Origin of the sequence: Synechococcus sp. O70.2 (assembly GCF_047462135.1) — a bacterium.
In the GTDB taxonomy this organism is placed as follows: domain Bacteria; phylum Cyanobacteriota; class Cyanobacteriia; order Thermostichales; family Thermostichaceae; genus Thermostichus.
Window position 1 is genome coordinate 1 of sequence record NZ_JANSIS010000010.1, and the last position, 54,312, is coordinate 54,312.

At 59.1% G+C, this 54,312-nt stretch carries 59 protein-coding genes, 1 tRNA gene and 1 other annotated feature (1 of these 61 only partly in view); of the genes, 31 read left to right on the plus strand and 29 right to left on the minus strand.

Annotated elements, in window-relative coordinates; translation table 11 throughout:
• The first annotated feature begins 276 nt into the window (after positions 1-276).
• Entirely contained in the window at positions 277-1,059 is a 783-nt protein-coding gene (locus NW812_RS10035) for a hypothetical protein (RefSeq protein WP_414396439.1), read from the plus strand.
• A gap of 195 nt (positions 1,060-1,254) precedes the next feature.
• Here the strand turns inward: NW812_RS10035 and NW812_RS10040 are convergent, their stop codons facing one another.
• The 5 genes from NW812_RS10040 to hisD form a co-directional block, all read right to left on the minus strand.
• Positions 1,255-2,061 (minus strand): RNA polymerase sigma factor SigF, encoded by an 807-nt coding sequence (locus tag NW812_RS10040; RefSeq protein WP_414396441.1) that lies wholly within the window; start codon positions 2,059-2,061, stop codon positions 1,255-1,257.
• Between the two features lie 478 nt (positions 2,062-2,539).
• Positions 2,540-3,673 (minus strand): tetratricopeptide repeat protein, encoded by a 1,134-nt coding sequence (locus tag NW812_RS10045; protein ID WP_414396444.1) that lies wholly within the window; start codon positions 3,671-3,673, stop codon positions 2,540-2,542.
• 4 nt (positions 3,674-3,677) lie between these two features.
• Positions 3,678-3,983 carry a hypothetical protein gene (locus NW812_RS10050; RefSeq protein ID WP_414396446.1) on the minus strand — a complete coding sequence of 102 codons (306 nt, stop codon included), beginning with the start codon at positions 3,981-3,983 and terminating at the stop codon, positions 3,678-3,680.
• A 17-nt stretch (positions 3,984-4,000) separates the two neighbouring features.
• Complete coding sequence (locus NW812_RS10055; protein WP_414396449.1) at positions 4,001-4,786, minus strand: hypothetical protein; 786 nt, start codon at positions 4,784-4,786, stop codon at positions 4,001-4,003.
• A gap of 28 nt (positions 4,787-4,814) precedes the next feature.
• The gene (gene hisD / locus NW812_RS10060) at positions 4,815-6,128 is read right to left on the minus strand and encodes a histidinol dehydrogenase (protein ID WP_414396451.1); all 1,314 of its coding nucleotides are present in this window, start codon (positions 6,126-6,128) and stop codon (positions 4,815-4,817) included.
• Between the two features lie 347 nt (positions 6,129-6,475).
• Here hisD and NW812_RS10065 point away from each other — a divergent pair, with 347 nt between their 5' ends.
• Entirely contained in the window at positions 6,476-6,976 is a 501-nt protein-coding gene (locus NW812_RS10065; RefSeq protein ID WP_414396453.1) for a MarR family winged helix-turn-helix transcriptional regulator, read from the plus strand.
• Between the two features lie 13 nt (positions 6,977-6,989).
• On the opposite strand, the gene NW812_RS10070 is transcribed toward NW812_RS10065, so the two are convergent.
• Positions 6,990-7,274: a hypothetical protein gene (locus NW812_RS10070; protein WP_414396454.1), complete on the minus strand. Its 285-nt coding sequence runs from the start codon at positions 7,272-7,274 to the stop codon at positions 6,990-6,992.
• A gap of 214 nt (positions 7,275-7,488) precedes the next feature.
• Between NW812_RS10070 and NW812_RS10075 the strand changes: the two genes are divergently transcribed.
• The gene (locus tag NW812_RS10075; RefSeq protein ID WP_414396456.1) at positions 7,489-8,016 is read left to right on the plus strand and encodes a TM2 domain-containing protein; all 528 of its coding nucleotides are present in this window, start codon (positions 7,489-7,491) and stop codon (positions 8,014-8,016) included.
• 7 nt (positions 8,017-8,023) lie between these two features.
• Here NW812_RS10075 and NW812_RS10080 read toward each other — a convergent pair whose 3' ends face one another.
• The 3 genes from NW812_RS10080 to mfd are packed head-to-tail and all read right to left on the minus strand — an operon-like array spanning position 8,024 to position 13,225.
• The gene (locus NW812_RS10080; RefSeq protein WP_414396457.1) at positions 8,024-8,806 is read right to left on the minus strand and encodes an ABC transporter permease; all 783 of its coding nucleotides are present in this window, start codon (positions 8,804-8,806) and stop codon (positions 8,024-8,026) included.
• Positions 8,803-9,738 carry an ABC transporter ATP-binding protein gene (locus tag NW812_RS10085; RefSeq protein WP_414396460.1) on the minus strand — a complete coding sequence of 312 codons (936 nt, stop codon included), beginning with the start codon at positions 9,736-9,738 and terminating at the stop codon, positions 8,803-8,805. The genes NW812_RS10080 and NW812_RS10085 overlap by 4 nt, the downstream gene beginning before the upstream one ends.
• Before the next feature lie 10 nt (positions 9,739-9,748).
• A complete protein-coding gene (gene mfd / locus NW812_RS10090) occupies positions 9,749-13,225 on the minus strand; it encodes a transcription-repair coupling factor (protein ID WP_414396462.1) in 3,477 nt (1,158 codons plus the stop codon).
• 324 nt (positions 13,226-13,549) lie between these two features.
• On the opposite strand from mfd, the gene NW812_RS10095 reads away from it, so the two are divergent.
• Together NW812_RS10095 and cydB are read left to right on the plus strand one after the other, a co-directional pair.
• The gene (locus tag NW812_RS10095; protein ID WP_414396465.1) at positions 13,550-14,983 is read left to right on the plus strand and encodes a cytochrome ubiquinol oxidase subunit I; all 1,434 of its coding nucleotides are present in this window, start codon (positions 13,550-13,552) and stop codon (positions 14,981-14,983) included.
• Between the two features lie 80 nt (positions 14,984-15,063).
• Positions 15,064-16,113, plus strand: a complete 1,050-nt coding sequence (cydB, locus tag NW812_RS10100; protein WP_414396468.1) for a cytochrome d ubiquinol oxidase subunit II — start codon at positions 15,064-15,066, stop codon at positions 16,111-16,113.
• Between the two features lie 79 nt (positions 16,114-16,192).
• Here the strand turns inward: cydB and NW812_RS10105 are convergent, their stop codons facing one another.
• From NW812_RS10105 to NW812_RS10115, 3 genes are all read right to left on the minus strand, one after another.
• Positions 16,193-17,779 (minus strand): mechanosensitive ion channel, encoded by a 1,587-nt coding sequence (locus NW812_RS10105; protein ID WP_414396471.1) that lies wholly within the window; start codon positions 17,777-17,779, stop codon positions 16,193-16,195.
• A gap of 232 nt (positions 17,780-18,011) precedes the next feature.
• A complete protein-coding gene (gene rimI, locus NW812_RS10110) occupies positions 18,012-18,509 on the minus strand; it encodes a ribosomal protein S18-alanine N-acetyltransferase (protein WP_414396614.1) in 498 nt (165 codons plus the stop codon).
• Between the two features lie 149 nt (positions 18,510-18,658).
• Entirely contained in the window at positions 18,659-19,816 is a 1,158-nt protein-coding gene (locus tag NW812_RS10115; protein ID WP_414396473.1) for a 5-(carboxyamino)imidazole ribonucleotide synthase, read from the minus strand.
• A 73-nt stretch (positions 19,817-19,889) separates the two neighbouring features.
• Here NW812_RS10115 and NW812_RS10120 point away from each other — a divergent pair, with 73 nt between their 5' ends.
• From NW812_RS10120 to NW812_RS10180, 13 genes are all read left to right on the plus strand, one after another.
• Positions 19,890-20,075: a hypothetical protein gene (locus tag NW812_RS10120; RefSeq protein WP_414396475.1), complete on the plus strand. Its 186-nt coding sequence runs from the start codon at positions 19,890-19,892 to the stop codon at positions 20,073-20,075.
• 119 nt (positions 20,076-20,194) lie between these two features.
• Complete coding sequence (locus NW812_RS10125; RefSeq protein ID WP_414396478.1) at positions 20,195-20,599, plus strand: hypothetical protein; 405 nt, start codon at positions 20,195-20,197, stop codon at positions 20,597-20,599.
• 11 nt (positions 20,600-20,610) lie between these two features.
• Positions 20,611-21,399: a tRNA (guanosine(37)-N1)-methyltransferase TrmD gene (gene trmD / locus NW812_RS10130; protein ID WP_414396481.1), complete on the plus strand. Its 789-nt coding sequence runs from the start codon at positions 20,611-20,613 to the stop codon at positions 21,397-21,399.
• Positions 21,359-21,709, plus strand: coding sequence for a hypothetical protein (locus NW812_RS10135; RefSeq protein ID WP_414396484.1), 351 nt, complete (start codon positions 21,359-21,361; stop codon positions 21,707-21,709). Before trmD ends, NW812_RS10135 begins: the two co-directional genes overlap by 41 nt.
• A 104-nt stretch (positions 21,710-21,813) precedes the next feature.
• Positions 21,814-22,086, plus strand: coding sequence for a preprotein translocase subunit SecE (gene secE, locus NW812_RS10140; RefSeq protein WP_414396486.1), 273 nt, complete (start codon positions 21,814-21,816; stop codon positions 22,084-22,086).
• A gap of 32 nt (positions 22,087-22,118) precedes the next feature.
• Entirely contained in the window at positions 22,119-22,790 is a 672-nt protein-coding gene (nusG, locus tag NW812_RS10145) for a transcription termination/antitermination protein NusG (protein WP_414396488.1), read from the plus strand.
• Between the two features lie 9 nt (positions 22,791-22,799).
• Positions 22,800-23,225: a 50S ribosomal protein L11 gene (gene rplK, locus NW812_RS10150; protein WP_414396490.1), complete on the plus strand. Its 426-nt coding sequence runs from the start codon at positions 22,800-22,802 to the stop codon at positions 23,223-23,225.
• Positions 23,226-23,295: 70 nt separating this feature from the next.
• Positions 23,296-24,006, plus strand: a complete 711-nt coding sequence (gene rplA / locus NW812_RS10155; protein WP_414396491.1) for a 50S ribosomal protein L1 — start codon at positions 23,296-23,298, stop codon at positions 24,004-24,006.
• A 52-nt stretch (positions 24,007-24,058) separates the two neighbouring features.
• Positions 24,059-24,203 (plus strand) — a sequence feature (ribosomal protein L10 leader region).
• 35 nt (positions 24,204-24,238) lie between these two features.
• Positions 24,239-24,802 carry a 50S ribosomal protein L10 gene (gene rplJ / locus NW812_RS10160; protein ID WP_414396493.1) on the plus strand — a complete coding sequence of 188 codons (564 nt, stop codon included), beginning with the start codon at positions 24,239-24,241 and terminating at the stop codon, positions 24,800-24,802.
• A gap of 71 nt (positions 24,803-24,873) precedes the next feature.
• A complete protein-coding gene (rplL, locus tag NW812_RS10165; protein ID WP_414396495.1) occupies positions 24,874-25,287 on the plus strand; it encodes a 50S ribosomal protein L7/L12 in 414 nt (137 codons plus the stop codon).
• Positions 25,288-25,511: 224 nt separating this feature from the next.
• A complete protein-coding gene (gene yidC, locus NW812_RS10170; RefSeq protein WP_414396497.1) occupies positions 25,512-26,678 on the plus strand; it encodes a membrane protein insertase YidC in 1,167 nt (388 codons plus the stop codon).
• A 76-nt stretch (positions 26,679-26,754) separates the two neighbouring features.
• Entirely contained in the window at positions 26,755-27,390 is a 636-nt protein-coding gene (locus NW812_RS10175) for a protein jag (RefSeq protein ID WP_414396499.1), read from the plus strand.
• A 44-nt stretch (positions 27,391-27,434) separates the two neighbouring features.
• On the plus strand, positions 27,435-27,929 hold the full coding sequence (locus NW812_RS10180) for a YceD family protein (RefSeq protein WP_414396502.1): 495 nt from the start codon (positions 27,435-27,437) through the stop codon (positions 27,927-27,929).
• Here NW812_RS10180 and NW812_RS10185 read toward each other — a convergent pair.
• Positions 27,926-28,705, minus strand: coding sequence for a photosystem II S4 domain protein (locus NW812_RS10185; protein ID WP_414396504.1), 780 nt, complete (start codon positions 28,703-28,705; stop codon positions 27,926-27,928). The genes NW812_RS10180 and NW812_RS10185 overlap by 4 nt on opposite strands.
• Positions 28,706-28,771: 66 nt before the next feature.
• On the opposite strand from NW812_RS10185, the gene NW812_RS10190 reads away from it, so the two are divergent.
• Positions 28,772-28,844, plus strand: a tRNA-His gene (locus NW812_RS10190).
• A gap of 4 nt (positions 28,845-28,848) precedes the next feature.
• Here the strand turns inward: NW812_RS10190 and NW812_RS10195 are convergent.
• The 5 genes from NW812_RS10195 to NW812_RS10215 all read right to left on the minus strand — a co-directional run bounded on the left by NW812_RS10195 (position 28,849) and on the right by NW812_RS10215 (position 34,769).
• Entirely contained in the window at positions 28,849-30,870 is a 2,022-nt protein-coding gene (locus tag NW812_RS10195; protein ID WP_414396507.1) for a hydantoinase/oxoprolinase family protein, read from the minus strand.
• Between the two features lie 27 nt (positions 30,871-30,897).
• Positions 30,898-32,208: a hypothetical protein gene (locus NW812_RS10200; RefSeq protein WP_414396509.1), complete on the minus strand. Its 1,311-nt coding sequence runs from the start codon at positions 32,206-32,208 to the stop codon at positions 30,898-30,900.
• A gap of 105 nt (positions 32,209-32,313) precedes the next feature.
• Positions 32,314-32,835 carry a hypothetical protein gene (locus NW812_RS10205; protein ID WP_414396512.1) on the minus strand — a complete coding sequence of 174 codons (522 nt, stop codon included), beginning with the start codon at positions 32,833-32,835 and terminating at the stop codon, positions 32,314-32,316.
• 9 nt (positions 32,836-32,844) lie between these two features.
• A complete protein-coding gene (locus NW812_RS10210) occupies positions 32,845-33,399 on the minus strand; it encodes a phycobiliprotein lyase (protein ID WP_414396514.1) in 555 nt (184 codons plus the stop codon).
• 95 nt (positions 33,400-33,494) lie between these two features.
• Positions 33,495-34,769 carry a S41 family peptidase gene (locus NW812_RS10215; protein ID WP_414396517.1) on the minus strand — a complete coding sequence of 425 codons (1,275 nt, stop codon included), beginning with the start codon at positions 34,767-34,769 and terminating at the stop codon, positions 33,495-33,497.
• A 220-nt stretch (positions 34,770-34,989) separates the two neighbouring features.
• Between NW812_RS10215 and petB the strand changes: the two genes are divergently transcribed.
• From petB to leuB, 3 genes are all read left to right on the plus strand, one after another.
• A complete protein-coding gene (gene petB / locus NW812_RS10220) occupies positions 34,990-35,637 on the plus strand; it encodes a cytochrome b6 (protein ID WP_414396519.1) in 648 nt (215 codons plus the stop codon).
• Positions 35,638-35,704: 67 nt separating this feature from the next.
• Positions 35,705-36,217, plus strand: a complete 513-nt coding sequence (petD, locus tag NW812_RS10225) for a cytochrome b6-f complex subunit IV (protein WP_414396521.1) — start codon at positions 35,705-35,707, stop codon at positions 36,215-36,217.
• A 145-nt stretch (positions 36,218-36,362) separates the two neighbouring features.
• On the plus strand, positions 36,363-37,478 hold the full coding sequence (gene leuB, locus NW812_RS10230; RefSeq protein ID WP_414396523.1) for a 3-isopropylmalate dehydrogenase: 1,116 nt from the start codon (positions 36,363-36,365) through the stop codon (positions 37,476-37,478).
• Between the two features lie 32 nt (positions 37,479-37,510).
• Here the strand turns inward: leuB and ntcA are convergent, their stop codons facing one another.
• On the minus strand, positions 37,511-38,182 hold the full coding sequence (ntcA, locus tag NW812_RS10235) for a global nitrogen regulator NtcA (RefSeq protein ID WP_414396526.1): 672 nt from the start codon (positions 38,180-38,182) through the stop codon (positions 37,511-37,513).
• Between the two features lie 174 nt (positions 38,183-38,356).
• Between ntcA and NW812_RS10240 the strand changes: the two genes are divergently transcribed.
• From NW812_RS10240 to NW812_RS10250, 3 genes are all read left to right on the plus strand, one after another.
• Positions 38,357-40,183: a M61 family metallopeptidase gene (locus NW812_RS10240; protein ID WP_414396529.1), complete on the plus strand. Its 1,827-nt coding sequence runs from the start codon at positions 38,357-38,359 to the stop codon at positions 40,181-40,183.
• Between the two features lie 62 nt (positions 40,184-40,245).
• A complete protein-coding gene (locus NW812_RS10245) occupies positions 40,246-40,533 on the plus strand; it encodes a hypothetical protein (RefSeq protein WP_414396532.1) in 288 nt (95 codons plus the stop codon).
• A 374-nt stretch (positions 40,534-40,907) separates the two neighbouring features.
• On the plus strand, positions 40,908-41,537 hold the full coding sequence (locus tag NW812_RS10250; protein ID WP_414396534.1) for a hypothetical protein: 630 nt from the start codon (positions 40,908-40,910) through the stop codon (positions 41,535-41,537).
• Positions 41,538-41,558: 21 nt separating this feature from the next.
• Here the strand turns inward: NW812_RS10250 and NW812_RS10255 are convergent, their stop codons facing one another.
• A complete protein-coding gene (locus NW812_RS10255; RefSeq protein WP_414396535.1) occupies positions 41,559-42,446 on the minus strand; it encodes a hypothetical protein in 888 nt (295 codons plus the stop codon).
• Between the two features lie 252 nt (positions 42,447-42,698).
• On the opposite strand from NW812_RS10255, the gene psbV reads away from it, so the two are divergent.
• The 4 genes from psbV to NW812_RS10275 are packed head-to-tail and all read left to right on the plus strand — an operon-like array spanning position 42,699 to position 45,180.
• Complete coding sequence (psbV, locus tag NW812_RS10260) at positions 42,699-43,235, plus strand: photosystem II cytochrome c-550 (RefSeq protein ID WP_414396538.1); 537 nt, start codon at positions 42,699-42,701, stop codon at positions 43,233-43,235.
• Positions 43,235-43,753: a photosystem II cytochrome PsbV2 gene (psbV2, locus tag NW812_RS10265; RefSeq protein WP_414396541.1), complete on the plus strand. Its 519-nt coding sequence runs from the start codon at positions 43,235-43,237 to the stop codon at positions 43,751-43,753. The genes psbV and psbV2 overlap by 1 nt, the downstream gene beginning before the upstream one ends.
• A 60-nt stretch (positions 43,754-43,813) precedes the next feature.
• Positions 43,814-44,296, plus strand: coding sequence for a LapA family protein (locus NW812_RS10270; RefSeq protein WP_414396544.1), 483 nt, complete (start codon positions 43,814-43,816; stop codon positions 44,294-44,296).
• The gene (locus NW812_RS10275; protein ID WP_414396546.1) at positions 44,284-45,180 is read left to right on the plus strand and encodes a sulfatase-like hydrolase/transferase; all 897 of its coding nucleotides are present in this window, start codon (positions 44,284-44,286) and stop codon (positions 45,178-45,180) included. The genes NW812_RS10270 and NW812_RS10275 overlap by 13 nt, the downstream gene beginning before the upstream one ends.
• Positions 45,181-45,198: 18 nt before the next feature.
• On the opposite strand, the gene NW812_RS10280 is transcribed toward NW812_RS10275, so the two are convergent.
• From NW812_RS10280 to aspS, 3 genes are read right to left on the minus strand one after another with little or no spacing between them, the layout of a single operon-like run.
• A complete protein-coding gene (locus tag NW812_RS10280) occupies positions 45,199-46,323 on the minus strand; it encodes an AI-2E family transporter (protein WP_414396549.1) in 1,125 nt (374 codons plus the stop codon).
• A gap of 21 nt (positions 46,324-46,344) precedes the next feature.
• A complete protein-coding gene (gene fabI, locus NW812_RS10285) occupies positions 46,345-47,121 on the minus strand; it encodes an enoyl-ACP reductase FabI (protein ID WP_414396552.1) in 777 nt (258 codons plus the stop codon).
• A 39-nt stretch (positions 47,122-47,160) separates the two neighbouring features.
• Complete coding sequence (gene aspS, locus NW812_RS10290; RefSeq protein WP_414396554.1) at positions 47,161-48,966, minus strand: aspartate--tRNA ligase; 1,806 nt, start codon at positions 48,964-48,966, stop codon at positions 47,161-47,163.
• A 109-nt stretch (positions 48,967-49,075) separates the two neighbouring features.
• On the opposite strand from aspS, the gene NW812_RS10295 reads away from it, so the two are divergent.
• Positions 49,076-49,348: a hypothetical protein gene (locus NW812_RS10295; RefSeq protein ID WP_414396556.1), complete on the plus strand. Its 273-nt coding sequence runs from the start codon at positions 49,076-49,078 to the stop codon at positions 49,346-49,348.
• A gap of 4 nt (positions 49,349-49,352) precedes the next feature.
• Here NW812_RS10295 and NW812_RS10300 read toward each other — a convergent pair whose 3' ends face one another.
• From NW812_RS10300 to NW812_RS10310, 3 genes are all read right to left on the minus strand, one after another.
• On the minus strand, positions 49,353-49,634 hold the full coding sequence (locus NW812_RS10300) for an RNA recognition motif domain-containing protein (protein ID WP_414396558.1): 282 nt from the start codon (positions 49,632-49,634) through the stop codon (positions 49,353-49,355).
• A 166-nt stretch (positions 49,635-49,800) separates the two neighbouring features.
• Positions 49,801-50,589 (minus strand): 16S rRNA (guanine(527)-N(7))-methyltransferase RsmG, encoded by a 789-nt coding sequence (gene rsmG / locus NW812_RS10305; protein WP_414396560.1) that lies wholly within the window; start codon positions 50,587-50,589, stop codon positions 49,801-49,803.
• Positions 50,586-51,560, minus strand: coding sequence for a hypothetical protein (locus NW812_RS10310; RefSeq protein ID WP_414396563.1), 975 nt, complete (start codon positions 51,558-51,560; stop codon positions 50,586-50,588). The genes rsmG and NW812_RS10310 overlap by 4 nt, the downstream gene beginning before the upstream one ends.
• Before the next feature lie 265 nt (positions 51,561-51,825).
• On the opposite strand from NW812_RS10310, the gene guaA reads away from it, so the two are divergent.
• A complete protein-coding gene (gene guaA / locus NW812_RS10315) occupies positions 51,826-53,376 on the plus strand; it encodes a glutamine-hydrolyzing GMP synthase (RefSeq protein ID WP_414396565.1) in 1,551 nt (516 codons plus the stop codon).
• 9 nt (positions 53,377-53,385) lie between these two features.
• Here guaA and NW812_RS10320 read toward each other — a convergent pair whose 3' ends face one another.
• The 3 genes from NW812_RS10320 to NW812_RS10330 form a co-directional block, all read right to left on the minus strand.
• The gene (locus NW812_RS10320; RefSeq protein WP_414396568.1) at positions 53,386-53,598 is read right to left on the minus strand and encodes a hypothetical protein; all 213 of its coding nucleotides are present in this window, start codon (positions 53,596-53,598) and stop codon (positions 53,386-53,388) included.
• Between the two features lie 2 nt (positions 53,599-53,600).
• Complete coding sequence (locus tag NW812_RS10325) at positions 53,601-53,927, minus strand: hypothetical protein (protein ID WP_414396571.1); 327 nt, start codon at positions 53,925-53,927, stop codon at positions 53,601-53,603.
• 69 nt (positions 53,928-53,996) lie between these two features.
• Positions 53,997-54,312, minus strand: the end of a protein-coding gene (locus NW812_RS10330; RefSeq protein ID WP_414396573.1) for a CobW family GTP-binding protein. Its footprint extends 689 nt past the window's final position; the window shows 316 of its 1,005 coding nt (coding positions 690-1,005); its start codon lies beyond the right edge, outside the window; its stop codon occupies positions 53,997-53,999.

Genomic DNA, 54,312 nt, shown 5'->3' on the forward strand with positions numbered 1-54,312 from the left:
GAGCCTGGTGAATCTGGCCACGGTGGTGATGCTGAGGGCCACGGAGGACTGGGCTTTCCGGCGTTACCTGGACATGGGCCCGCTTTGGGCCGCGGAAGAGAAACCCACAAAAATCGCGACTTGACCGCAAAGTTTTCCGCTTCAACCAGAGGTGCCTTCAGTTGGCGTAGTTGGCTACTCACCCTGCTTGTCTCCTCTTTGGCCAGCTTTTACCCCTGAGAAGGGATCTCAGCAGGTTAAGATGCCGGCAGTAGAATTGGGTGGAAAACTTAGCCCTTGGCAGAGTCCATAGCCATGCGGCGGGATTTACAAGAGCTGGTCATTTCCCCTTTTCTGGTGGAAAACCTTTCTGGGGTACCCATAGCCTGGCTGTACCGACCTCGGCCTATCCGTCGCTGGAAAGACTGGCTGCGCCAGTTCTCCGCCTTTTGGAATCTGCTGGGCCTGCTGTTGGTGCTGGATTTGTTCTGCCGTTTCTTGACCTTTTGGTCAGGGGGATCCCTGCTGACCTTGGTGGGGCGAATTTTGATCCCTGGCCTGCGCAGCAGTTGGGAAAGTTGGCTGGTGGAATGGGGAATCCTGGCAGCCATTGCCGCTTTGGGCCAAGCCTATTGGATTTTCCGCAGCCGCCGCATGCCGCTCTTGCTGAACTTGCTAGAAGAAGTAGATCGCTACAATCGGCTCATTCAAGCCATTCACATCAACGATGAATTGGTAGAGGCGGGCAATCCTGAGGCCAAGCTGCCCCAGCGGGATCAGATCATCGAGACTCTGAAGCTGACTCGCAGCGACCTAATCCGCGCCTTGAAAACTGAACGGATCTTGCGGCAGAACAAAGACTTTATTGAGCAGCAAAGGGAGTTCTTCGGCGACGAGCTGGCAGCTCTGACTGCGCTCCAGCTAAGAGAACAGGCCAGCGAACAGTCGCAGCTTTTGGATGCTGCTTTGCAAATTGCCTTGCAGGTGCGCTCCCAACTAAGCCAACTGCAGAACCGGGGAGCAAATTGTTTCCAAGACAAAGATCAAGCTTCAGACAAAGCTCGAGACAAAAAAGATTAAAGCGAAGACACAAGTTACAGCTATTTCGACCAGGATACTGCACTGATATTGAAGTAACCAAAGCCTTGGACTACGGGAAAGTTGTTGTGAGGCTCTTTGTCGCCTTGATCTCCACTTTGGGAGAGGGTTCAGATCTGCCTGGAAAAGCGCTGGAGACTGTCGCGAAGCCCAGGGATCTTCCTTCTCGGCAACGCCCTAAAAAATGTCCTGACTCAGCAGCTTAGCCAAGCGCTCCAGGCCCTTTTTGACCTGTCGGGAAACGGTAACGGCACTGATCCCCAGCCGCTCTGCTGTTTCTTTTTGGGTGAGGTCGTAGAAGAAAACAAATTCCAAAATCTGTCGGGTGCGCTCCTCCAGCTTGGCCAAGGCATTTTGCAGACGGATGCGATCTTCTTCGGCCAGTTGAAAACTGCGGTAGCGCTGATCGGGAATGGTATCCCCTAGAGCAACGCTGTCTTCTTCAACCTGTACGGGAGCATCTAGGCTGAGCAAAAGGCTGTTTTGTTGGGCCAGCTGCAGCTCTCGCCATTCCTGCTCTGTTAGGTTGAGGGCTTCCCTCACCTCCGCCTCAGAGGGAGGACGGCCCAACTCTTGTCTCAGGCGCGCAATTACCTTCTTGGCCTGCCGCTGCAGGGTGGTCCAGCGGCGAGGGAGCCGCACTGCCGGGCTTTTGTCTCGCAGGTAGTGCTGAATTTCTCCGCGAATGTAGGGCATGGCAAAGGAGCTGAAGGCCAGGCCGCGGCTGACGTCGAAGCGCTCGATGGCCTGAATTAGGCCTAGGCAGCCGACTTGTACTAGGTCGTCGTATCCCTCCTTGCATTGGTTCCGCCAGTAGTGGGCCTCTTTGCGCACCAATCCTAGGTTTAGCTCCACCAGTCGATTGCGCAGGGCCGGATCCCGAGTTTGCTGGTACAGCCGCAACAGCTCGAAGGTTTGGGTTTTAACATCTCCAGGTCTAGATGCCCTAGGCGCGCGCCCAGTCGGGGATCCAGAACTGCCCATGCTGGATTTGGCCGAAGAGGGAGAGGCTGGGCTCGTCGGTGGTCTTGGGAAGTCAGGATCCTCGAGAGGAGTCTGTTGCGGAGCCATTACCATAGAAGCTGCTTTTCTTTGACCAATTGAGCTAGAGCCCCTCAAGGCTGGATCGGCGGCCAAGCAGCTCAAAAGCAGGGGGTGCAAAGCGATACCGATTTTCTGCCGTTGGGCTCAACTGCGATCTACAAGCAGGTCGAGTTAAGTTGTAGCCATAAGAATGCTACCAGGTGTTAGCAGGAACACAATTTTGAGATTTGCTAGGATACTGAAGTGCCCTCAGTTTGACCAGCTTTTCCGCGGCAGTCAACACCCCTCTCCCGGAAACCCTCCGTCTTCGGTGGAAGGTCGGATTGCTATTGCCGGTGTGTCCTCTGGGGTACTCTGGAACTCAGGAAGCAGACGGTGGAGCTGTTCGCGTCAGGGGCGTTGGGCTTTCCTCTAGTCCTCATTCGCGACAGGGGTGCGCTCTCAGGAAGGCTGCAAAACTCGGTTCACCGCGAATGGGATCGAAATAGGGTTCAGAGACAAGCAGCGGGTGGTAGCGTTCCGGCTGCAGCCGCAGAGCTTGCTCTAGGGCTTGGAGGGCCTGGGGCACTTGGCCTTCCCAGGCGCAGCAGCAGGCTTTAGCATAGTGGGCCTCTGCATTGTCAGGATCCAGCTCCACGGCCCGGTCGAAGCTCTGGAGGGCGAGCCTGTAGAGGTTCAAGTCCATCAGCACCAAGCCGCGCTGCAGCCAGAGCTGGGAGCGCTGGGGATCCTGGGCTAGAGCGCGGTCGTAGCTGTTGAGAGCTTCCATGCAGTTGCCCAGGCGGTGATGGGCAAAGGCGTGGCCGGCCCAGAGAGAGGCCGACTCCAATCCCAGTTGCAGGGCTTGCTCGTAGCTGGCCAGAGCCTCGGCGTGGCGCTCCAGGTGCACCAGAGCCAGCCCGCGACTTTGCCAAACCCGGGGATCCTTGGGGTTGAGGTCCAGGGCCTTGTCGTAGCTGTTCACTGCTTCCTGCCATCGCTCTAGAGAGGCCAAGGTCAGCCCGCGCAGATGCCACGCTTCCGCGCTGTCGGGGCGGAGGGTGAGAGCCTGCTCGTAGGCGCGCAGCGCCTCTTGGTAACGGCCCAGTTGCCGCAGCGTGTTGGCCTGGTTAAAGCGGGCCTCAAAAAAATCCGGCTTTAGGTGCAAAGCCCGCTCGTAGCTGGCCAGCGCTTCCTGATGACGGCCAAGATCGTCCAGAAGAGAACCTCGGTTGTTCCAAGCTTCGGGAAAGCCCGGCTTCAGCTCTAGGGCGCGGTCGTAGCTGGCCAGGGCGGCTTGCGCCTGCCCCAGTTGGTCGAGGGCGGTGGCGCGGTTGTACCAGGCAATGGGATCCCGTGGCCGGTCTGCCACTGCCTGCTCGAAGGGCTGCAGTTGGGCTGCCTGTTCCGCCGTAAGGGCAGAGAGGTCAACCGCCGTTGCCGGCAAAACAGCTTCTGGAGGAGCAGCCCGCCGCTGCCGCCGCAGCCCCCAGGCCCAGCCTCCCACTAGGAGCAGCAGACCCACCCCCAGTACCAGCGCGCCCAGGTCAGTTGAGGCGGTTGCAAACGGCATGACCCTACATCATCACCAGAAAGGGCAGGGGATCGCTGGGCCCTGCTGGCGAGATCAGCTCAATGCGCTTTTCGCCGGGGTAGGTGCTGGGATCGATCTCAAAGGTAACCGTCAGCGCCTCGGCACTAGCTTGCACCGGCTCTTGGGAGCGCCCCAAGGGATCCCCAAAGCTAACCCGGATCCCCTTGCCCGCCGGGCTGACCCGGATCTCGGTTACCTGATCCAGATGAGATCCCTCCAGGGTACAGACGATGATATCTCCCACAAAGGCCTCCCGCGGCCAACCACGCCGCACGATGGGTCTAGGCATAGTGTTGCTCCCACGGTCTACTTCACCCCAAAACGGCTTTGATGACACAGGGGTTCCGCCATCACCGGCTGCCACCCCTCCAGAGAAGAGGCGGTTTGGGGAAGAGGAACAGCAGGTGCTCGCAGCAACACCTGGCCGTCTGAACCTACACTAACCAAGCGGGGCATTTCTCCAAGGCTGTCAGCGACGGCAAACAGCACCCGTCCTCTTGCCTCGGGATCCCAGCCTAGCAGCTCCGCATAGGCCAAGGCCGGTGGCGGATCCCAGATTTGCACTGGCGGGATCTCGGTTGAGTCTGCCGGCAAAGGCCAGATCACCGCCCGATCCCAGCTTAAGTCTGTCTGGAGCCAGCCCGAGGACTCCTTCACTAGCAAAGTCTTCTCCTGCCAAGCCATGGGCAGGAGCACAGCAAAATCCAGCGGATCCTCAGGAGTACCCCCAGCTACCGAGGTTTGGTAGAGAACCTGCAGAGAGCGGCTACGGGTGTTTTCGGCAAACAACAGGCTGGTCAGCTGGCCTCCGGAGGGGGTGACAACCCAATTTAGCCGCGTGTACACCTGCCAGTGGGAATCCGGAGCCACGAGAGGCTGGCTGCGCAGCAGGCCCACCAGCGTACACTGCCGCTCCTGTGCCTTTTCCTGCAAGTCGTACACCCACTCCCACGGGATGGGTAAAGGCGAGGGGGAGAAGCTTTCTGGGGCAGCCGTCGCTATGACAGCGCTCCCCCCTGCCCAGCCGATCCAAACCGCCGCCAGGGCCCTCCCCAGTTGCCCCAGCCAGTTTCCCCTGAGCCGGCCCCCCATTTGCCCAACCCTCCGCCTTAGCTGCTGGCTAGGACTTCGCTGACAGCCGCACCTGGATCGACCGGCTGTGGGCGGGTAACCCCTCAGCTTGCGCCAGGGCTTGAATGGCGCCGGCCACCTCTTGCAGGGCTGCTGAGCCGTACTGGATTAGGCTGGAGTGTTTCAGGAAGGTTTCTACCCCCAGCGCCGAGGCGTAGCGAGCTGCCCCTGCCGTGGGCAAGGTGTGGCTGGGCCCAGCTAGGTAATCCCCCACCGCCTCTGGGGTGAAATGTCCCAAGAAGATGGCCCCCGCATGGCGAATTGCGTCCAACAGGGCCCAGGGATCCGCCACCTGAAGCTCCAGGTGCTCCGGCGCAAACTGGTTGGACAAGTTGACCGCCGTGGCCAGATCGGGCACCACCCCAATCAGCCCGTAGTTGGCCACTGCCTTTTCCACCAGGAGGCGATGGGGATGCTCCTCGAGCTGCCTGACCACCGCCTGCTGCACCTGTTGGGCCAGCCGGAGGTCGGGAGTGAGCAGGATAGCCGCCGCTAGGGGATCATGCTCGGCCTGGGCCAGGAGATCGGCGGCAACGTAGAGGGGGTTGGCGCTCTCATCGGCAATGATCAACACCTCCGAGGGCCCGGCCAGGGAGTCGATGCCTACCGTGCCATACACCAGCTTTTTGGCCAGGGTTACGTAGATGTTGCCGGGGCCGGTGATCACGTCCACCTTGGGGATGGTCTCGGTTCCGTAGGCCAGCGCTGCGATAGCCTGGGCCCCGCCGACGCGATAGATGGTGTGGATGCCCACTTCTTGGGCAGCGACCAGAATGGCTGGGTTAATTCCCTTGCCGCCCGAGCCGTCCGATCCCGGCGGGGTCACCATGACAATTTCCGGCACCCCTGCCACCTTGGCAGGAATGGCGTTCATCAACACCGTACTGGGATAGGCGGCGCGACCCCCCGGAATGTAGAGGCCAGCGCGATCCACCGGGCGGTACTGCTTGCCCAAAACAATCTCGGGGCCAGGAAAGCTTACCCAACTGCTGGGCACCCGCTGCCGGTGGAAGGCTTCGATGCGCTGTTTGGCTAGGCGCAGGGCCGAGAGCAGTTGCGGCGATACCGCCTGGTAGGCCGCCTCCAGCTCCGCCCCCGAGACCCTTAGGTCGGCAACGCTCAGCTCCACCTGGTCAAACTCTGCCGTGTAGGCCAGCAGGGCCCGATCCCCTTGGCGGCGTACTGTCTGCAGGATCTCCCGCACAGTTGCCTCGCGATGCAGGTTTTGGTCTGCCTGGGTGCGCTCCGAGATCCGTCTGAGCTCGGCTTCGGCCTCGGCTAGCTGGGTAACAATTCTCAGCATGGCAACTCCTTTGCCTGGCGTACCGTAGGCAGAGAGCGAGAGAGCCGGCGGCAGAGGGGGCTTTTCCTGCCCTGGCCTCCCGGGCTCCCAGAGAGGGATCCCGTCTGCGCCTAGGGCGCTCCACAGGGGCTATGGTCATAGCTTAGCCTGGATCTTCCGCTCCAAAGAACCCCGCTCCTGCTCCAGCCCTATTCAGAGAAATGAGGCATCTCCCATTAGCAGCCAGAACCTCCAAAGCTGGGAACTGTTCCAGGGAGTATTAATTTGTGTTAGGACTATATCACAGTGAGCTATGGCAAAGCTAAAACAGTTGTGGACAAGTCAGTCGCCTGCAGCGATTGCTAACCATGCCCACATCTACTCAGCTTCCCGAAGAGCAAGCCCTCCAGCCTTCGGTGGCCCAGGAGCCCTTCTTGGGGCTGCTGTGGGATCTGGCGCGGGCCTACCAAGCTTTTGAGAACTACGCCGCCGCTCACATCCGCCAGACGGGGCTAACTCCTCCCCAATTTGAGGTCTTGGTAACCCTCGGCAACACCCCTGGCCTGACGATGAACGTCCTGGCTGAGAAAACGCTAGTTACCAAAGGGACGCTGACCGGGATCGTGGATCGCCTGGAACAAAAGGGGCTGGTGCGCCGCGAGGTGCCGCCGGAAAACCGCCGCTGCTTCAGGATTGTGCTCACCGAAGCGGGGGAAAAACTGTTTGCGCAAGTCTTCCCAGCCCACGTGGCTTACCTAAGGGAGCGCTTTCAGAAGTTGGATCCGGAAGAGATAGCCCAGATCCAGGCCTGCCTAAAAAAGCTGCAGTCTATTTTCAATCTCCCTCAGGGGCAGACCGAGAGTTGTTGAGAAGGCCTTCTGCCTACCCTAAAACCCAGAGCACAAAGACGACACCTAGAGTAACGGCGGCAAAGAGGGTGTAGCTAATCCGGCGCAGCGGCTGCAGTTGCATAGCATGCAGCTCCTTGAGCCAACTCAACCCCAGGGACTCCACGAAGCGATCCAGCACCGCCTGCATGGGGTAGGCGTAAACGGATCCCTGCTCTTTGAAGTTCACCAGCACAACTAGCAGCGTGGCGTAGCCCCAGAGGAGACCCCAGAGCGCAGCACTCAACCCAATCAAGATGGGCTCAAGCATTGCAAGCATTACACTCCTTATATCTTTGTGTGGGTGTACCTGCTGCTTGTGTTAAGGGGACGGAGTTTTTTGGGGTGAGGGAATTGATCCCCCCTGAGGCTACCTTCCTCAGGCAGCAGCCTAGAGAGGAGCTCCCGACGGCTCCTAAGGGTCGGCTTTGCTAGCTCTCTTCTGCCCCTTTAAACTGGGAGTACCTGCTCAAAGCTACCCTGTGTCAATCCTCATGAGTTCTCGCTACCTGCTGCCCCCCGCTGAGTCCAAATCTGTCGGCACCGCCTATCTTCTCTGGGCATTGGGCATCTTCGGCATCTGTGGTGTCCATCGCCTTTACCTGGGCAAGATGGGCACAGGCATTCTCTGGCTTTTCACCTTTGGCCTGTTGGGAATTGGCCAGTTGATTGACCTGTTTTTGATCCCGGGCATGGTGGACAACTACAACCTTAAGCTAGCCGTCCTGCAGGGATCCCGACCTTCCTCGTCTCCGGCAAAAACTGTCTCAGCACCCCCGCAGCCCCTCAAGGGTCAGGCTTTGATGCGGGAAATCCTACGGCTAGCCCAGCGTCGCCAGGGGATCCTCACCCTCTCGGAGATTGCCATCGAACTGCCTGCTGACTTTGACGAGATTGAAAAGGCGCTGCGAGAGCTGAGCCGACGGGGCATCGCCTCCCCCGAGAACAACCTAGCCACCGGCGCAGTGGAGTACCACTTCCCTCACCTGTTGCGCTCCCCTGGCGAACCCCGCTCCCTTTGACCACGCCCTACTGGGATCCCAGGATGCCGCGCTGTTTGGCCAGCCGCATCGCCCGGCGAAAGGCTAGCAACCCCAGGCTAAAGTAGAAAATGCCGCTGGCCAGAGCTACAAGCAGCCGCAGGGGATCCAGACCTGCATCCCGTACCATTACGTCTCGCAGCAGGCCGGCCCCTGCCGTCATGGGCAGCATCTGTCCCAGCCACTTCAGGGATCCCGACCACTCCTCCGTGGGGGTAGCCAGGAGAAAGAGGAGGCCAAACTGGCTCAGGATCAGCAGTTGTTGAATGCGCTTCCAGATTAAGGCGGCGGATCCCAGTAAAAACGAGAAGCCATAGGCCCCCAGCACCACGCTCAAAAGCGGCAGCACCAAGCTGGGGGGAAAGCGCAGCCGGCTGCCCGTGAGCAACAAAATGATCCCCAAAATGACGACGACGGTGGCAAGGCGCAACACCAAGCTGGCACAAGCCCGGGCCAAAAAAAGCGTGGCTGCGGAAAACGGCGAGAGCAACACCTGCTCTAGCGTCCCCGTTTGGGCTTCCACCTGCAGGTTGAGAGCCATGTCGTTCACCACAAAAATGACCAGCGTCCAGAGCACATAGCCAATCACCACCGCATCCAGCCGTTCGCCAAACTGGGAGGCTGGCCCTGCCACATACTGAGCGCCGGCAAAAAGGGCATAGAAGAAAAAGGTGGTGATGAGGATCCCGCCCAGGGCCTCCGCCGGATAGCGGATGTACTGGATCCAGGTGCGCTTTAGCTCCGCCCAAAACAGGTACAGCAGTGGCCTCATCCCTGCTTCTTTTCCCTTTTCAGCAGCTTGAGAAAAATGTGGGTGAGATCGGCTTCCTCTCGCTTGACGCTGAGCAGGGGCAAGGGCTTGAGGATCTCTAGCACTTGATACAAAGCCTCCGAGAAGCCCCTAAACCGCAACTGATGAGAGCTGAGAATCTCCACCCCTTGCTGGGCTAGGCGTTCCGCCCGGCTGGGATCCAGCTCCTGTTCCAACTCAATCCGATAAGTACCGGCTGCGCTGGCAAACTGCCGGATCAACTCCTGCGTGGGGGCCTGGACGAGAATCGTTCCTCGCTCGATTACAGCCACTTGGTTCGAGAGCGCCTCAGCTACGTCCAGTTGGTGGGTGGTGAGGAGAATGGCCCGACCCGAAGCAGCAATTTGGCGGATGAGGGATTTCACCGCTTGCGCTGCCTCCACGTCCAACCCCAAGGTGGGCTCATCCAACAACAGCAGAGCCGGCTGGTGCAGGAGGGCAACGGCAATGGCCACCTTCTGCTGCATGCCGCGGGAAAGGGTTTGCACAGCAACCTCCCCTTTCTCCCCCAGGCCCAAGGTCTCCAACAGCTCTAGCCCCCGTTGCCGAGCAGTTTTAGGGGACAGCCCCCGCAGCACGCCAAAGTACTCCAAGTTTTGCAAGGGGGTCAGCCGCCAGTAGAGGTTGCGGTTGCCTTCCAGCACCGCCCCCACCTGGGCCAGCGCTCCAGGCTCAGTGTGGGGATCCCGCCCTAGGATGCGCACGCTGCCGGCATCAGGCCGGATCAGACCGGCGATGATCTTGATGGTGGTGGTCTTGCCTGCCCCGTTGGGCCCCAGAAAAGCCAGGATCTCCCCTGCTGCTAGCGTTAGGGAGACATCCACCACCGCCTGCACCTGCTTGCCTCCCTGCCGGTAGGTCTTCTGGAGGTGGTGCACTTCGAGAACCTTCATGAGACAGGCTCTAGGGAGGCGTTGGGAGCCCGGCTTCCGTCTGGGTCAAGGCCAGGCTCATCTTGTCTAGCCACTGCAAAAGGTTTTCCAGTTGCTGTGCTGGCGCCAGCATTCCCAGCCCACGCACCGTAACCTTGCCCGGCTGGTAAACAAAGCGAGACTGCACATGAGCTGGCAGGGCTTCCTTGAGACGGTTCCAAGCCGGCTCCTCCATGGGGGTTTCCAAAATAACATGCTCTTTGGCGGGCCTGATGCGGGAAAAGCCCAGGGCGCGGGCCAAAATCTTCAGCTCCATCACCCGCAGCAGTTCCTGGGCAGGCTTGGGCAGGGGGCCAAAGCGGTCTTGCCATTCCTGCGCTATTTGGGAAAGCTCCAGGCGCGATCCAGCAGCCGCCACTTGGCGATAAGCCTGCATTTTTTGCTCTTCGTCAGGGATATAGCTCTGGGGAATCATAGCCGTAACGTTGAGGTCGATCTGGGTGTCCTCCACCTGCGGGATCTTCTGGCCGCGAATTTCTTGGATGACCTCCTGCAGCATTTCTAGATAGAGATCAAGGCCCACCGCATTGACTTGTCCCGATTGCTCCGTTCCCAGCAAATTGCCAATGCCGCGAATTTCCATATCCCGCAGGGCCAACTGGTAGCCAGAGCCCAGTTGGGTAAATTCTTGAATGGCCTGTAGGCGTTTGCGGGCCTCCTCGGTGAGGATCCCATCCTCTCGGTAGAACAGCCAAGCATGGGCTTGGATCCCAGCCCGGCCCACCCGCCCTCGCAATTGGTAGAGCTGGGCCAACCCAAACTCCTGGGCATTTTCGATCAAAATGGTGTTGACACGAGGAATGTCCAAGCCGGATTCAATAATGGTGGTGCAGACCAGGATATCGATTTCGCCATTGTTAAAAGCCAGCATGGTCGCTTCCAGCTCCCCTTCCGGCATCTGCCCATGAGCAATGGCAATGCGAGCGCCGGGCACCCATTCCCGCAATTTGGCAGTGGTTTCTTCGATCCTTTCAATGCGGTTGACGACGTAAAAGACTTGCCCGCCGCGATCTAACTCCTGGCGGATGGCTGTGCGAATGACCTCAGGGTTGTAGGGAGAAAGGTGAGTTTTAATCGGGCGCCGCGACGGAGGCGGAGTTTGGATCAAGCTCATTTCCCTCAACCCTGACAAGGCCATATACAGCGTGCGGGGAATAGGGGTAGCCGTAAGGGTGAGCACATCCACCTGGGTTTTGAGGAGCTTAATCTTCTCTTTTTGGTTGACGCCAAAGCGATGCTCCTCGTCAATCACCAAGAGGCCCAAATCGCGAAATTGCACGTCTTTGCCCAAAAGTTGGTGGGTGCCTACAATTACGTCCAGCTCGCCGCTTTTAAGCCGGGCCAGGATCTCTTTTTTCTCCTCGGGAGTGCGGAAGCGGTTGAGCAACCCCACTTGAATGGGGTAGGGGGCAAAGCGCTCTTTGAGAGTGTGGTAGTGCTGCTGGGTGAGAATAGTGGTTGGCGCTAGAAGAGCTACCTGCTTGCCGGCGGTTACGGCCTTAAAGATGGCGCGGATGGCCACCTCCGTTTTGCCAAAGCCCACATCGCCACACAGCAGTCTATCCATGGGGCGAGGGGACTCCATATCCCGCTTGATCTCCTGGACAGCGCGAATTTGGTCCGGCGTCAGGGGGTAGGGAAAAGACTCCTCAAACTCCTGCTGCCAAGGGGAATCCGGGGGAAAGGCGTAGCCCTCCTGTTCAGCCCGTTTGGCGTAGAGCTGCAGGAGATCAAAGGCCACTTTTTTCAGACTCTTTTTGACTTTTTGTTTGGTCTTTTCCCAGGTGCTGCCGGACATTTTGTGCAGGGCAGGTGGCCCATCGCTGCTAGCCCGGTAGCGCGAGAGGGAGTTGACTTGGTCGGCAGCTACCCGCAGCAGGCCGTCGCTGTATTGAATAACGAGGTACTCCCGGGTTTCGCCGCCGATGGTGAGGCTTTCCAAGCGCAGGAACTGGCCAATGCCATGGGCCCTGTGAACGACAAAATCCCCCGGCTTGAGCAGGTTGGGATCCACCTGGCGGGAGCTGGCCTGGCGGCGCTTGCGCACATAGGTGGGAGTGGCGAGGCTGTGCTGGCCGAAAAACTCCCGGTCGGTGAGCACTACCCACCCCAGCGTGGGCAGCAGGAACCCCTCCAGCTCAGCCAAGCCGGAGTACTTCAGGGCCACCGGCGTGTAGGACTGGAGCTGGCGTTCAATGGCTGGAAAATCTTTGGGGTTGGGCACGTACTGGGCCGGGCAGTCGTGTTCTTGCAGCAAGGCCACCGTGCGGGAGGGCTGGGCGGAGAGGATCCACACCCGCAACTGCTGCTTGCGGTACTCGCGCAGGGTTTTGGCCAGGGATCCAAACTGGTGGGGAGCGGCAGGGACAGGCCGGCTTTTGAGGTCAAGGGCCGCTTCAGCCTCGCCGGCAGGGGCAAAAGCCCGGGCCAACAGGCGGGGGAAGGGATCCCAGTCGGGAGCCGCAAGATCAAAGGGACGGTGGAAGGGCACTAGAGCCGGCTCAGCAGCTTGGGCCAACTGCCACTGCTCCTGGGCGTGGTCTAGCCACTGCCGGCTGTGGGCCTGGCACTGCTCTGGCTCGTCGATCAGGATCAAGGTATTGGGATCCAAATAGCTCAGCAGGCTGGCCGGCGGATCGTAAAGTAGGCCCAGAAAGCGGCGCAAGCCCTCTGGGGGAGGGGACGACTGCTCCAACTGCTGCCGAAGACCCTGGGAAAGCTGATCGGCTTTTTCCTGTAGAGCCGGCCAGAGGATAGGCCCGTAGCCAGTGGGAGTTAGCCAGACATGGGGGATCCCGTCTTGAGAGCGCTGGCTCACCGGGTCAAACTCCCGCAGCCGCTCCAGTTCATTGCCAAACCACTCCAGGCGCACCGGCCATTCGCAGGCCACCGGGAAAATATCGAGAATATCGCCCCTCTGGCTCCACTGTCCCTCGCTTTCCACCAGGCTTACCCGCTGATAGCCCAGACGACTCAACTGCTGCCCCAACTGCTGCGGCGACAGCTCCGCCCCGGGCTCCAGCTTGAGGCAGAAGGACTGAAACACCTCTGGTGGGGGAAGGTGGGGTTGTAAGGCCCGCTCCGTGGCCACAATGGCCATGCCCTTTCTGCCCTGGAGACAGTCGGCCAGCACCTGGAATTGTCCCCACACCAACTCTGGCTCCAGGTCAAACGGCTCATAGGGGGAAGCCTCGGAGGTGGGATAAAGCTGCACGCTCTCCCAGCCCATGCCCTCCAGTTGGGCTGTCCAGCGGCCCGCCTCTTCCAGCGTGGCGGTAACCACCAATAGGGATCTTCCTTCCTGCTGGGCCAAAGCCGAGGCGATCAACCCCTTGGCAATCCGCCCCCCTCCCTGCAAAGCAGCCCGTCGCTGGGATCTCAGCCGGACGGCCAACTCTTGCACCAAGCCCGATTGGGCAAGAAAGTGCACCAGTGGGATAAACGACATCTTTCCACCCCAGACTGCAAACTCAAGCCGGGATCCCAATTCTGGCATTTGTAGCCGCTGGAAACCTCAACAAGCCCTTTCCGGAGTGGGAAAGTTAGTTGGCTACCAGCCTTGAGGCTGCCAGGCCGATGCTCCAGGGCTGAGATTTTTTGTATCCCATGTTACAGGAAAAAGCTGGCACTCCCAGGATTCTAAAGTTAACCTTTAGACTTGAACAGCCTGCGCGTTGTCTTGCCCAAGATGTAACCCTAGGAGCAGCGGAAAATAGATCTCCTAAAGTTGTAAAGCTGTACTCATTACAACCCTCCAAGCTTAGGGACAATTATGTTTCTAGACACCGTCACCCTTTCTCGACTACAGTTTGCCCTCACGGCCATGTTTCATATGCTATGGCCGGTTTTAACAACAGGAATGTCCATCTATCTTGTTGTAATTGAGGGACTTTGGCTGAAAACTCGCAATCTAGATTACTATCGCCACGCTCGCTTCTGGTCAAAGATCTATGTGTTAAACTTTGGCCTTGGCGTGGCCTCAGGCTTGCCGATGGCCTTTCAGTTTGGCATGAACTGGGCCCCTTTTTCTGAGGCGGTAGGTGACTTCTTTGGAACCATCCTAGGATTTGAGGGCACGATGGCCTTTATGCTGGAGGCCAGCTTCCTGGGGATCATGCTGTTTGGCTGGGAGCGGGTGCCGCCAGTAATTCACTGGATCTCGACAATCTTAGTGGCCTTCGGCTCCAACCTCTCCACCTTTTGGATCCTGACGGCCAACTCCTGGCTGCAGACGCCGGCAGGGGGGATATTTGTCGATGGGAAGTTCGTGGTACGTGACTACCTGCAGGCCATTTTCAATCCCTTCATGGTCAATAGCTTTCTGCACATGTTTTTTGCCACTTTGGAAACCTCTTTGTTTGTCATCGGTGGCATCAGCGCCTGGTACATTCTCAACCGGCGGCACAGTGAGTTTTTTTCCCGCTCCTTCAAAGTGGCCCTAGTGATGGCGCTAGTGGTGGCCCCTCTGCAGGTGTTTATTGGCCACTTGAGCGCGGAGCAAGTGTATCGCTATCAACCGGCCAAGCTGGCGGCTATGGAGGCCCAGTGGGAGACGCTCCCCGCCGGCGAGAGGGCGGATTGGAGCCTGTTTGCCTTGCCCAATGAGCGTGAGGAGCGCAACGAGTGGGAGGTGAAGATCCCCGGCGCGCTGGGCTACCTGCTCGAGTTCAAGCCCAGGCTGGATCGACCGGTGCAGGGCCTGAAAGCTTGGGATCCCCAAAATCGTCCTCACATGATTGGCCTCATCTACTACTCCTTTAGGACGATGGTGGCCATTGGCTTCTTTATGGCCGGGCTCGTGGGGGCTACCGTGATCCAGTGGTTGAGGGGCAAACTGTCGGCAGAGGCCCTTCCTCAGCAAAAGTGGCTGATGTGGGCTTGGGTCTTCGCGGGCCCGTTGGGCTACATTGCCGTCGAGGCTGGTTGGATTGTCCGCTGTGTTGGCCGGCAGCCCTGGATTGTGTACGGGCAACTGCGCACCGTAGAAGCGGCTTCCCCGCTGCCCCCCGGAGAGGTGCTGTTTTCTCTAGTCGGCCTAACTGCTTTGTACACCGTGTTTTTCGTGGCCGCTCTTTACTTCGGCAGCCGCATCATCCGCAAAGGGCCTAACCTGGAGCTGGCTGCCCCCGTTCCAGCAACCCAGCCGGTGATCGTGATCGAGCCTGCTCGCCACGAGCCGGATCGCCGTCCGGCGGAAGCTCGGTAGTGCCAGTGCCCAGGCGACATCGCAGTTGGAACTGTCTCGAACTGGCCTGGCTAGGAATACCTAAAGCGGAGGGAAGGACCATGGAATCTTTCGAGCCTTTGCAGCAGTTTCTGCCTCAAGTCTGGTTTTTTATCCTCGGTCTATTCCTCTTTCTCTATGTTCTGCTCGATGGATTTGACTTGGGGGTTGGCATCCTTTCCCTGACGGCTTCCAGCGAGACGCGCCGCAGCATTCTCATGACCAGCTTGGGCAATGTTTGGGATGCCAACGAGACGTGGCTGGTACTCATGGGGGGATCCCTATTTGGAGCCTTTCCCCTCGCCTATGCCACCATTCTCAATGCCCTCTACATTCCGCTGGTGATCATGGTGGTGGGCCTGATCTTGCGGGCTGTCTCTTTCGAGTTTCGGGAGAACGCCAACAACAAGCTGGTCTGGAACCTCGCCTTCGGGGTGGGCAGCTTTTTGGCAGCCTTGGGCCAGGGGTTTGCCTTGGGCAGCGTCTTCGAAGGGATCCGGGTGGACGAAGCCGGCCACTTTGCCGGCAGCCCCTGGGACTGGCTGACCTGGCGCACGGTGTTGGTGGCTCTTACCCTGATCCAGGGGTATGTTTTGATCGGCTCTGCTTACTTGATTGTGAAAACCACGGGGGAAATCCAGAAAACCTATTACAGGACAGCCACCATCGCCACGTGGACAACTTTGCTGGGGGCAGTGTTTATTACCATCAGCACCCCCATTATGTCGGAGCAGGCGCGCTCCCAGCTTTTCTCGCCGCCTCTTTTCTATATCTTTGCTGCAATCCCCCTTTTGGGGCTTTTGTTGGTGGCTCTGTTGCTGCGCAGCTTGCGCCGCCGAGAAGAAAATAGCCCTTTGGTTTACACCTTCCTCATTTTTGCCCTTTCTTTTATCGGCTTGGGGTTCATGATTTTCCCCAACATCATTCCTCCCAGCGTCACCATCTACGAGGCGGCAGCCTCTCCCAGTTCGCTGGTGTTTATGCTCACCTTTATTGGCTTTTTGATCCCGGTGATCTTGTCCTACAACATCTACAACTACGTGGTGTTCCGGGGCAAGATTGTAGTGCAAGAAACAGCGGCAGAAGAGGCCAAAGTTCCAGAGCCAGTTTAGGTTGGCCCAGAGTCGAAGGAATAACCCCGCCCATATGCCAGGCGGGGCAATTTTATTAGAGGCTCACCCAGCGAGGCTCTCACTCCCGCTTGAGCCACTGCCGGATCTGCTCGGCAGCCACGTCGCGACTTCCCAAGCCAAAAGCCAAAGCCACAGCCACGGCAATGGCGCCCAGCACCAGGCCAAAGGCCAGCACCACAATATCGGTGGCTACGCCCATCTGCTGCAAGGCCATGGCGCCAACCAGAACCAAAATGGCCACCCGCGCCGCCTGCGCCAGCACTCCTGAGGAGGGGTTGCCGAGACTCTTAACCATGGAATGGGCCCAATTCGCCAGGTAAAGACCGATCCCAAACACCAAAGCGCCGATGAGCACCCGCCCGGAAATGACCAACAGCCCCTCCACGATGTCGGTCAAAGCAGCAAACTGCAGCAGCTCCACGGCTGGCACTGCCCCGAGCAAGACCACGCCCACCCAGACCACCAAGCCAGCAATCTCAGAGGGAGTGCGCCGCTTCACCAAGGTTGAGGGATCCCCTTCGGCGGCGGGAGCTTCAGGAGCAGGGGCCGAGGGCAAACCAAGGCCGGCAGCCAAGCGGTCGAAACCGATTGCCTGCAGCAACTGGGTCACCAAGCCAGCCAAAAACTGCCCCAGCCAGTAGAACACGGCCAGGATGAGAGCAGATCCTGCAATCCGGGGGATGGCCCGCAACACCTGCTCCAGCATCGCCACCGCTGGATCGGAGATGGCCCGGATTTCCAGGGCCTTGAGGGCGGCAATCACTGCCGGGATCAACACCAAGACGTAGGCCACTGTGCCCACCGTTTGGGCCAGCTGGGGAATGCCAAAGCGTGCCCCCAAGCGGTTAGCTCCCGCTGCCACCAACAAATTGGAAACGATCCCACGCACGATGCGAGCTAGAAACCAGCCCACCACACCGATGATGAGCGCTCCCAAAATGCGGGGTACCATCGACAGGATTTGATCCAGCAGGTTTTGCACTGGCTGCAGCGGCCCCCGCAGGTTCAGCGTGTCCAGGATAAGCGGTAGAAAGAACAAGAAGATCAACCAGTAGAGGGCGTCGCCCAGAGCTTCATTCAAGAGAAAGGGGGCGACCTCAGCGCCTCCCTCCGGCTTGGCAGCAGTTCCTTCCGCAGCCGCCTCCGGTTGGAGGGGTTGAGCCAGCCGCTCATCCAAGTTAAAGCGCCGCAGCCCTTGGATAACTGCCAGCCGGGCAACGGTGGCCACCGCCCAGCCCACCCCTAGCAGCACCAGCGCCCCGCCCAGCCGCGGCAGATAGGCGAAAATCTCTCCCAAAAACTTGTTGAGCGGATCGGAGACAGCCTGAAGCTGGAGAGCATTCAGCACCGCTACCACCACAAAAGCCAGGATAATCCAGTAAACAGCAGCAGCCACCCAGCGCTCAGTTTGCGGCGGCCTCTCGCCGGGCCTTTGGCCCATAATCCAGGTGGCCAAGCGGTTACCAAGCTGCGTCCGTTTGAGCAGCCCCCGAACGCCGAAAGCCACCGCCGTGGCCACGATCCAACCCAGAACTAGAATGACAAGCGCCGCCAGTAGGTTGGGCACGAAATCAATGACTCTAGCCCGAAGGTTGACAACAAAAGAGACGGCTTCATTGCGAAGGTCGTTTGCAGGGGTTTCCATGATTACCCTCACAGCATGAGATGTTCAAAAGAGTAGGTTAGCCTGAAGCCCTTCTTTGGGCAAGCTGGCCTGGGAGAAAGCCTCAAGCGTCAAGCAGAAACGCTGAGTCTTGCAACAAAGCTTTACATCCATTCCCAGGATGCCGATGGTTAACCAAAGCTCCAGGGCAAAAGTTCAAGGTTCAGGTGTATAGAGGAAAACTTTTGCTTTAGAACCCTTTGCTTCTCCTCACTTAAATTGGTTTTTTCCAATACACCAGCCCATCCTCTCCGTTGTAATAGCCCTTGCGGCGTCCCAGCAATTGAAACCCTGCCGATTCATAGAGGCGGATGGCGGCCTGGTTAGAAGCCCTCACCTCCAACGTGGCCCAGCGACAGCCTGCTGCCCTGGCTTGGCTCAACAGCTCCTCCAGGATCCTTCGACCCAAACCACGCCGCCGATGGGCAGGATCCACCGCCAACGAGATGATGTGGGCCTCTTCTTCGATGCGCCAGAGGATGCCAAAGCCCACCAGCGTCCCTGGCGAGGAAAGCAGGGATCCGCAAGCGCCTGCAGGTTCTGCCACAGCCCCAATCACCAGGCTGGTGGGTCGTTCCAGCTCGGCCCGGTAGCCCTGTTCTCCCCAGTGCCCGCCATAACAGCGGCGATCCAGCTCTAGCAACTGGGGCAGGGCGGCAATGTCAAGCACCTGCAGCCGGTAGCCCATGGAGCTTAGTCTCGCCCTTTGCAGAACTCAGCCAGCCACAACTGCCCAAAGAGCTGGATCTTGCAGTCGATCCCTCTCAACACCGCGGAGCGCTCCTGGGGGTCAAGATACTGGGCTACCGCTGCATGGCCGCCTCAGGGCTTGGAGGGCTGGAGAAAGGGTGGGCGCTTGGCTCATGACTGCGGATACCAGAGGGATTCGAGGGTGTGGACAAGGGCCGCTGCCTGCTGCGGCGAAGGGGCAGTGGGCAGACAGACGGTAACATGGCCCAGCTTGCGCCCCGGGCGGGCGGGGGTCTTGTGGTACCAATGCACGGTGGCATTGGGGATCTCCGCCAGGCGCTGCCGCTTCTCGGCATAGTCGCTGGTGGAGTGCTCGTAGCCCAAGAGGTTGACCATCACCGCCCCCCCACACTTGAGGGAGGGATCCCCCAAGGGAAGGCCAAGGATGGCCCGCAGATGTTGCTCAAACTGCGAGGTGTAGCAGGCTTCCAGGGTGTAGTGGCCGGAGTTGTGAACCCGCGGCGAGATCTCGTTGATCCAGATCCCAGCCTTGGGATGAGGCGGCGGCACCCAGAACAACTCGATGCCGAACACCCCAACCGCTTCTAGCTTTTCCATCACCTTAACTGCCAAGTCCCGGATCTCGGCCTCGACCGTTGGGGGGATGCGGGCGGGCACGAGGACGTGGCGACAGATTTGGTTAACCTGAACAGTCTCCACTACGGGGTAGACCCGGATCTCCCCCGTCAGCCCCCGCGCCACCATCACTGCCAGCTCCCGCTCAAAGGGGATCCACTCTTCCACAAGCAGCGGGATCCCGCTGTACTCGGCAAGGGTCTGTTGCCAAGCCGCGCGGTCGGGCAAGATGCGGGTGCCCTTTCCGTCGTAGCCCTGCCGCCGCCGCTTGAGCACCAAGGGAAAGCTCAGGCTAGATAGATCTGCCGTCTCTGCCGGCCAAAAAGACGGCACCGGCAACCCCAGCTCTGCCAGAAACTGCCGCTGGCGCAACTTGTCTAGCAACGGCTCCAGGGTGCTAAGGCGAGGGCAAAAGCGGGATTCTTCCGGATCCAGCCTTTTTAGCTCCGGCAGCAGGATGAACTCGTTTTCAAAAGTTACCACCGGGCAGCGCTGCAATAGCTGGGCTGTAGCCTGGGTGTCGGTTACAGCGCCCCAAACTACCCCATCGGCCACCGCCACTGCCGGATCGGTGGGGGCAGCCGCCTGCACCATCAGCGGAATCCCCAGGGAGCGGGCCGCCAAAGCCAACATCTGCGCCAACTGCCCCCCGCCGATTACCCCTACGGGCTGTATCTGGGTTTGGGACTTCACTTCTATACTGAGAGGAGAAGCACCGTCTAGTCTACCGCCCTTGGCCCCTACCTCTAGGGCAAGGAGAAGCACTGTGGAGTCATCCAAGCTAAAAGAACTCATCGACCGGGCTTTGCAGGACAAGATCCTCACCCGCGCCGAGCAACAAGAAATCCTCCAGGCAGTTACCGCCGATTCCCAGGTCTCACCGGAAGAACACGAACTGCTGGACATGATCGTGGAGCGCCTCAACAGCGGCGAGATTCGCGCCGTCGATTGATTCCTTTTCTAGTCTTGCCCAAAAGTAAGTGGCAGCTTGGAAGCAAGCAGTTGCCAGCGCAGCTCCAAAGGGCTGGGATAGACTGGAGATCCCCTGGCTCTATCTAGCATGCTGCCGCCATGAGTTCTCGCTCCTCAGACTGGTTTACGCGGGCACGCCACTTCTTTTACGGCACAGCCACTGCCCTGGTGGAGCTCCTGGAGGATCCCCAGAAGCGCGCCGAAAGTTTCGGCCGTCTTCCTGGCGACTGGGCGGCGCTGGCTGCAGAGCTGGAGCAAAAAGGAGAGCAGATTGAGCAAGAGGCTGTTCGCTACCTTAAAAGCCTCCGCCATGAAGCCACCAAGGCTCCTGGCCCAGCCGTAGAGAGCCAAACACCGGCCCCCCAGAGCGGCTCCCCAACCGCCACCATCTCCAAAGAAGAAATGGGCGAACTGATGGAGCTGATCCACCAGATTGAGTCCTTGCGCCTGGAGCTAGAGCGGTTGCGCACGGAACCCTGCTCGGATGCTGGCCTTTCTGCTTGATCCCAACGCCCGTGCGGTTTGACGTTGTTACCCTTTTCCCAGAGTTTTTTGAATCGCCCTTGCGCATTGGCTTAGTGGGCAAAGCCCTACGGCAAGGGATTGCCGAGGTTCATCTCACCAACCCGCGCGACTTTGCCGCCGATAAGCACCGCCGGGTCGACGATGAGCCCTATGGGGGCGGGGTAGGCATGGTGCTCAAGCCAGAGCCCTTTTTTGCTGCTGTCGCCTCCCTGCCTTGCCTGGATCCCCGCGAGATCATCTTGCTCACGCCCCAGGGACAACCCCTAAACCAAGCCCTGCTGCGGGAGCTGGCCCAAAAGGCCCAGCTCATCCTGCTCTGCGGCCAGTACGAAGGTTTTGACGAGCGGATCTGCCAGTATCTAGCCACTCGCGAGGTGTCGCTGGGGGATTTTGTGTTAACAGGGGGGGAGATCCCGGCACTGGCCTTGATCTACGGCGTGATCCGTCTCTTGCCTGGCACGGTTGGTAAGGTAGACTCTCTGAAGAAGGAGAGCTTTGAGGAGGGTCTGCTCGACTATCCTCAGTACACCCGCCCAGCCGAGTTTCTGGGGTACAAGGTGCCGCAGGTGCTCCTTTCAGGTAACCACGAGGCCATTGCCCGATGGCGTCTGCAGCAGCAGTTGGTGCGCACCTGGCAACGACGGCCGGATCTGCTGGCCAAACGTCCCCTCACCCCCGAAGAACAACAGTTGTTGGCCGAAGGCCTGGCCGAGCAGCGCACTGAGGTGGAGAAACAAGATGCGCGTGAACTGTCTCAACTCCCTTCTCAACCTTGCTGACCATGGGGCTAGGATTCTGGGGCTGCTGCTGGTGGGGATCCTGACCAGTTCTGGGCTTGCTCTAGCCCAAACTGGAAGTGGCAACGAGGCCATTTATCGCGACGGCAGAACCCCGCTGTTCAGCGGCTCCAGCCTTGATATGAGCGATCTCTTCCGGGCTGCTGAACTCCTCTCCCGCCAGAGGGCCACCTCCCGCTGGGACAGCCGGGCGGCCATCGATGCCGCAGTGGAGCAGTTTAACCAATCCCGCCGTCGCCCCTTGCTGTTTTCGCCGGGAGCAGGGAGATCCAAAACCCCTCTTACTCGCTAACTTAGCTCCCCTCCTCAACCTAACCTGTGTTAGGATCGCAAGGCTATTCTTGTGGGCGCTAAGCAATAGCGCCAGGTTTTCGGGATCCCCTAGGAGATACTGCCGTGGTTAAGAGTACCCCCTCCAGCAAAACCGATAGGGAGCAGCACCTGGATCCCGCTAGGCGGGGTCACTCCAAGGACAGTTCCACCGAGTCCAAGGGGATCTCGGGCTTCCTCCAAGAGACGCGGGCCGAACTGGCCAAAATTGCCTGGCCAAGCCGTCGACAATTGGTTAGCGAATCCATTGGCGTTTTGCTAATAGTGCTGGCCTTCGCCTCATTTATTTACCTGGTTGACCAGCTATTTGGCTGGGTAGCCACTCAACTGTTCTCGTAGCTTTAGGCAGGGGAGGGGAGAGGAGGTGAAGTATGAGCCCAGGGTTAGAGCAGCGGCGGAGACGCCGCAGAGACTACGTTGAGCCCCTAGAAGCTGCGGAAACAGAAACGACTGCGGAAGAAGGGGAAAGTCAAAGCCAGCGCAACTTGCGCTGGTACGCTGTCCAGGTGGCTGCTGGCTGCGAAAACAAGGTTAAAAGCACTCTCCTGCAGCGGGCGGCAGCCCTGGATGTGGCCGATCAAATCGTCGAAGTGGTGATCCCAAAGCGGGTGGGCTTCAAGCTGGATCGATCCGGCAAGCGCCAGGAGCAAGAGGAAAAGATTTTCCCCGGCTATGTGCTCGTGCGCATGGATCTCAACGACGACACCTGGCGGGTGGTGAAAACCACTCCCAATGTCATCAACTTCGTTGGCACGGAACAGAGACGGCCCTATGGTCGCGGTCGGGGGCATGTGACACCGCGGCCCCTCAGTCCCAGCGAAGTTCAGCGCATCTTCAGCACCGCTGAGGTGGAGGCGGTGCCCCTCAAGATTAACCTGGCCCCTGGGGATCGCATTGAGGTGCTGTCTGGCCCCTTCCAGGGGTTCTACGGCGAGGTGGTGGACGTCAGCCCAGAACGGGGCAAGCTCAAGGCTTTGATCTCAATTTTTGGGCGGGATACTCCAGTAGAATTAGAGCTTGGTCAAGTGCGAAAAGAGGTGTAACTGCGTCGCATGGCTAAGAAACTGGTGGCAGTAGTCAAGCTGGCCATCCAGGCGGGCAAAGCCACCCCCGCCCCCCCCATTGGCCCCGCCTTGGGTCAGCATGGGGTCAACATCATGGCCTTTTGCAAGGAGTACAATGCCAGAACGGCGGATCAGGCGGGCATGGTGGTGCCGGTCGAGATCTCCATCTACGACGATCGCAGCTTCACCTTTGTCCTTAAGACGCCGCCAGCCTCGGTGCTGATCAAGAAAGCCCTTGGCATTGAGTCAGGCTCTAGCGAGCCCCACAAAGTCAAGGTGGGATCCCTGACCCGCGCCCAACTGCGCCAGATTGCCGAGCAGAAGCTGCCAGATTTGAATACCAACGATGTGGAGGCGGCGATGAGAATCATTGCCGGCACTGCCCGGAGCATGGGAGTAACGATAGTTGACTAGGGCTCCGCTAGCCCAGCTTGTTTGTCGTTTTGGGGGAGAGAAGTTCTCGCCAGAACCCCGAGGAGAAGTTATGGCTCGAAAACTGTCCAAACGCATGCAGGCTTTGCGGGAGAAGATCAAGCCCATCCCCTATCCCCCCGCTGAAGCCATTGCCCTCATGAAGGAGACAGCCACTGCCAAATTTGACGAGGCGGCTGAGGTTCACATTCGCCTGGGGATCGATCCCAAATATGCTGACCAGCAGCTGCGCTCTACGGTGGTTTTGCCACGCGGCACTGGGCAAGAAATTCGAGTAGCGGTAATTGCCCGCGGCGAAAAGGTGGTGGAAGCCCAGAATGCTGGGGCTGACCGAGTGGGGTTTGAGGATCTCATCGAGGAAATCAGCAAGGGCGTGATCGATTTCGACCTGCTGATTGCCACTCCCGATGTGATGCCCCAGGTGGCCAAGCTGGGGCGCCTGTTGGGGCCGCGCGGCCTGATGCCTTCTCCTAAGGGGGGAACAGTTACCATGGATCTGGCCCAGGCCATTAAGGAGTTCAAGGCTGGCAAGCTGGAGTACCGGGCGGACAAAACTGGCATTGTCCATTTAATCTTCGGCAAGTGTCAGTTTCCGGTTGAGGCGCTGCTGGAAAACCTAAAGGCGGTGCAGGAGTCGATTGACCGCAACCGTCCCCCTGGGGCAAAGGGCAAGTACTGGCGAACTATGCATATTTGTGCTACGATGGGTCCCTCCATTGAGGTTGATGTCAATGCCCTGCGGGAGTTAAAGTTAGTTGCCTAGGTCTGGCGTTAGGACAAATTTTGGCCAAGGAGGGATCAAATAGAAAACCTTTCCACAGCTGAATAGGGAGCCGAAGACAGCAGGCGCCGAGTGGCTTAATCTCCTGCCGAGGCTTGGGTAGAGTGGGAAAAATTCCCGAAGCTTATGCTTGCCCAAATGCGTCTCGGCGGAGGCTGGGGCGCATTCCTTTTGCAGTGGCAACCACATTACAGACAATCGAGGAGGTGAGCGCGTGGGCAAGCAATCCTTAGCAAAGAAAGCAGAGGTAGTCGATGAGGTTCGATCCCTGTTGCAAGCTAGCCAAATGGTGCTGGTCATCGACTACAAAGGTCTAACCGTTGCTGAGATGAACCAGCTGCGGGCGGAGCTGCGCAAAGCAGACGCCGTTTGTATGGTGGTTAAAAATACCCTGATGCGGCGGGCCGTTGCTGACCTTAAGGCTTGGGCAGGGATCCTGCCTTTCTTGTCCGGGCCAACGGCTTTTATCCTGATCCGGGGCAATATCGCGGCGGCCCTGAAGGCGTATCAAGACTTTGCCCGGCAAACCAAGAAGACTGAGTTTCGCGGTGCTGCCGCTGAGGGGCTGTCTCTGACCTTGGATCAGGCCAAGGCCATTGCTGACCTGCCGCCTAAGGAGGTGCTCCTGGCCCAAGTGGCAGGCAGCCTTAAGCTAGTAGCCACCCGACTGGCGGTTGGGCTCAATGCTGTGCCTAGCCAGGTGGCCCGCGGTATCCACGAGATCCCGGCCTCACTGGCGCGGGCTGTGCGAGCCATTGCCGACAAGGAGGCGGCCTGAAGGTAGCCGCTTCGATGGGCCAACGGCTCAATTGCACCCTGCTACTTCTTGTTACCTAAGGAGACACAACCATGGCTTCAGAGCGTGTTCAAAGCATCCTGGAAGAGCTGAAGACCTTGACTTTGTTGGAAGCTGCCGAGCTGGTGAAAGCCATTGAAGAGACCTTTGGCGTCAGTGCAGCTGCACCGGTAGGCGGCATGGTCATGGCTGCTCCCGTGGCGGCAGCAGCGGCACCGGCACCAGCAGCGCCGGCTGAGCCGGTAGAGGAGCAAACGGCTTTTGATGTCATTCTCGAGGCTGTTCCTGCCGACAAGAAGATTGCCGTTCTTAAGGTGGTGCGCGAGCTAACCGGCTTAGGCCTAAAGGATGCCAAGGATCTCGTGGAAGCTGCTCCCAAAGCAGTTAAGGAGGGAGTCTCCAAGGAGGAGGCCAGCGAGATCAAGAAAAAGCTGGAAGAGGCCGGCGCCACGGTCAAGATCAAGTAGAGGTGGGGAAGAGGCGTTTTTTCCCTGCTCTCTGCCGAAGCTGCAAAAGAGGGGAGGGGCGGTTTGCCCCTCTTTTTGGCTAGTTTCTACCCCTCAAAACGGGTTGCCGGGGGGCTCGCGGGGGCTGCAACTTCGACCAGCGCTCATCGCCGGATGGGGAAAGAGCCCTCGTCAGGAGGTCGGAAACCATTACAATGGGTTACGGACGTTTGCCACCACCCCCCATGGACTTCGGAGTCGGATTTCTCTCCAACAATGTCATGCTGCCGATCCTGGATTTTTTCTACGGGATCGTGCCCAGCTATGGTCTGGCCATCATCTTTCTGACATTGGTGATCCGCTTTGCCCTCTACCCCCTCAATGCCGGGTCTATCCGCAACATGCGGCGCATGAAAGTCATTAGCCCGGTGATGCAGCGGCGGATGCGAGAGATCCAGGAGAGGTACCGCGACGACCCGCAAAAGCTGCGCGAGGCCCAGGCCAAACTCTACAGCGAACTAGGGGTTAACCCGCTTGGGGGGTGCCTGCCGCTGCTTATTCAAATGCCAGTGCTGTTTGCGCTCTTTGCCACGCTGCGGGGATCCCCTTTTGCGGCGGTAACCTACGACGTCAACCTGCAGATCTTGCCAGCAGAGGTGGCGGCTGAGGTGGTACCCACTCCCTACGTCAGCTCCAGCAAGAACATCTTCGTCGCCGACTCAGTCCACAAGCCGGTGGTGCTGGTGCTGCCTAAGGGTACCAAGGTTGCCGTAGGGGAGCAGGTGCAGTGGATGCTGCAAGGGCCAGGGGGCAAACCCTTCGAGCAACTGGTAACAGAAGCGGGGGGAGACCCCAAGCTGTTGCAGCCAACTTGGAGGATTGTCAAGGGAGAGGATCGGGTCCAGCTCCAGCCCGATGGCACCTTGCTGGCCCTGCAGCCGGGGGAGGTAGCGCTGCAGGTCTCGATTCCAGGCTTGGCCTCAGATACTGGCTTTCTGTTTATTGATAAGCTGGGCCGCGTTGGCGCTTTTGACCCCGATGGAACCGTCCACTGGGATATCATCGCCATGGTCGCCCTCTTTGGCCTTTCCATCTACCTCAACCAGGCCCTGACCAATACCGGCCAGGAGGATCCCAGCCAGAGCTCGATGGCCCGCATTACCCCGGTGCTGTTTTCGGCGATGTTTCTATTTTTCCCCTTGCCGGCTGGGGTTTTGCTCTATATCCTCGTCTCCAGCATTTTCCAGACGCTGCAGACCTTCTTGCTCTCGCGAGAGCCTTTGCCAGAGAGCCTGCAGCAGTTGGTGGAAGAGGAACGTCGCCGTGCTGCCCAGGTCAGTAAGGAGGTAGACCGAGCAGTAAAACCCAAAGCCGCTGGGGGAGCTCGGGAATCTTTGCCCTTTGAGCCCTAAGCAGTCCTCTGGCCGCTGGGTGGGTGGGCTTGCAGTTAACTGGTTGATAGTCTTTCAGCAGTTGGAAGCTGTTGGGATGAGCCACCCTGAGTCTTCTACAGGTTCCCCAAGGGGAGCCGCCGCTAAGAAATCCCACCCGCAGTTTGAAGAGACCGCTGCTCCTTTCCAAGCTAAGCTTTCTCCCGCCGAGCAGCGAGAACGGGCTAGAGAGTGGTTGCAGCAGGTGCTATCGGCCATGGGGATACCGGCAGCAGTGCGGGTAGTGGGCGAGGTGATTGAAATTGAGGCCAGTTCTCTCACGCCTGCGCAAAAGCAAGTCCTGCTTTCCAAAGTGCCCCCAGGGCCCGTCCCCAAGGAGACTAAAGTTGACGAAGAGCGTACCCCAGTAGTGCTGGATGCTTTGCAATATCTGGCCAACACCCTTCTCAACCTCAACCAGCCAGAAGACCAGCAACAACCCTATATCTTGGACCTAGACGGCTATCGGGAGCGCCGTTTTCAGGAGTTGAAGGCTTTGGTGGCTACGGCGGTGGAAAAAGTAAGAGCAAGTGGTCGGGAGTACGAGTTTCCCGAGCACCTTTCGGCTGCCGACCGGCGGCAAATCCACACGCTCCTCAAAGACCCTGCCTATGCTGACCTAGAAACCTTTAGCCGAGGTAAAGAGCCGGATCGCCGCTTGGTCATCCGCCGGGCTCCGCGCCGGGGTAAGTGAGGGCGCAGCTAAGGGACCCCAACTGTCTGGAGGAAAATAGGGCTATGCTGAAGCCAATTCGTCTATCCGAGCTGCGGCAGCTGCCTGGCCCAACCCAGGAGGTACGGTTTCGGCAGTTTTTCGCTGGCTTTGAGAGCCTGACACCGGTGGAGGGATTCCTGCGGGTCAGCCACCGAGGACACTTTGTTGAGGTAAGGGCCCAGGCCCGCACCATCGTGACTCTCACTTGTCACCGCTGCTTGCAGCAGTTTAACCACCGGCTGGAGCTAGATGTTGAGGAGATCATTCTCATTCGCGAGCCCAACTCTGGCCCTCCACCCCTGGAGCTGGAACTGAAGGAGGAAGAGGATCTGCTGGAAAGCTTGCCCCCCAACGGTGAGCTGGATGTGGAGGACTTGATGCGCCAGTACCTGCATTTGGAGATGCCCACCCAGTTGCCCTGTCGCCCCGATTGCCCAGGTATTGTGGTGGAATCGGCTGCGCCGGCAGGGGATCCCCGCTGGGCGCCTCTGGCAGCTCTTCTCAAAGAGATCTCCTAGAAATACCGCTTCATTTGGATCCGGAAGCGGCCTTTTTTCGTCTCAACCACCTCTTCAATTTGCAGCCGACCCCGGCCGCGGATAGCAATCCAATCCTGAGGGCTAAGGAGGTAGCTGGCTTGGGTAACTGGCTTCCAGTTGACTCGTACTTCTCCCCGCTGGATCTCTTCCACCATTTTGCTGCGGGAGATGCCGAATCCGGCTGAAGCCACTGCGTCCAAGCGCAAAGAGGCTTCCACACTGGTAATGGACTTTACCCGCGGCGGCTGCACCTTCAATTGGCTGAGAGGGATGGAGCTAACCTTGACCGGCACACTGCGCACTTGCTTCAGGTTGAGGCTGAGATAGTCCACCAGTTCAGGTACCACGATAGCCTGCGCGCCTGCTTCTCCAACCGCGAGAATGTCTCCCACCTTCTCGCCGGCAATTCCTATTGCCAAAAGGGCTTCTAAAAAGTCGCCGTGAGTGGCTGGGTCGAAGAGAAAGTTCCCCTGAATTTCAATAGCCGCTAGCGGGATCCCTGGTGCCTCCACACCAAGCTCGGGGCGAGCCAGGGCCAGGCGCTGGCGCTCTGCCTGGGCATAGCCTCCCCAGGCCACCACCTGCAGTTCGGCTAGCTTGTTCAATCGGCTTTGGACGGCGGCAATCTCCGGCGGCGAGAGAAAATCGCTGTAGACCACCTGCCAAGTTTTCAGGGCCTGCTCTCCTAGGTCTAGGATGCGCGCCAAGGTTTCTCGATACTCCGCTCCTTTCAGTAGTTCGGCTCTGGGCAACATGGTGGGGCGCTTCAACCCTTGCGGTTCTGTTCCGCTTGCTACATGCTAAGCTGGATTAGGGTCCTGGCGGGCGTAGCCAAGTGGTTAAGGCAGAGGATTGTGGTTCCTCCACTCGTGGGTTCGAATCCCATCGTCCGCCCTCTCTACTCGCAGCTTAAGACCAGCGTGCCTACGGCGTCGATGCTGCCGGTCCAACCGGCTTCAATCACCACGGTAGCCTCCGGCATCTCCACAATCGCCGGCCCGCACAGTTGAAACCCCACCCCCATGTGCCGCCGATTGTAGACGGGCACCGGGCGCATCCGGCCCCCAAACCAGGCCTCTCGTTTCCCCTGGAGGGGATCCCCCGGCAAGGGTGGGGGGGCCTGCAGAGGGACACGAGGCAAGGCCTGCACCGCCCGTAGGCGCAACTGGATCACCTCCACCTCTTGGTCAGGATCCTGCCAGCCGTAGCGCTGGCGGTGGGCTTGGTGAAACCGCTGCTCGAGGAGGGAAACCGGATCCGATAACTGGGCTGGGATCTCCAGCTCGAAGGACTGGCCGCGGTAGCGCAGATCCAGACTCAAGGAGAGCTCCGGCTCTTGCAGGTCGGCTTGTGCCTGGCGGATGAGGGGCTCAGCCCACTGAGCCAGAAGGGATCCTCCCCCCTCCCCCTCTAGCTGCCGCAGCGGCTGCAGGACGGCCCGCCGGTAGTCCCGCCGCAGATCGGCCAAAGCCATGCCCAGCGCCGAGAGGACACCGGCAAAGGCCGGGATCAAGATGCGGCGGATCCCCAGCTCTTCTGCTAAAGCACAGGCATGCATGGGCCCAGCTCCGCCAAAGGCCAGCAGGGCAAAATGGGCGGGATCCAAGCCTCGCTCCACGCTGATGACCCGCAAAGCCCGTGCCATGGCCACATTGGCTAGGGTGCGAATGCCAACGGCCGTCTCCTCCAAACTCAAGCCCAAGGGCTCCGCGAGCGTTCTGAGGGCCTGGCCAGCCAAGTCTCGCCGTAGGCAAACGGCATCCCCCAGCCAGCCCCCATCCGGCAGGTAGCCCAGCCAGAGGTTGGCATCGGTTACCGTGGGAGCCGTTCCCCCCCGACCGTAGCAGGCCGGCCCAGGGTTGGAGCCGGCACTTTCCGGCCCCACCTGCAGCCCGCCCCCGGGTAGCAGGGAGGCCAGGGATCCGCCGCCGGCACTGACCGTGTGGATGTCGATCTGGGGCTGCTGCACCGGCAGGCCGCACACTACCGCTGACGGGGTAACCTGGGGGATGCCGTCTTGAATGAGGGCCACATCGGTGCTGGTCCCTCCCATGTCCAGGCTAAGCAAATGGGAGTAGCCACTCAGCCGGCCCAGGTAGGCCGCTCCGTAAACGCCGCCCGCCGGCCCCGAAAGCAGCGCCACCGAGGCGTGGGCTGCTGCCTGGGCAAGGGAAGTGACGCCGCCGGAGGATTGCATGATCAGGGGTTCGGGGATCCCTCGCTGCCGGCACCCCTGGGCCAAGCGGTGGAGGTAGCCCGCCAGCGCTGGGCTGAGGTAGGCATCAATGGCTGTGGTGCTGAAGCGCTCGTATTCCCGAAACTCTGGCGCCACCTCGCAGGAGAGGGAAACATGCAAGCTGGGAAAGGCCTGTCGCAAAGCCGCCCCCAAGCGCTGCTCATGCTCTGGGTAGAGGAAAGAAAACAAAAACCCCACTCCCACGGCGCGGATCCCATCCCGCTGTACCCGCTCCCCCACTTCCCGGACTACGCGCTGGATCTCCTCCTCAGTTAGCGGCTCGACCACGCCACTGGCGCTGCAGCGCTCCTTCACCTCCAGGCAGTGGTGGCGGGGCACCACCGGCTCCGGCTTGGGCTGAGTGAGGTCGTAAAGGGAAGGACGGTTTTGGCGGCCAATGGCCAGCACATCCCGAAAGCCCGCCGTGGTCAAAAAGAGAGTGGGGGATCCCTTGCGCTCCAGGAGGGCGTTGGTGGCCACGGTCATGCCATGGCAGAACACGTCCACCTCAACTGGGCCCAGCTTGTCCAGGGCAGCGAAGACCCCCTCTTCCGGGCTAGGGGTGGAGAGGACCTTGGCCGTCCGGATCTGGCCCTCCTGCAGCAGCACCAGATCGGTAAAAGTGCCTCCCACATCGATCCCCAGGCGGGTCGGGATCCCTCGTTGGCTGCCGACAGTGGACATGACTCGTGGGCGCAGGCTAACCCCTCCCTAGCTCTTTGACTCGGCTTCCAGGGGCTGTTCCTCCTTCTGCACAAGCTGACGGAAGGCCGGCTCGTCCAAGCGGTAGTCCCGCTGCTCGATGAGATCCCGGTCAGTAGAGTAGATGGTGTCCGCTTCCTGCACCACCTCCTGGCGGCGGAAGTGGCGGGCAAAGTCGAGCTTGCGCCGCAGCACCTCCGAGGGATGCTGCAGTTGCTCTTGCCAAAACCGCCGAATGCGATTGCGGCGCTCCACTCCCTGGTTGCGGAATTGCAAGGTCAACCAACGCACCGTGGGCACGGCCAAAAACAGCGTGCCGTAGAGGAAGAGGAATCCAATCAGCGGGTAGATAAACGCCAAAAAGGCGTTGCTCCCAGCGGCAGCGGCCACCTCCTCCCGCGCCCCATAGAGAATGGCCGCCAAGAAGAAATTGAGCACACCCAAGCCGGCGGCTAGGGCCAGCTGCCCAGGGGTGGCGCGGCTAAACACCCAAGGTTTTTCTTGCAACACCTCGGGAAACCGCTGCCGTGGGCCTTCGGCGGCCGTTACCTGCAGCTCTGGAAAGCGATAGACGATATCTCCCTCCTCGCTTACCTCCGGCTGGCCGTCAAACTTGAGCAAAATGGGCAGCATGTAGTCTTCGTACTCCAGGGCGGGGGATCCCGGCTCCACATCCAGGTAGGGCAACACCTGCTCGGCGGCAATGACTCCCCCATTGGCACGGATGAGCTGGCCGATGAGGGCATAGCGTTCTTCTTCCAGGTTGGCATTGGGATCCCCGTCGCCAAACAGGAAGCTGTAGACCGCCTCGAGAAAGTTCATCTCCGACTTTTCCTGTCGGGGTTGCGCCTGACCGGAATAGCTCTCGTAGGGACCCCAGAAGGGGTTGCCTACCCACAGGTCGGGAACGTAGAAGAGCCCCACCCCTCCCGAGCGGCTGCGGCTATCCTCCTCACGGCTGCTCCTACTGCTCTGCAGAGCCATCAGGGCCAGAGTAATGAGGACAATTGACACTACCAGCAGGATGCCAAAGGAAATGCGCAGGCCGTAGAGAAACCCTCCCCAAAGCCGGCGCCGCAGGGCTGCCAGCCGGTCCTGTTGCTCCTTGCGCTGGAGAATGCTGCGAAAGTCGGGCGGGAAAACGTAGGCGATCTCTCCCTGCCGCGAAACCTGAAGATGCCCCCCTGCCTTTTGGGCCAACTGCAGCAACTCTTGCTTGGCCTCCTCTAAGGCCAGGCCTGTGGTGGAGGCGATGTCTCCCAGCGTAACCCGCAGGCCCAGCCGCTCTACTGCCTCCATAACCAAAGTCTGTGCCGCCACCGTCAACCTCCGCTTCTGCCTGCTGTTAACCCGCCAGCTCCCTGTTTCCAGTATCTCTCCTGTGCTGGGCATCGGCGAGAAGATTCCCTCTTGGCAGCCGCTGAGCTAGGGCAGCCAGGCCAGGGTTGCCAGCAAGGCCGAGAGGATTCCAATCAACACCCAATTCAGCCGTTGGGTATTCACCAAGGGAGCGGCCTGGGAAGGGAGGGGAGGGGGGGACGTGGGCCGAGATCCCCGCGGGCGAGGGCGTTCATAGACTAGAAGTCGGCTTTCGGGCTTGGCCTCTTCCAGGTGGCTGAGATCGGGGATTTGGATCGACCACTCCGCTGGGCGGCGTAGACGGGGAGCCTGCCAGATGCTCAACACATAGCGCGCCTGTTGGGCAAGCTCGGGATCTGGACTATATAGCAAGCTCTGCACTAGGCGGACGGCCTCCTCGGTTTCTCCAAGCGCCTCCTGGGCTAGGGCTTGCCAGAGCCGCAGCTGGCCTGCCTGGGGATAGCGACCTTGGGCCTGTTTGGCCTCCTCCAAAGCTTGCCGGTATTGTCCCCGCTCAAAGCTGGCTTGAATTCGGGCCAGGTATTGGGGCAAGGGCAAGTCTGGGGCCGGGATCGACTCGGAGTCCACGCAGCCTCCCTAGGTCAGCTTTTGTTCCACCCCAAACCCCACCAGGAGTACCTCCTGCAGCGGCTGGCCTTGAGGTGGGCGCCGGTAGTTGAGGATCTGCCGCAGGCGCAGGCGGGGGTTGAGCAGGGTGATGGTATCTACGGAAACAACGTGGGTGTAGGTGGTGGTCATCACCAGTTGCAGGGATCCCGGATCAAAGCGGAAGTCGGCCACCATGGGCCGCTCTTCCTCATAGGCGCGATCGCGCAGGTAGTCGCCTTCCAGCCCGCGGGGGCCCTCTCGCCGGGGCACAAACAACATGTTTAGCTCTTGCCCGACCTCCTCCCCCTTTTCGGAGACAGTCTCAAAGGCAAGGTGAAAGCCCAGGAAGCCGTCGACGCCGTGGTTGGGGTAGTTGTTGTCGGCCAGGACCTTCTCCTTGAGCTCAGGGGTGAGGGTGCGAACGTTGAACTCGGTGCGCGAGCGCTCCACCTCCCCTCGATCCAGGTAGTGATAGGTGCGCTCGGTGTGCCAGGCGCCAATACAGCAGTTAAAGAAGTGGTGAAACTGTTGGAGGGCGTTCATGCCAAAGGGCTCGAGAGCAGGGCTGAGTTGACACCAAGCCCGATCCTAAACTGAATCGAAGACAAACAGGCACCCCAATCCCTGCAGCAGATGCCTCAGGTGGGGATCCCCTGGGCCACGGACAAAGTCGCCCCCAGCAGTTCCAGAGCCCGCTGCAACTGGCGATCCTCAGGGTCGCCCAGGGTTTCTGCCGTTAGCGGAACGGGGCCCTCGCCCACCACCACATCGGGCTGGATCCCTTGGCGGTGAATGTCGCGGCCGTTGGGGGTGAGGTATTTGGCAGTCGTCACGGCCAGCCCTGAGCCATCTGCCAGCTCCATCAGGGATTGGATCAGCCCCTTGCCGAAGGTGCGCGTTCCCACCAGTTGCGCCCGCCCGCTGTCCTGCAATGCCCCCGCCAAGACTTCGCTAGCGCTGGCACTGCCTTGATTGACCAAAACCACTAGCGGCGCCTGGGTGAGAATTTCGCCGGTGGCAGGAATGCCTTCTAGAATGCCGTGGCGATCCTTCACCAGCACGATGTTGCCCTTGGGGATCCAAAAGCGGGCAATCTCAATGGCCGCCTGCAGCAGTCCTCCGGGGTTGTTACGCAGATCCAGGAGGTAGCCCCGCACCCCTCGGGCTTCTGCCGCCTGGATAGCCTGGCGCACTTGGGTGGCTGCATTGCCGTTGAACTGGCTGAGGCGGATGTAGGCCACCAATCCCTGGGGCAGCTCAAAGAAAGCCGTGCGCACCGGGTTAATGAGGATTGACTGCCGCACCAGCTCCACCTCCCAGATGCGCCCCTGCCGCCTTAGCCGCAGGCTAACGGTTGTACCGCTAGGGCCGCGCATGCGCTCTGCCACCTCGTCCAAGCTCAGCCCCGCCACTGGCACCTGATCCACTGCCAAGATCTCGTCCTGGGGCTGGATCCCGGCCCGCTCGGCAGGGGTGCCCTCCATGGGAGCAATAACCCGCACCGCCCCCTGCTCGTCGATGGCAATCTGCAGGCCAACACCGCTCAGCTCGCCGGCAGTAGAGGTCTGCAGACTGAGGTAGTGCTCCCGATCCAAAAAGCGGGTGTAGGGATCCCCCAGGGTGGCCAACATCTCTTCAATGGCCCGATAGGTTTCCTGACGATTCTTCAAGGGCCGCGCCAGAAAACGCTGCCGCACCTGCCACCAGTTTTGTCCGTTAAACCCCGGATCCACGTAGGCCCGATCCACATAGGCCCAAGCCTGGGCCAGCAGTTGCTGCTCTTCTCCCCAGCGGCTGGCCTGAGCTTGGTAGGCATCAGTGCCTAAACTTGCCCAGAGCAGGCACCCCAGCAGCAGAATGCGGAGAACCCAGCGGATCCCCCACTCTTTCTTCTTTGGCTTTGGCGCAACCATAGACGGCAAGACGCTAAGAAAAGTTAAGGAATATGAACAAGACGCAATATCGAAACCTGTTTTGCCAGCGAGAATGCGGATTCCTGCCCCCGAGCTGAGCCTAACTTAAGGAAGTCGTTAACAAATTGTGTTACAGTGCTGGTTGAGGTGGGGCTGTCCTCCACCGTGGAGTGACTTTCTCCCGCCGGGGAGATACCGAGAAATTGGAAAGAAAGGTACTATGGGCAAAGTTTACGATTGGCTAGACGAGCGGCTAGAGATTACGCCCTTCGTCGACGACGCAACCGGAAAATTCATCCCGCCGCACGTTAACATCTTCTATTGCCTTGGCGGCATCACGCTGGTGTGCTTTCTCATTCAGTTTGCCACCGGCTTTGCCATGACGTTCTACTACCGTCCGACGGTGGCCGAGGCCTTTGAGTCGGTCAACTACATCATGACCCAGGTCAACTTCGGCTGGCTGCTGCGCTCCATCCACCGCTGGAGCGCCTCCATGATGGTGTTGATGATGATTCTGCACACCTTCCGGGTTTACCTGACCGGTGGGTTCAAAAAGCCCCGCGAGCTGACCTGGGTCACCGGCGTGATCTTGGCGGTGCTGACGGTTTCTTTCGGGGTTACGGGCTACTCTCTGCCCTGGGATCAGGTGGGCTACTGGGCAGTCAAGATCGTCTCGGGAGTGCCCAGCGCTATCCCGGTGGTGGGTGATGCCCTGGTTCAGCTTATCCGCGGTGGCGAGGCTGTTGGCCAAGCTACCCTCACTCGTTTCTACAGCTTGCACACCTTTGTCCTGCCTTGGCTGACGGCGGTCTTCATGACCATGCACTTTTTGATGATCCGCCGCCAGGGCATTTCTGGACCCCTGTGAGCCAGGGCTGGTTGGATCCTCTGCTTTCCCTTACTCAACTCTTTTGCCCCAGATAAGGAGAACTGCTATGCCTCTCTCGAAGCAAGCGCTGGCGACTGAGGTTATTACACGCAAAGTTGACCTGGACAACCCCAAAGTTTTGGCCAAGCTGAAGAAGAACATGGGCCACATGACCTACGGGGAGCCCGCTTGGCCTAACGACTTGCTCTTTATGTTCCCGGTGGTCATCCTGGGCACCATTGGGGTGATTGTCGGCCTGGCGGTTATGGATCCCGCGGGTGTAGGCGAGCCGGCAGACCCCTTTGCCACGCCCCTGGAAATTCTTCCCGAGTGGTACCTCTACCCTGTGTTCCACATTTTGCGCGTTGTTCCCAGTAAGCTGCTGGGCATTGCCCTGATGTTGGCTATTCCCGTGGGCCTTTTGTTTGTGCCTTTCATTGAAAACGTCAACAAGTTCCAGAACCCGCTGCGCCGTCCAGTGGCGACGACGGTGTTTTTGATTGGCACTTTGGTAACCCTGTATCTAGGCATTGGCGCCACTCTGCCGCTGGACAAGTGGGTTACCCTGGGCCTGTTCTAGAGAGCCGAATATTGATAACTCTAGGTGCAGCAGGCTGATGGCCAAGCTGCACTTTTTTTAGGGGAACTTTCCCGGGGGACTTTTCGGCAGACCTTGGGCAAGGGGATGGTAATATCGCTACGCACTCCTCTTGCGGGGATCGCCCATGAGCGTTTCTTCTTCTGCTGCTCAAACCTATCGGATTACTGCCCTAGCCGGCGACGGAATCGGCCCTGAGATTATGCAGGTGGGTCGGGCAGTTTTGGACGCCGTTGCCGCTCAGATGGGGTTTTCCCTCCAGTGGCAGGAGGGCCTAATTGGCGGAGCAGCCTACGAGGCCACGGGGGATCCCTTGCCCCCGGAGACTTTGAAAATGGCCCAGGAAAGCGATGCCGTTTACTTGGCAGCAGTTGGCGACTTTAAGTACGATACCCTGCCGCGCCAGAAGCGACCGGAGCAGGCTTTGCTGGGCTTGCGGGCCGGCTTGGGGCTATTTGCCAACTTGCGCCCCGTGAAGATCTTCCCCCAACTGGTGCAGGCCTCTTCCCTAAAGCCGGAGGTGGTTGCTGGGATCGACCTGGTGGTGGTACGCGAGCTCACCGGCGGCATCTACTTTGGTCAGCCCCGTGGGATCTTCGTCGATGCCCAGGGGTCCCGCCGCGGCGTCAACACCATGGCCTACAGCGAGGCCGAGGTGGATCGTATTGCCCGCGTAGCTTTTGAACTGGCCCGCAAGCGACGGCGCAAGCTTTGCTCGGTGGATAAGGCCAATGTGCTGGAGGTGTCGCAACTGTGGCGGGAGCGGGTTACCGCCATTGCCGCCGAATACCCTGACGTAGAGCTTTCCCACCTCTATGTCGACAACGCGGCCATGCAGTTGGTGCGCTGGCCAAAGCAGTTTGACGTCATCCTGACAGAAAACCTCTTTGGGGATATCCTCTCCGACGAGGCGGCCATGCTAACTGGCTCCATTGGCATGTTGCCTTCTGCCTCTCTGGGAGCTACCGGCCCAGGCCTCTATGAGCCAGTCCATGGCTCAGCTCCGGATATGGCCGGCCAAGACAAGGCCAACCCCATTGCCCAGGTGCTTTCTGGGGCAATGCTACTGCGCTACTCCTTGGATCAGCCCCAAGCTGCTGACCGCATCGAACAGGCCGTCGAGGCGGTTTTGGCCCAGGGCTACCGCACCGCCGACATCTACTCGGAGGGGATGACCCTGGTCGGCTGCCGGGAAATGGGGGAAAAGATCCTGGCTGCCCTGGCTCAGCTGCCCGCCTCCTAGCAGGTGTCTCTCAGCCGTTGAGAGCTGGCCCCCTAGGTAAAGCGATGGCTAAGCTGGATGGGGTCGTGGACAGTGATCTTCTTCTTGTGGATAGAAATGTAGTTTTTCTTGCGCAACTCTCCCAAGAGACGGGTAATGGTGACGCGGGTTGATCCGATGGCTTCGGCAATAGCCTGGTGAGACAGCTTGAGGTCGATGGTTACGCCATTGGGGCCAGGCACCCCGAAGTCGCGGCAGAGGATCAACAAAAAGCTAACTAGGCGGGAGGCCATGTCGCGGTGGGCCAGGGTTTCAATCATCATCTCTGTCTGCAGGATACGGGAAGCCAAGCTCTTAAGCAGCAACATGGCCAGCTCAGCGTTCTCCCGTACAGACTTTTCCACCTGTTCGATGGGCAGAGAAAGCAGCTCGACGCGAGTAAAAGCTACGGCGTGATAGAAGCGGTCGGAGCGCTGCCCGGTAATGAAGGAGAGCACACCAAAAATACTGTTCTCCCGCAGGAGGGCAACGGTAATTTCTTCCCCCCTTTCGTACACCCGCGAGAGCTTAACGGCTCCTTTGACCAAAAAGTAAACCCGCTCCGCCGGATCGCCGGGGAGAAAAATGGTCTTGCCGCGTTCATAAGTCTCGATAACCGGAGGATGGCGAGATCCTCCTAACTGCTTAAAAGCTGCAATGAGAGATTTTTCTGCGACGGCCACCACGAGACTTGTCAACCTTTCAAGGTCAGTTTATCTCTAGGATCAACCCCAGAGGTTAGCTTGGGGCACCTGGATCGAGCTGCCCACGACTCGAAGACTACCCTAAACTTAAGAGACTCTGCCTGGATATCTTTGTAGCCAGAGCTACGTTCCTTTGTTGCGACAAGGGAAGGTTGTATGGGGATCCCGCCGGCTGAGGTTGCCACCCCTTCTCGCCCTAGCCGTCAGCACTTTACGGTGCGGATGCCAGAGCCAGCCAGTCACCTCTTGGAGGTGGAGCTGCAGATTCGCGAAGTGGAACCGGAGGTGCCCCTGCGGCTGCGGCTGCCAGTGTGGACGCCGGGATCCTACCTAGTGCGGGAGCATGCCCGCCATGTACAGGAGTTTCAGGCCCTGAGCGAGCAAGGGAGCCCTTTGGCCTGGCGAAAGGTTGATAAAAACACCTGGGAGGTCGATCCACCTGGGTGTTCGGCGGTTACAGTCCGCTATCGGGTCTATGCCTATGAGCTGACGGTGCGCACCAACCATCTGGATCTCACCCACGCCTATTTCAATGGGGCGGCGCTCTTTCTCTACGTGCCTGGCCGCGAGCGGGAGCCCTATACGCTGACCGTGATCCCTCCCCACCCCGACTGGCGCATTGCCACCAGCCTGCGGCCCCTGGCCTCTCCTTCCCCAGGGGATCCTAGCGCTGGCCAGTCTTTCTTTGCTGAAGACTACGACGAGCTGGCAGACAGCCCAGTGGAAGTGGGCTTGCACCAGTTGCGCTCGTTTGCAGTGGAAGGGATCCCGCACTACTTCGTGGTCTGGGGAGCGGGCACCCTGAATTTGGATCAAGCAGTGGCCGATGCCGAGAAAATTGTCCGAACCACGGCAGCGTTTTTTGGCGGGCTGCCCTACGACCGCTACTGGTTTATTGTGCATTTGTCGGCCGGGGGATTTGGTGGCCTAGAACACAAGTACAGTGCCACCCTCAACTATTCTGGACTAGAGCTGCATCAGCCTCAGTCCTACCGCCGCTTTTTGGCGCTGCTGGCCCATGAGCTTTTCCATGCTTGGAACGTCAAGCGGCTGCGCCCTCTAGCTTTGGAGAAAATTGACTACAACCAAGAAAACTATGTGGACTGCCTCTGGTTCTGCGAAGGGGCAACCAGCTACTACGAAAATGTTATCTTGCTACGAGCAGGGATCCTCAGTGCCAAAGAGTTTCTGCAGATCCTATCTGAGCAAATCAGCCGGCTACAGCGCACGCCAGGTCGAGTCGTACAATCGCTGCAGGAGGCCAGTTTCGATGCTTGGATCAAGCTCTACCGCCCCCACGAAAATAGCCTCAACAGCCAGGTTTCCTATTACCTCAAGGGCGCTTTAGTCTGCTGGCTGCTAGATCTGCACATTCGCCACCTTTCAGGAGGGCGGGGATCCCTGGACACGGCCATGCAGGATTTGTGGCAGCGCTTTGGCCGGTTTGAGAAAGGCTATACTTACCAGGACTTGCGGGAGGCCTTTGAGCGAGCAGCCGGTGTCGACCTTGGGCGCTTTTTTGCCGCCTACGTGGAAGGCACGGAAGAACTGGACTACAACGCCTACCTCCATCCGTTTGGCCTCACCCTCAAGGCCCACTTTAGCCGCCCCAACCCTCCTCCCTACCTGGGCTTGAACTTCAACGGCGAGGGCAACCGCATCAGCGCCGTCGAGATGGGCTCCCCGGCTCAAAAAGCAGGCATCTGGGCTGGCGACGAGCTGGTGGCTTTGGATGGCTTTCGGGTAAGCGTCGCCACCTTGCCAGAGCGCCTGGCAGCCTATCAGCCCCACCAAACCATCTGTCTTAGCGTCTTCCAAGGCGATCAGCTAAAGCACTTTTGGATCCCCTTGGATCCGCCCCGCCCGGATGTGTACACCCTGGAGGCCTTGCCTGAGCTCACTCCCGCCCAGAAAGCGCTCCAACAAAGCTGGTTGGGATCCCTGCTCGGCTCTTCAGGACAAGATACGCCTCTTCTTGCCTGAGAATCTTGAAACAGGCGGGTAACCTAGGCAAAAAGTAACAATAGGGGCAAGGAGCCAATCTGATGGACCTCGTTTTGGCTTTGTTAATTGGGGTGGCTGTTGGTTTCTCATTGGGTGTTTACGTTGCCCGCCATTACAAGGCCAATCCTAGACTAGAGGTCTGGCAGCGAGAGGTCATTAGAGAGATATCTTCATGGCTGGGCCAAGAACTCGACAAAACCTTAATCAAGTTAGGAGAAGGCTTGGCAGACGAGACTTCTCAGAGGTTACAGTCTATCCAAGCTGATCTTGAAGAGTTCAGGCTGCGTCTTCTAGTAAAGTTATCAAAGTTTTCTGCAGGTTTGGGGTAAGGATCTTACGCAGGCTATATCTGTAAGGCTAGCTGAACATAATGAGCAGCTCAACAGTCAGCAAGCTATCCTAGAAAACTTAGTGAAAGAAGCTAGAGGTATCTATCAGCAACTACAGGTTGCTCTTAAAAAATCTTCCAGATTAGAGATATCCCAAGCTACAGATCAAAACTCTCAAAAAGATCAGGCTGCCATCCATAAAACAATAGAGAATAGTCTACCAGACGATGTACCGAGAGATAAGGAAAAAGTAGCTGCTTCTAGCTAGAAGTTGACATATCGAAGATAGAATCTTTCTTAAACTCGAAAAACATAAAGATCAGAAGCATAGATATGGAGGAAGAAGAGGAGAAGCTAGTCAAATAGCTGACCTTATGGGTAGTCAGTACTCTTTGATCAAAAGATTCTATGGAATGATTAAGTCAAGTATGAACAGCGGAAACTCTTTCTCAATAAGCCTTAGAGACGAACCTCAACAAGTAATTGGCACAACTTGCCAGGTTGCCACAGAGCTATACAAGATTGCATTTTTGGAAGAGTATAGATACTTCAGAGTGCCCAGGTGTCTGCTAGTAGCAAGAGCCAGCAGATCTCCACAAGCACTGAATTTTCTCTCAGGAAACTGGCTGGAGAGATACGTTAGGAATAGGTTGATTTGCCTTGCTAAAAGGCAAACTGGGAAGATTGATTTTTCTTACATAGCAAATGCCAAAGTTACTTTGTCAAACGGAGATGATTTTGAGATGGATCTTCTCTTCCACGTTAATGATCAATTTTACTGGGTAGAGTCGAAGACAGGTGAGTACCAAGATAAAGTACAAAAGTACTCCAAGATTGCTTCTGACCTTGGTCTTCAGAGAAACCAAGCCATCATAGTTTTGACCGACGTTAGTCAAGATGCAAAAACCAGTCTATCCTCTCTCTATCATCTGTCAGTCATCAGTGTTGATGAGGTTGAGGCTACATTTGAGAGGATCTTAAAAAGTCACCTTCGAGAAGTCTGAAAGGCACCCAAGAGCATTAGCTTAAGCCACAATTTTGACAGCTTGTTCCATACACCACCAGGGATCCTCCGCAAAAGCTGGCATGGGCGTGCTGCCCGCCTTGCCCAAGATGGCCAGCCGAACTTCCCGATCCAGCCGAGATCCCGATCCGTAGGGATCCTCAGAGGGGGGCTCCAGTCTTTGCCCCAGAGGGGGCATTGCCATGATGCCCGGCTGCATGCCAGTAGCGCTGACCCAGATTTTGAAGCGATCCACCGCTGTCTCTGCCTCTTCGGGCAGTTGCATCTGCAGCAGATAGCGAGGGCCAGAGCCGACCAACACGCTTTCGCTGGGGCGCAGGCGAGTAGGAAAGTCCGGCTGGTAGGGATAGACCAAGCCGACGCTGCACTGCCGTTCGTCAAAGACTGTTACATAGACATGCACTGGGGTGAGGGCCTTGTTGCGCAAGGCGATGGCGAGGTTGCGGCCTGCCTGGATTTGCAGCTGGCCTTGGGGATCCCGCGGCAGGGGTCTGACCTCGGCGGGCCTGGAGCCGCTGGCTGGCGTTTCCAGTTGCAGAAACTCCACTTCCAGGACATTGCTTAGGGCGTCGCTAGCCGGTTGCAGGTTGAGGAGGTTGTCGAAGGCGGCCACGTGTTCCAACAGCCGCACAAGCTTGCGGGGCAGAGCCTGCAGCTTTTTCACTGGGATGCGGAAAGCCGCCAGGGCCACGTCTTCTCCGCGGCGGTAGAAGTAATAGGTTGCATCCGGCAGCATCTCTACCCGCAGAGCCGCCGTTTCCGGTTCAGTGTAGGCCAGAAGCGGCGAGGCCGGCAGAGCCGCTACCAACTCGTCAACAGAGATCGGCACTTGGCTGGGATCTGCACAGGTGAAGGCCACCCGCAACGGCTGGAACCGGAAAGATGACATGGGCAATCCTAGAACTCGGCTCCATAACCTCCAGATCGGCAGGCTAAGCTTTATGCCAGCTGTTGTCGCAAAGGCCTTTCCTAGCTGCTGGAGATCCTGAATTTGCAATTAAACTTAACACTCCAATGAAGGGAAAGGGAAGCCAAAATCCTGTCTGCAAGTGATCCCGCAATGGTCTATCCTTAGATCCGGGTGTCGGGTTTGTCGCTGGAGCAAAGCTGACGCCCTTTTTGAAGTCATTGATGGAGACCCATGTTTAGCAAATCCTTTTCTTTGCAGAAAGCGCTGGCAGCGGTGCGTCGGCGGCTGTTGATTTGCATCCTGGCGCTGGGGCTGGCTGGGTTTGCTGGGTGGCCGACCCTGGCAGCTAGGCAGATCCCTCCGGTACCCCTGTCGCCAACTGAAACCATTACTTTTACCGAGGCGCAACTGGCCCGCGGCAAGCAACTTTTTAACAAAACCTGTGCCCAGTGCCATGTGGGGGGTCAAACCCTTCCCAACCCAGATGTGACCTTGAAGCTTGCGGATCTGGCGGGGGCAACACCTCCTCGCGATAACGTGCTGGCAATCGTGGACTACATCAAAAACCCAGTCACCTACGACGGGGTAGAGTCCCTGGTGGAATACCATCCCAACACGCAGCTCTTAAGCGAGTATCCCCGCCTGCGCAACCTTACCGAGGAGGATCTGAAGTTAATTGCTGGCTATATCTTGGTTCAGGCCAAGACGGTGCCCGGCTGGGGCGGCACCAAGAGCGAATCCCACAGTGACCTTTCGGCCTATCTCTGATGCCTGGGCAAACTCAAGGGACCAAGCGATGGCGGGTCCCTCAGCGGGCCCGGAGGTGGGCGGGGATCCTGCTCCTAGTTTGGCTGGGGTTGGCTAGCCCAGCGCTGGCCCGCGTGGATCCCTACGTGAGCCAATATCTGCGGGCAACTGGGCCGGTGGAGCTGCCCTGGGATGCGGAGGGACACACCCTTACCTTTACTCCGGAGCAGCTGAGCGACGGGAAAAACCGCTTCCAATCTGCTTGCTTGAACTGCCATGTGGGCGGCTCTACCCTGCCCGCTCCCAACATTTCTCTCTCGCTGAAAGACTTGCGCGGTGCCACTCCGCCCCGCGACACCATCCAAGCTCTTGTCGAGTACCAGCGGGATCCCCGCAGCTACGACGGCAGCAAGCCTAGCTATGGCTGCCGTCCTGTGCCCCCCTCCTGGATGGATGATGAGGCGCTGCGCAACCTAGCTGCCTTTATCCTCAGGGCCGCTCAAGTGGCCCCCGGCTGGGGATCCAACACCTTCAACTAACCCCGTCCTGCCCCCCGCCAGGGATTGGTGGTAGCCTAGGGGAGAGGGAAGGTTGAGGTCATGCTCCAAAACATCCGCTCCCTGCTCCTAGGGCTGTGGATCCTGGCCTTGGGGATTTTCCTGGTCCAAAACTGGGGATCGGCAGCGGTGGTTGTTGTAGCTGGACAGGCTGGCCCTGCTGTACCTCTGTCGCTGGTGCTCTTGATGGCCTATGGAGTAGGAGTGGGCTTGGGATTTTTGTACGTGGGATCCTGGCAGCTCCACGAGCGGGCGTTGCAGCGCCAGGCCATTCGCAAGCTCAATCAGCTCCTCGACCGGGTGCGCTTTTTGGAAGCGCAGCTACTTCCCCCCGACCACTATTTGCCACCAGATTTGCCGGATCCTGAGACAGGCCGCTATTCCTATTCCAATATCCCGCCGGAACGCATTCGCGAGCCTGCCCCCGAACCCAGCGAACCTGAGGACGATGCAGCAACAACCCCCAGCTGGCGGATTGTCCGGCGGCCTTACTCTGCTGAAGAGGAGGAGGAATGGGATTCCTAAACTGGTGGAGATCGTCTCCAGCCCCCGACCCTGAGCCCGCCCCCCGCCCCGAACCCCAGGGGCAGAATAACTACCTGCTCATCGTGCTAGACAGTTGCCGCTTCGACAGCCTGCTGGCGGCTAAGCCCAAGCACTTGCTGAAGCTAGGTCCTCTGGAAAAGCGCTGGAGCTACGCTTCCTGGACAGCTCCTGCTCACTACAACCTGCTCATGGGCCTGCTGCCCCATACCAGCCCCACCCACGTTTTTGCCTCCGAACACTACAAGCAGGAGTATTTGCGCTACAACGAGCGCCTCGGCACCCGGCAGCCGATTGAGTTCAAGCATCTGCTGCCTCACCTCTACCTGCCAACGCTCCTGAAGCACCAACTGGGCTACACCACCCACGCCCTGGTCTCCATGCCGGTGCTCAATCCCAGCACTCTGCTCAATCGCGACTTCGATTCCTACCGTCTCATGCCCCGGCACAACGACATGGCGGCTATGGTGGAGCAGTTGCGCTTTGATCCGGATCGCCCTAGCTTTTACCTGCTCAATGTAGGCGAAACTCACTATCCCTACGCCCTGCCCGATGAGGATCCCAGCGCGTGGCCCCACATTTCGGGGGTCAACGGGGTGCTCAAGCGACTGGATGAAGGGAAAGAGGAGGGGATCCCTTTTTTCAGCGCCGCCCAGTTGGAGGAGCTGCGGCAGCGGCAGATTGAGGCGGTGCGCTACTTAGACGGGGTCTTTGAGCAACTGTTCGATCTGGTTCCCAAAAACACCTACATCACGGTTACAGCCGACCACGGCGAACTGTTTGGAGAGGGGGGCTACTTCGGCCACGGCCCCATCCACCACGAAAAGGTGTTGGAGGTGCCCTTTATCGAGGGCAAAATTCGCTAGGACAATGCCTATTGGAAGCTAGACCTCCTGGATCTCCTCCCGGCGAGTTTCGAGGGGGCTTTTGCCGAGGGAGGTCACCTTTGCCGTCAAGTCCAACCCCTCTTCGGCGGCCAACTTGGCGGAACGGGCCACCTCGTAGAGACTCTTCACCACGCTGCTGAGGGGGATGGCAACGATCACGCCCAGGATGCCCCCCAGCTGTGCCCCCGCCAACAGGGCAATCAAGATCCACACCGGGTTGAGGCCAATCAGCTCTCCCATCAGCCGGGGAGCGATGACCCGATCCTTGATCTGCTGCACGATCAGGGAGACCAGAACCACCTTGAGGCTGAGCCAAATGTCCTGGAAAGCCAGCAGCACTGCTGCCGCGCCAATACCAATGAAGCCCCCTACCAGCGGGATCACCTCCAGCAGGCCAATCAAGAGGCCAAACAAAAGCCCAAAGGGTACTCGCAGCAGCCCAAACGCTGGCACCAGCATCAGGGCCATCATGAACCCCAACACCAACTGGCTGATGAGAAAGTTCTGAAAGCTGAGCACCAGGGCTTCGCCGATGCGCGGCCCCCAGGGCTTGGGAAAGAGGCTGAGCAACCCCTGCCAAAACTGGCCCCCATAGAGCAGCATGTAGAAGGCCAACACCAAGACCAACACCAAGTCGACCACCTGGTTAAAGGTGCCTAGGAGGATGTCGAGGGATTGGCTGGCAATTTTTTCAGCACCGGCCTGCAGGCGGCTGAGGAGAGTGTTCACCAGCTCCGGCTGGCCAAGGTTGATGTTGCGCTCGGCAGCCCAGAGGCTAATCTGGCCAAGCCAATGTTGTAAAGTATCCACCCACTCAGGGATCCGTGCCCCCAACTGCACCACCTGCTTAGCCAGGAGGGGCACAACGGCAATCCCCACCAAAACCAGCAGCACCACCGAGAGGGCAAAGACCAAAGCCACCGCTACAACACGGTTGACCCGGTAGCGCTGCAGCGCCTGGACTGGGTAGTTGAGCAAAAAAGCCAGTACCGCCGCTGTCAGGATGGTGGCGAGCAGATGGCCAAACAGACGGCCCACTTGCAGGGCCAGCCAGCCGCTAATGACCATCAAAATCCAGGTCACTAGCAGCCGCTGCAAGGGGGAAAAGGAAAAGCGGTTCATGCCAGGGAGATCCCACCAAGCCTAAAAACCCAGGATGCTATATCCACTGTCTACGTAGATCACCTGGCCAGTAATGCCGCTAGCTAGGTCGCTGGCCAGAAAAGCTGCCACATTGCCCACCTCGAGCTGGGTGATATTGCGCCGCAGGGGAGCTTTCTCCTCGACCGCGTGCAGCATGGCATGAAAATCAGCAATGGCCGAGGAAGCCAAGGTGCGAATGGGTCCAGCAGAAATGGCATTCACCCGGATCCCGGCGGGGCCCAGCTCGGCTGCCAGGTAGCGAACGCAGGTTTCTAGGCCCGCTTTGGTGACAGCAGCCATGTTGTAGTTAGGCACCACTCGCACTCCCCCTAAGTAGGTGAGGGTGAGGACGCTGCTGCCGGATCTCAAGAGGGGCTTAGCGGCCCGGCAGAGGGCAATCAGGGAGTAGGTGCTCACATCCATGGCCAGGGCAAACCCCTGCCGCGAGATATCGCTAAAGTTGCCGCTCAGCTCCTCTTTTTTGACGTAGGCCAGGCAGTGAACCAGGATGTCGAGCTGGCCCCACTTTTGGGCCACTTCCTGAAATAGGTCGTTGATTTGCTGATCGCTTTGGACGTCGCAGGGAAGGAGAAAATCCGGCTGCAGGGGCTCAGTGAGTTGTTGGACTTTCGTCTTGAAACGATCCCGCTCGTCCGGCAAGTAGGTAACCCCCAACGTAGCTCCTGCTTTGTGCAGCTGCTGGGCAATGCCCCAGGCAATGGAGCGCTCGTTGGCAATGCCGGTTACCAAGGCTTTCTTTCCGGTCAGATCTAGCATAGGGAGACCAAGAAGTAGGGGTGGATGCTTATCCGTCCTTTAGCCGGGCTGGTAGGTGGAGGCTACGTGCAGTTCTTTAAGCTGCCTGGGCTCAACCCCGGAGGGGGCACCGGTGAGCAAGCACCTGGCCTGCTGGGTTTTGGGAAAGGCGATGACATCGCGGATGGAATCTTCCCCTGCCAGCAGCATCACCAGCCGGTCCAGTCCGTAGGCAATGCCCCCGTGGGGTGGGGTGCCGTACTCAAAAGCTTCTAGCAAAAAGCCAAACTTCTCCCGCGCCTCCTCAGGACTAAGGCCAATGATTTGGAAAACCTGCTCCTGGATCTCCCGCTGGTAGATGCGCAGGGATCCCCCCCCCACTTCCACGCCGTTCCAGACCAAGTCGTAAGCCTGGGCCCGCGCCGTCTTCAAGTCGGCCAAGTCGTCAGGATGGGGAGCAGTAAAGGGGTGGTGCAGGGCTTCCAGGCGGTTTTCTTCGGCGTTGAATTCAAACATCGGGAAATCCGTAATCCAGAGGAGATTCAAAGCATTCTTCGGGATCAAACCCAGTTCATGGCCTAGATGCAGCCGCAGCCGGCCTAGCGACTCGTTGACCACGGCAGCCGGCCCTGCCCCAAACAGCAGCAGATCCCCTGGCTTGGCGTTGGTCAGCTGCCGCAACTGCTGTTCCTGCTCAGGGCTGAGGCTCTCCTTGAGGGCACCAATGGTGTCGAGGCTATCGGGACGCACCCGAATGAAGGCCAAACCGCCTGCCCCGTACTGAGTGACGAGCTTAAACAGATCTCCGCCCGGTTTGATGCGGGTGTTGGAGATCTGTTCATCGCCGCCGGGCACTGGCAGAACTTTGACGACTCCTCCCTGCTGCAGGGCTTTGGCAAAGACTTGAAAGCGGGATCCCTGAAACACCGCCGAAACATCCACCAACTCCAGCCCAAAGCGGGTGTCGGGCTTGTCGGAACCGTAGCGGGCCATGGCCTCGGCGTAGGTTAGCCGTGGGAAGGGCCGGGGCAGGTCGATCCCTTTAACGGTTTTGAAGATATGGCAGATGAGCCGCTCGTTGAGCTCCAGGATTGCCTCCTGATCCATGAAGCTCATCTCCATGTCCAACTGAGTAAACTCCGGCTGGCGATCCGCCCGCAGATCCTCATCCCGAAAGCAGCGGGCAATTTGGTAGTAGCGATCCACACCAGCCACCATCAGCAACTGCTTAAAAAGCTGGGGCGACTGCGGCAGAGCAAACCACTCCCCAGGGTTGAGGCGGCTGGGCACTAGGTAGTCTCTGGCGCCTTCGGGGGTAGAGCGGGTGAGGATGGGGGTCTCTACCTCGATGAAGCCTTCCTCGTCTTCCAGAAAGCGGCGGATGGCCTTGATGACCTGGTGACGCAGTTGCAGGTTGCGCGACAGCCGCTCCCGGCGCAAGTCCAGGTAGCGATAGCGCAGGCGAATCTCCTCCCGCACCTCTTCCCCTTCTTCCCCGGAGACGCTGAAGGGAAGCTGCTTGGCCACCCGGCTAAGAATCTCCAGCTGCTCTGCATAAACCTCCACTTCGCCCGTGGCCAGGCGGGGGTTGAAGGAGTCGGCAGGCCGGGGCTGAACTGTTCCTGTTACCCGCACCACGTACTCATTGCGCACCTCCTTGGCTAGCTCGTAGGCAAGAGGAGTCTTCTGGGGATCGGCCACCAGTTGCACAATGCCGGAGCGATCCCGCAAATCGAGGAAGATCACGCCCCCGTGGTCGCGGCGGCGGTCAATCCAGCCGTAGAGGGTAACCGTCTGGCCGATATGGGCTGGGCGCACTTGGCCACAGTAGAGAGAGCGAGGCGGGCGACGGATGGCAGCAGGCATGGACAAGGTAAGAGAACGAGGGTCTGAGCCCCTATCATACAAAACTCAGCCCCCCTGTCTGGGAGCCCCTTCGGCTACCTGAACCCCCGCTTCGGCGGCAACCGTTTGGATGAGAGCGGGATTGGACACCCCCAGGGCACACTGTCTCGGCACCGAGCTGTTCCTCGGTACTGATTCCCATCCGCCAGCGGGCCTGCATCGCTACTTCCTCTTCGGCAACACCCCGAGGGCGAGCAACGCCAACGTGCTGACAGGGGTGGGCCTCACTCTCCTATTGCTAGTGCCTCGACTACACCAAGTGAGGTTGCTGGGATCCCTGTTTGGCGTCAGCGGTAGCCTGCTGGGGATGTACGCCAGCTACTCCCTCAACACGGCAACCTGACGACCTAGAAGCGGGAGGGACGAGCACCTCGGCTACTGCTGGCCTGACGCGGCAGTGCCTTGTTAACTCTTAAATCTCGGCCCATCCAAGTAGCTCCATCCAGTTCTTCGATAGCCTTTTGCTCGTCGGCTTCGTTTTCCAGCTCCACAAAGGCAAAGCCTCGCTTGCGGCCTGTCTCGCGATCTACTGGAATCTTGATTTGCTTGACAGTGCCGTATTCAGAAAAAACCAGACGCAGGTCTTCTTCACTGGCCTTGAAGGACAAGTTGCCGACAAAAATGGTCATAACCCTGCGAACTCCGAACTTTACCCTCTAGCGCTCAGTTCGGAAGCTCGCCTGGTTAGACCCTTGGCTTGATCCGAAACTGATGCCAACCCCATCTTAGTCCTAGCAGCAGCATTTGCAAACTCCCCCCTCCAAAATTTTCTGCAGACATCCCCGAGCCAGGAAATTAAGGCTTGCCCCGCCCCAAGGGTTGACGTTGGGGAACACCAGGAGGGCGGGGATAGAGAGCTGGTGTGGGAGCCACTTTCTCCAGCAGCAGACAGTGGCGCACGCTGTGGCTGTGGGGAGTGGTGAAGGCTTCGATGTGAACCAGTTTCCCTCCCAAAAGGGAGAGGGCCCGCTCTAGAACTTCGGCTTCGGCCTCGGTCCAATGGCCACGATAGAGGATGGCGCGTCCTCCCACCCTGAGTAGGGGCAGACAATACTCGGCACAGATCTCCGCTGCGGCCAGAGCCCTGGCCAGGGCCAGATCGTAGCTGCCACGTTCCTGCGGGTCTTGCCCCCAAACTTCCGCCCGCTGGGCCACTGCCCGCGCCTGGGCCAGGGAGAGCTGCTGCAAAACGCCTTGCACAAAGGCAATCTTGCGCTGGGTGCTATCTAGCAGGGTAAAGCTGGCCTGGGGTAGGGCAATTTGGGCCGGGATCCCTGGAAAGCCTGCTCCAGTGCCAACGTCGATGCCCCGCCAGGGCTGGGTTTGAATGACCTCCCACGGACCCAGCAAGCACAGGCCCCGCAGCGAGTCCCACAGGTGTTTTTCCCAGAAGTCGATGGGGTCAGTGATGCGGGTGAGGTTTTGGGTGCGGTTGCCGGCCATCACCAGGGGGTAGAGCTGCTGCAGTTGCCGTTGCTGGCGCTCCGTGGGTTGCCAACCCAGCTCTGCTAGCCACCTTGCCCACAGCGCCTTGAGCTCGGGGGGCTCCAGTGGAACCAGCGGGGTCTTTTCGGCTTTGGTCATCCTGGGAGGCTCAGCTTCAGGGCGGCAGGGATGGCTTTTTCGGCCCAACCCTTAAGCTCCTGGGTCAAGCCCTGCAAAGAGCGATCCGCCCCCAGCAGTTCCTGGTTTAGGCAAACCAACTCCTGCAAATCCAGCTCCTGGCAGGGGATCCCCTCCTCCAGCAAGAGGTTAATCGGCTGGGCCTGAGCCTGGAAAGGCTGACAGGCAGCCAACTCCAGCTCCACCTCCAAAAGCACCTGCTCCAGCCGCTCCACCCGCTCTTGCATCTGCGCCAGCAGGGCTGCTAGCTGCTGACAGCAGTGGTGAACCTGGCGGGCGTAGACTTTGAGGGGCAAGGCCAGCGGCAGCAAGGATTCGGACAGGAGCTGGACGAGGTGCTGGGCCTCCAGCTCTTCCAGTTGGAGGTCTTGCCAAATAGCCTGATAGGAGCGCAGCGCCTGGCGACAGGCCTCCAGGCGGCAGTAGCAGGGCTGTAGCACCGAAGCCCGTAGCTCCTGCAGGTAATCGGCCCACAGTTGTCCCACCTCTACCATCGAGCTGGGACGCAGAAAACTCCACCCCTGGGCCACCAGCCAACTGAGTACCAGGCCGGCCAACAGTTGGTTTTTTCGGCGTAGCAGGAAAGGGGAAAGCTGCTCTCCCCAAGTGGCCAGACCCAGCCAGATCAAGGCAGCTAAAGCCAAATGGGGCAAGCTGATCATTTCGGCCAAAAGCTGGGCGGAGCAGCGCTGGCGCAGCCTCCAGATCATCGCGGCGCCTAGGCTGTAGAGCCCTCCCCCCAGCAGCGGGATCACCGCTAGCCACGGGAGCGGTAACAGCTTACTCTCGCCCAGGGCCTCCCAACTGAGCAAGTACAAGGCCAAGAGAGCCAAAACCGCAACCCACCCCTGCTGGTGCTTGAAACGGCGGGCCAGCAGACGTCGGCGGCGACGTAGATAGGTTTGAAAGGATTCGACAACGAGGGTGGACATAGGGATCCCTGGCGCTATGCCCACTGGCCTAGAGCGCTATCCTCATTCTGCCCGCTTTCAGGCCTGGCCGATGGCAAACTCTATCAGGGATCCAGGGGGCGGTTTTGCCCCAAAAGCTCCTCTGCGAGAAGTTTTCCAGGGTAGATGCCTGCAGGAAAGCTCTCTGTCCTTGCTACGATGTTATCCCCAGCTAATCTCTTGGCCCTGCTTTTCATCCGGCCCTGGGTAAGTTTTTTCCGGCTCCCCCCTCAAGGTGCAGCGCCAGATGATCGTCATTCTCGACTTTGGCTCCCAGTACTCGGAGCTGATTGCCCGTCGCGTCCGTGAAGCCCGGGTCTATTCGGAAATTCTCTCCTACCGCACCACCGCCGAACAACTGCGGCAACTGCGGCCCCAAGGCATTATCCTCTCCGGCGGCCCCAGCTCCGTCTACGAGCCGGGTGCTCCCGCCTGCGACCCGGAGATCTGGAAGTTGGGGATCCCCATCTTGGGCGTGTGCTACGGCATGCAGCTCATGGTGCAACAGTTGGGGGGCCGGGTAGAGCCTGCCCGCAAAGGCGAGTATGGCCGGGCTGCCCTCCATGTTTTGGATCCCACTGACCTGCTCACCAACCTGCCAGAAAACAGCACTGTGTGGATGAGCCATGGGGATGTGGTTACTGAATTGCCGCCAGGCTTTCACGCCCTGGCCGCCACGGACAACACTCCCTTTGCTGCCATTGCCGATCCCGTCCGTCGTCTGTACGGAGTGCAATTTCACCCAGAGGTGGCCCACTCCGAGGGCGGCGCTTTCCTGATGCGCAATTTTGTCTATCACATCTGCCGCTGCGAGCCCACCTGGACCACGGAGGCTTTTCTGGAGGAGGCCATCCGAGAGGTTCGCGCCCAGGTGGGCAACAAGAAGGTGTTGCTGGCTCTCTCCGGCGGGGTGGATAGTTCCACCCTGGCTTTCTTGCTGCACAAGGCCATTGGCGACCAGCTCACCTGCGTGTTCATCGACCAAGGGTTTATGCGCAAGGGCGAGCCGCAGCGGCTGCTGCGCCTTTTCCAGGAGCAATTCCACATCCCCGTCCACTATGTAGATGCTCAAGAGCGCTTTCTCCAGCAGTTGAAGGGGGTTACCGACCCAGAAGAAAAACGCAAGCGCATTGGGGCAGAGTTCATTCGCGTGTTCGAGGAGGAGTCGCAGCGGCTGGGTCCTTTCGAGTACCTGGCCCAGGGCACTCTCTACCCGGATGTGATCGAGTCGGCCAACACCAACGTGGATCCGGTAACTGGGGAGCGGATTGCCGTCAAGATCAAAAGCCACCACAATGTCGGCGGCTTGCCGAAAAATCTGCGCTTTAAGCTGGTAGAACCCTTGCGCAAGCTCTTCAAGGATGAGGTGCGGCAGCTGGCTCGCTCCTTGGGCCTGCCGGAAGAAATCGTTAATCGTCACCCCTTTCCAGGGCCGGGGCTGGCCATCCGCATTGTAGGAGAGGTTACCCAAGAGCGGCTGGAGATCCTGCGCGAGGCCGACATGATTGTTCGCCAAGAGATTAACCGCTCTGGCTACTACTCCAAGCTCTGGCAAGCCTTTGCCGTGTTGCTGCCAGAAGTGCGCTCGGTGGGGGTAATGGGAGACAAGCGCACCTATGCTTGCCCGGTAGTGGTGCGGTTGGTTACCAGCGAGGACGGCATGACGGCAGACTGGGCCAGGGTGCCCTACGACCTCTTGGCCACCATCTCTAACCGCATCGTCAACGAGGTTCCGGGTGTCAACCGGGTGGTCTACGACATCACCTCTAAGCCTCCGGGCACCATCGAATGGGAGTAGACGGGATCCCTAGCGAGGGCCTGCTTTCGGGAGAGAGTGGGAAAGCTGAGCCTGGGCGGCTTGGACTTCCAGGCGGGCCAAGGTTGTAGCGGCATCGGCCAGTTGCAGGGCCAAATTGGCACGGCTAATGGGATCCTGGGCTTTCCAGAGATCCTGTCCCAAACAGAACACTCGATAGCGGAAAGCTTTGATGGAGTGGGATGGGATTGCTTTAACGGTCATGGTTACAGCCTTTTTTCCACAGCAATGCGAGTGTTCAGCAGTACCCGCTCGGGCTCAAGGTAAGTAAATGTTACCAAAACAACTTCATCGACAGCCCTGATGACTACTGGGCAGGTGGCTTTTGGCGGTTCCACCCGCCCGTGCCGTACTCCCACAATGTATTCCCCAACGGGTAGGTCATCAAAGCCGGCGTCGGCGTAGATTAACTCGATGGTTTCTTCCCCAATCCGTTTCCCCTCCTGCTCCAAGAAGGCGACAAAAGGGATCCCCTCGATGGAAGTGAGGGCATTGTTGGCTTGGTTGCGAATCATCACAAAAATGTCGGCCATGGGCGGGATGCCCTCTCTCAAGGCTCCCCTCGCAAGGCTGCTGGAACAGGGCCCGACTAACTCCTAACTCTAGACCGGCGCAGGGACAAGACAGGCTTCCAACTTTTGCCGCAGCTTGGCCGTATCGAGGTGCTGGCCAATGAGCACCAACTGGTTTTTGGGCTGGCGAGGCCACTCATCGCTGCTGAGGGTGTAGCGTCGGCCGCTGAGGTGGAAGATATACCGCTCTGGGCTTTCTTCAAACCATAGGATCCCTTTGGCCCGAAAGACCGCCTCAGGCAACTCGTTGAGAAAGTTCTGGAAGGCGTCCAAAGAGAAGGGCCGATCGCTTTCAAAGGAGAGGGAGTTAAAACCCTCAACCTCGATGTGGCTGTGGTGCGAGTGG

Excerpts from the sequence above, each read along its gene's own strand:
- fabI (WP_414396552.1), bottom strand. The coding sequence starts at position 47,121 with ATGCTAGATCTGACCGGAAAGAAAGCCTTGGTAACCGGCATTGCCAAC.
- NW812_RS10300 (WP_414396558.1), bottom strand. The coding sequence starts at position 49,634 with ATGACCATTTTTGTCGGCAACTTGTCCTTCAAGGCCAGTGAAGAAGAC.
- petD (WP_414396521.1), top strand. The coding sequence starts at position 35,705 with ATGCCTCTCTCGAAGCAAGCGCTGGCGACTGAGGTTATTACACGCAAA.
- NW812_RS10195 (WP_414396507.1), bottom strand. The coding sequence starts at position 30,870 with ATGTCCACTGTCGGCAGCCAACGAGGGATCCCGACCCGCCTGGGGATC.
- NW812_RS10045 (WP_414396444.1), bottom strand. The coding sequence starts at position 3,673 with ATGCCGTTTGCAACCGCCTCAACTGACCTGGGCGCGCTGGTACTGGGG.
- leuB (WP_414396523.1), top strand. The coding sequence starts at position 36,363 with ATGAGCGTTTCTTCTTCTGCTGCTCAAACCTATCGGATTACTGCCCTA.
- NW812_RS10280 (WP_414396549.1), bottom strand. The coding sequence starts at position 46,323 with ATGAACCGCTTTTCCTTTTCCCCCTTGCAGCGGCTGCTAGTGACCTGG.
- NW812_RS10135 (WP_414396484.1), top strand. The coding sequence starts at position 21,359 with ATGCGCGTGAACTGTCTCAACTCCCTTCTCAACCTTGCTGACCATGGG.
- psbV (WP_414396538.1), top strand. The coding sequence starts at position 42,699 with ATGTTTAGCAAATCCTTTTCTTTGCAGAAAGCGCTGGCAGCGGTGCGT.
- rsmG (WP_414396560.1), bottom strand. The coding sequence starts at position 50,589 with ATGACCAAAGCCGAAAAGACCCCGCTGGTTCCACTGGAGCCCCCCGAG.
- NW812_RS10075 (WP_414396456.1), top strand. The coding sequence starts at position 7,489 with ATGAGTTCTCGCTACCTGCTGCCCCCCGCTGAGTCCAAATCTGTCGGC.
- rplA (WP_414396491.1), top strand. The coding sequence starts at position 23,296 with ATGGCTCGAAAACTGTCCAAACGCATGCAGGCTTTGCGGGAGAAGATC.
- NW812_RS10275 (WP_414396546.1), top strand. The coding sequence starts at position 44,284 with ATGGGATTCCTAAACTGGTGGAGATCGTCTCCAGCCCCCGACCCTGAG.
- NW812_RS10255 (WP_414396535.1), bottom strand. The coding sequence starts at position 42,446 with ATGTCATCTTTCCGGTTCCAGCCGTTGCGGGTGGCCTTCACCTGTGCA.
- NW812_RS10050 (WP_414396446.1), bottom strand. The coding sequence starts at position 3,983 with ATGCCTAGACCCATCGTGCGGCGTGGTTGGCCGCGGGAGGCCTTTGTG.
- aspS (WP_414396554.1), bottom strand. The coding sequence starts at position 48,966 with ATGCCTGCTGCCATCCGTCGCCCGCCTCGCTCTCTCTACTGTGGCCAA.
- NW812_RS10270 (WP_414396544.1), top strand. The coding sequence starts at position 43,814 with ATGCTCCAAAACATCCGCTCCCTGCTCCTAGGGCTGTGGATCCTGGCC.
- hisD (WP_414396451.1), bottom strand. The coding sequence starts at position 6,128 with ATGCTGAGAATTGTTACCCAGCTAGCCGAGGCCGAAGCCGAGCTCAGA.
- NW812_RS10250 (WP_414396534.1), top strand. The coding sequence starts at position 40,908 with ATGGGTAGTCAGTACTCTTTGATCAAAAGATTCTATGGAATGATTAAG.
- nusG (WP_414396488.1), top strand. The coding sequence starts at position 22,119 with ATGAGCCCAGGGTTAGAGCAGCGGCGGAGACGCCGCAGAGACTACGTT.
- NW812_RS10320 (WP_414396568.1), bottom strand. The coding sequence starts at position 53,598 with ATGACCGTTAAAGCAATCCCATCCCACTCCATCAAAGCTTTCCGCTAT.
- NW812_RS10295 (WP_414396556.1), top strand. The coding sequence starts at position 49,076 with ATGAGAGCGGGATTGGACACCCCCAGGGCACACTGTCTCGGCACCGAG.
- NW812_RS10085 (WP_414396460.1), bottom strand. The coding sequence starts at position 9,738 with ATGAAGGTTCTCGAAGTGCACCACCTCCAGAAGACCTACCGGCAGGGA.
- NW812_RS10055 (WP_414396449.1), bottom strand. The coding sequence starts at position 4,786 with ATGGGGGGCCGGCTCAGGGGAAACTGGCTGGGGCAACTGGGGAGGGCC.
- NW812_RS10065 (WP_414396453.1), top strand. The coding sequence starts at position 6,476 with ATGCCCACATCTACTCAGCTTCCCGAAGAGCAAGCCCTCCAGCCTTCG.
- guaA (WP_414396565.1), top strand. The coding sequence starts at position 51,826 with ATGATCGTCATTCTCGACTTTGGCTCCCAGTACTCGGAGCTGATTGCC.
- rplL (WP_414396495.1), top strand. The coding sequence starts at position 24,874 with ATGGCTTCAGAGCGTGTTCAAAGCATCCTGGAAGAGCTGAAGACCTTG.
- psbV2 (WP_414396541.1), top strand. The coding sequence starts at position 43,235 with ATGCCTGGGCAAACTCAAGGGACCAAGCGATGGCGGGTCCCTCAGCGG.
- mfd (WP_414396462.1), bottom strand. The coding sequence starts at position 13,225 with ATGTCGTTTATCCCACTGGTGCACTTTCTTGCCCAATCGGGCTTGGTG.
- NW812_RS10095 (WP_414396465.1), top strand. The coding sequence starts at position 13,550 with ATGTTTCTAGACACCGTCACCCTTTCTCGACTACAGTTTGCCCTCACG.
- NW812_RS10240 (WP_414396529.1), top strand. The coding sequence starts at position 38,357 with ATGGGGATCCCGCCGGCTGAGGTTGCCACCCCTTCTCGCCCTAGCCGT.
- NW812_RS10125 (WP_414396478.1), top strand. The coding sequence starts at position 20,195 with ATGAGTTCTCGCTCCTCAGACTGGTTTACGCGGGCACGCCACTTCTTT.
- rplK (WP_414396490.1), top strand. The coding sequence starts at position 22,800 with ATGGCTAAGAAACTGGTGGCAGTAGTCAAGCTGGCCATCCAGGCGGGC.
- NW812_RS10210 (WP_414396514.1), bottom strand. The coding sequence starts at position 33,399 with ATGAACGCCCTCCAACAGTTTCACCACTTCTTTAACTGCTGTATTGGC.
- petB (WP_414396519.1), top strand. The coding sequence starts at position 34,990 with ATGGGCAAAGTTTACGATTGGCTAGACGAGCGGCTAGAGATTACGCCC.
- NW812_RS10185 (WP_414396504.1), bottom strand. The coding sequence starts at position 28,705 with ATGTTGCCCAGAGCCGAACTACTGAAAGGAGCGGAGTATCGAGAAACC.
- NW812_RS10215 (WP_414396517.1), bottom strand. The coding sequence starts at position 34,769 with ATGGTTGCGCCAAAGCCAAAGAAGAAAGAGTGGGGGATCCGCTGGGTT.
- cydB (WP_414396468.1), top strand. The coding sequence starts at position 15,064 with ATGGAATCTTTCGAGCCTTTGCAGCAGTTTCTGCCTCAAGTCTGGTTT.
- NW812_RS10180 (WP_414396502.1), top strand. The coding sequence starts at position 27,435 with ATGCTGAAGCCAATTCGTCTATCCGAGCTGCGGCAGCTGCCTGGCCCA.
- NW812_RS10245 (WP_414396532.1), top strand. The coding sequence starts at position 40,246 with ATGGACCTCGTTTTGGCTTTGTTAATTGGGGTGGCTGTTGGTTTCTCA.
- NW812_RS10105 (WP_414396471.1), bottom strand. The coding sequence starts at position 17,779 with ATGGAAACCCCTGCAAACGACCTTCGCAATGAAGCCGTCTCTTTTGTT.
- NW812_RS10040 (WP_414396441.1), bottom strand. The coding sequence starts at position 2,061 with ATGGGCAGTTCTGGATCCCCGACTGGGCGCGCGCCTAGGGCATCTAGA.
- NW812_RS10310 (WP_414396563.1), bottom strand. The coding sequence starts at position 51,560 with ATGTCCACCCTCGTTGTCGAATCCTTTCAAACCTATCTACGTCGCCGC.
- NW812_RS10070 (WP_414396454.1), bottom strand. The coding sequence starts at position 7,274 with ATGCTTGCAATGCTTGAGCCCATCTTGATTGGGTTGAGTGCTGCGCTC.
- NW812_RS10175 (WP_414396499.1), top strand. The coding sequence starts at position 26,755 with ATGAGCCACCCTGAGTCTTCTACAGGTTCCCCAAGGGGAGCCGCCGCT.
- NW812_RS10080 (WP_414396457.1), bottom strand. The coding sequence starts at position 8,806 with ATGAGGCCACTGCTGTACCTGTTTTGGGCGGAGCTAAAGCGCACCTGG.
- yidC (WP_414396497.1), top strand. The coding sequence starts at position 25,512 with ATGGACTTCGGAGTCGGATTTCTCTCCAACAATGTCATGCTGCCGATC.
- NW812_RS10325 (WP_414396571.1), bottom strand. The coding sequence starts at position 53,927 with ATGGCCGACATTTTTGTGATGATTCGCAACCAAGCCAACAATGCCCTC.